At 71.6% G+C, this 56,340-nt stretch carries 50 protein-coding genes and 1 tRNA gene (2 of these 51 running past the window's edge); 15 read left to right on the plus strand and 36 right to left on the minus strand.

Annotated features, from left to right (window positions below; translation table 11 throughout):
* The 4 genes from ACFPZJ_RS03600 to clpS all read right to left on the minus strand — a co-directional run.
* Positions 1-335, minus strand: the 5' portion of a protein-coding gene (locus ACFPZJ_RS03600) for a M67 family metallopeptidase (protein WP_381016987.1). Its footprint begins 88 nt before the window's first position; only the first 335 of its 423 coding nucleotides appear in the window; the start codon lies at positions 333-335; the stop codon falls past the left edge of the window.
* A gap of 152 nt (positions 336-487) precedes the next feature.
* Positions 488-1,912, minus strand: a complete 1,425-nt coding sequence (locus tag ACFPZJ_RS03605; RefSeq protein WP_381016989.1) for an amino acid permease — start codon at positions 1,910-1,912, stop codon at positions 488-490.
* Between the two features lie 341 nt (positions 1,913-2,253).
* Positions 2,254-2,862 carry a DUF2017 domain-containing protein gene (locus ACFPZJ_RS03610; RefSeq protein ID WP_381016992.1) on the minus strand — a complete coding sequence of 203 codons (609 nt, stop codon included), beginning with the start codon at positions 2,860-2,862 and terminating at the stop codon, positions 2,254-2,256.
* Between the two features lie 12 nt (positions 2,863-2,874).
* The gene (clpS, locus tag ACFPZJ_RS03615) at positions 2,875-3,192 is read right to left on the minus strand and encodes an ATP-dependent Clp protease adapter ClpS (RefSeq protein WP_381016994.1); all 318 of its coding nucleotides are present in this window, start codon (positions 3,190-3,192) and stop codon (positions 2,875-2,877) included.
* Positions 3,193-3,292: 100 nt separating this feature from the next.
* Here clpS and ACFPZJ_RS03620 point away from each other — a divergent pair, with 100 nt between their 5' ends.
* Together ACFPZJ_RS03620 and ACFPZJ_RS03625 are read left to right on the plus strand one after the other, a co-directional pair.
* Entirely contained in the window at positions 3,293-4,639 is a 1,347-nt protein-coding gene (locus ACFPZJ_RS03620; protein ID WP_381016997.1) for a nicotinate phosphoribosyltransferase, read from the plus strand.
* A gap of 142 nt (positions 4,640-4,781) precedes the next feature.
* A complete protein-coding gene (locus ACFPZJ_RS03625; protein ID WP_381017000.1) occupies positions 4,782-5,369 on the plus strand; it encodes a nicotinamidase in 588 nt (195 codons plus the stop codon).
* Positions 5,370-5,383: 14 nt separating this feature from the next.
* Here the strand turns inward: ACFPZJ_RS03625 and ACFPZJ_RS03630 are convergent, their stop codons facing one another.
* Both ACFPZJ_RS03630 and ACFPZJ_RS03635 read right to left on the minus strand, forming a co-directional pair.
* Entirely contained in the window at positions 5,384-5,728 is a 345-nt protein-coding gene (locus ACFPZJ_RS03630) for a hypothetical protein (protein WP_381017002.1), read from the minus strand.
* Between the two features lie 123 nt (positions 5,729-5,851).
* Positions 5,852-8,206, minus strand: a complete 2,355-nt coding sequence (locus tag ACFPZJ_RS03635) for an immune inhibitor A domain-containing protein (protein WP_381017005.1) — start codon at positions 8,204-8,206, stop codon at positions 5,852-5,854.
* Between the two features lie 385 nt (positions 8,207-8,591).
* Between ACFPZJ_RS03635 and ACFPZJ_RS03640 the strand changes: the two genes are divergently transcribed.
* Positions 8,592-8,867, plus strand: a complete 276-nt coding sequence (locus ACFPZJ_RS03640) for a hypothetical protein (protein WP_381017008.1) — start codon at positions 8,592-8,594, stop codon at positions 8,865-8,867.
* A 9-nt stretch (positions 8,868-8,876) separates the two neighbouring features.
* Here ACFPZJ_RS03640 and ACFPZJ_RS03645 read toward each other — a convergent pair whose 3' ends face one another.
* Together ACFPZJ_RS03645 and ACFPZJ_RS03650 are read right to left on the minus strand one after the other, a co-directional pair.
* Positions 8,877-9,662: an RDD family protein gene (locus ACFPZJ_RS03645; RefSeq protein WP_381017010.1), complete on the minus strand. Its 786-nt coding sequence runs from the start codon at positions 9,660-9,662 to the stop codon at positions 8,877-8,879.
* Positions 9,663-9,752: 90 nt separating this feature from the next.
* Positions 9,753-11,477: an RDD family protein gene (locus tag ACFPZJ_RS03650; protein ID WP_381017013.1), complete on the minus strand. Its 1,725-nt coding sequence runs from the start codon at positions 11,475-11,477 to the stop codon at positions 9,753-9,755.
* A gap of 234 nt (positions 11,478-11,711) precedes the next feature.
* Here ACFPZJ_RS03650 and ACFPZJ_RS03655 point away from each other — a divergent pair, with 234 nt between their 5' ends.
* Entirely contained in the window at positions 11,712-12,122 is a 411-nt protein-coding gene (locus ACFPZJ_RS03655; RefSeq protein ID WP_381017016.1) for an SsgA family sporulation/cell division regulator, read from the plus strand.
* Positions 12,123-12,141: 19 nt separating this feature from the next.
* On the opposite strand, the gene ACFPZJ_RS03660 is transcribed toward ACFPZJ_RS03655, so the two are convergent.
* Positions 12,142-13,557, minus strand: a complete 1,416-nt coding sequence (locus tag ACFPZJ_RS03660; RefSeq protein WP_381017019.1) for an FAD-binding oxidoreductase — start codon at positions 13,555-13,557, stop codon at positions 12,142-12,144.
* A gap of 116 nt (positions 13,558-13,673) precedes the next feature.
* On the opposite strand from ACFPZJ_RS03660, the gene ACFPZJ_RS03665 reads away from it, so the two are divergent.
* Complete coding sequence (locus ACFPZJ_RS03665; protein WP_381017325.1) at positions 13,674-15,086, plus strand: tetratricopeptide repeat protein; 1,413 nt, start codon at positions 13,674-13,676, stop codon at positions 15,084-15,086.
* Positions 15,087-15,099: 13 nt separating this feature from the next.
* On the opposite strand, the gene nthA is transcribed toward ACFPZJ_RS03665, so the two are convergent.
* The 5 genes from nthA to hppD form a co-directional block, all read right to left on the minus strand.
* On the minus strand, positions 15,100-15,681 hold the full coding sequence (gene nthA / locus ACFPZJ_RS03670) for a nitrile hydratase subunit alpha (protein ID WP_381017022.1): 582 nt from the start codon (positions 15,679-15,681) through the stop codon (positions 15,100-15,102).
* Complete coding sequence (locus ACFPZJ_RS03675; RefSeq protein WP_381017024.1) at positions 15,671-15,958, minus strand: SH3-like domain-containing protein; 288 nt, start codon at positions 15,956-15,958, stop codon at positions 15,671-15,673. The genes nthA and ACFPZJ_RS03675 overlap by 11 nt, the downstream gene beginning before the upstream one ends.
* On the minus strand, positions 15,951-16,232 hold the full coding sequence (locus ACFPZJ_RS03680; RefSeq protein WP_381017027.1) for a hypothetical protein: 282 nt from the start codon (positions 16,230-16,232) through the stop codon (positions 15,951-15,953). Before ACFPZJ_RS03680 ends, ACFPZJ_RS03675 begins: the two co-directional genes overlap by 8 nt.
* Before the next feature lie 4 nt (positions 16,233-16,236).
* Complete coding sequence (locus ACFPZJ_RS03685; RefSeq protein ID WP_381017030.1) at positions 16,237-17,112, minus strand: phage baseplate protein; 876 nt, start codon at positions 17,110-17,112, stop codon at positions 16,237-16,239.
* Between the two features lie 91 nt (positions 17,113-17,203).
* Positions 17,204-18,352, minus strand: a complete 1,149-nt coding sequence (gene hppD, locus ACFPZJ_RS03690) for a 4-hydroxyphenylpyruvate dioxygenase (RefSeq protein ID WP_381017032.1) — start codon at positions 18,350-18,352, stop codon at positions 17,204-17,206.
* A 122-nt stretch (positions 18,353-18,474) separates the two neighbouring features.
* Here hppD and ACFPZJ_RS03695 point away from each other — a divergent pair, with 122 nt between their 5' ends.
* The 7 genes from ACFPZJ_RS03695 to ACFPZJ_RS03725 all read left to right on the plus strand — a co-directional run bounded on the left by ACFPZJ_RS03695 (position 18,475) and on the right by ACFPZJ_RS03725 (position 23,497).
* Positions 18,475-18,966 (plus strand): Lrp/AsnC family transcriptional regulator, encoded by a 492-nt coding sequence (locus ACFPZJ_RS03695; RefSeq protein WP_381017328.1) that lies wholly within the window; start codon positions 18,475-18,477, stop codon positions 18,964-18,966.
* 11 nt (positions 18,967-18,977) lie between these two features.
* Positions 18,978-19,625, plus strand: a complete 648-nt coding sequence (locus ACFPZJ_RS03700) for an ABC transporter permease (RefSeq protein ID WP_381017034.1) — start codon at positions 18,978-18,980, stop codon at positions 19,623-19,625.
* Positions 19,618-20,868 carry a betaine/proline/choline family ABC transporter ATP-binding protein gene (locus tag ACFPZJ_RS03705; RefSeq protein WP_381017036.1) on the plus strand — a complete coding sequence of 417 codons (1,251 nt, stop codon included), beginning with the start codon at positions 19,618-19,620 and terminating at the stop codon, positions 20,866-20,868. Before ACFPZJ_RS03700 ends, ACFPZJ_RS03705 begins: the two co-directional genes overlap by 8 nt.
* Positions 20,865-21,650 carry an ABC transporter permease gene (locus tag ACFPZJ_RS03710; protein ID WP_381017039.1) on the plus strand — a complete coding sequence of 262 codons (786 nt, stop codon included), beginning with the start codon at positions 20,865-20,867 and terminating at the stop codon, positions 21,648-21,650. The genes ACFPZJ_RS03705 and ACFPZJ_RS03710 overlap by 4 nt, the downstream gene beginning before the upstream one ends.
* Positions 21,647-22,630: a glycine betaine ABC transporter substrate-binding protein gene (locus ACFPZJ_RS03715; RefSeq protein WP_381017042.1), complete on the plus strand. Its 984-nt coding sequence runs from the start codon at positions 21,647-21,649 to the stop codon at positions 22,628-22,630. Before ACFPZJ_RS03710 ends, ACFPZJ_RS03715 begins: the two co-directional genes overlap by 4 nt.
* Before the next feature lie 89 nt (positions 22,631-22,719).
* Entirely contained in the window at positions 22,720-23,307 is a 588-nt protein-coding gene (locus ACFPZJ_RS03720) for an ArsR/SmtB family transcription factor (protein WP_381017045.1), read from the plus strand.
* A 1-nt stretch (position 23,308) separates the two neighbouring features.
* Complete coding sequence (locus ACFPZJ_RS03725; RefSeq protein ID WP_381017047.1) at positions 23,309-23,497, plus strand: hypothetical protein; 189 nt, start codon at positions 23,309-23,311, stop codon at positions 23,495-23,497.
* 267 nt (positions 23,498-23,764) lie between these two features.
* Here ACFPZJ_RS03725 and ACFPZJ_RS03730 read toward each other — a convergent pair whose 3' ends face one another.
* The 4 genes from ACFPZJ_RS03730 to ACFPZJ_RS03745 form a co-directional block, all read right to left on the minus strand.
* Positions 23,765-24,556 (minus strand): S16 family serine protease, encoded by a 792-nt coding sequence (locus ACFPZJ_RS03730; RefSeq protein WP_381017048.1) that lies wholly within the window; start codon positions 24,554-24,556, stop codon positions 23,765-23,767.
* 130 nt (positions 24,557-24,686) lie between these two features.
* On the minus strand, positions 24,687-25,328 hold the full coding sequence (locus tag ACFPZJ_RS03735; RefSeq protein WP_381017051.1) for an IclR family transcriptional regulator: 642 nt from the start codon (positions 25,326-25,328) through the stop codon (positions 24,687-24,689).
* 504 nt (positions 25,329-25,832) lie between these two features.
* Positions 25,833-27,638 carry a DEAD/DEAH box helicase gene (locus ACFPZJ_RS03740; protein ID WP_381017053.1) on the minus strand — a complete coding sequence of 602 codons (1,806 nt, stop codon included), beginning with the start codon at positions 27,636-27,638 and terminating at the stop codon, positions 25,833-25,835.
* Between the two features lie 161 nt (positions 27,639-27,799).
* Positions 27,800-29,305 carry an MFS transporter gene (locus tag ACFPZJ_RS03745; protein WP_381017055.1) on the minus strand — a complete coding sequence of 502 codons (1,506 nt, stop codon included), beginning with the start codon at positions 29,303-29,305 and terminating at the stop codon, positions 27,800-27,802.
* Positions 29,306-29,499: 194 nt separating this feature from the next.
* On the opposite strand from ACFPZJ_RS03745, the gene ACFPZJ_RS03750 reads away from it, so the two are divergent.
* Positions 29,500-29,571: transfer RNA gene (locus ACFPZJ_RS03750), tRNA-Cys, on the plus strand.
* Between the two features lie 94 nt (positions 29,572-29,665).
* On the opposite strand, the gene ACFPZJ_RS03755 is transcribed toward ACFPZJ_RS03750, so the two are convergent.
* Positions 29,666-30,718 (minus strand): hypothetical protein, encoded by a 1,053-nt coding sequence (locus ACFPZJ_RS03755; protein ID WP_381017057.1) that lies wholly within the window; start codon positions 30,716-30,718, stop codon positions 29,666-29,668.
* Between the two features lie 665 nt (positions 30,719-31,383).
* Here ACFPZJ_RS03755 and ACFPZJ_RS03760 point away from each other — a divergent pair.
* Positions 31,384-32,778 (plus strand): COG1361 family protein, encoded by a 1,395-nt coding sequence (locus tag ACFPZJ_RS03760; RefSeq protein WP_381017059.1) that lies wholly within the window; start codon positions 31,384-31,386, stop codon positions 32,776-32,778.
* Positions 32,779-32,853: 75 nt separating this feature from the next.
* On the opposite strand, the gene ACFPZJ_RS03765 is transcribed toward ACFPZJ_RS03760, so the two are convergent.
* The 10 genes from ACFPZJ_RS03765 to ACFPZJ_RS03810 all read right to left on the minus strand — a co-directional run bounded on the left by ACFPZJ_RS03765 (position 32,854) and on the right by ACFPZJ_RS03810 (position 45,997).
* Positions 32,854-34,041, minus strand: coding sequence for an SUKH-4 family immunity protein (locus ACFPZJ_RS03765; protein ID WP_381017062.1), 1,188 nt, complete (start codon positions 34,039-34,041; stop codon positions 32,854-32,856).
* 386 nt (positions 34,042-34,427) lie between these two features.
* Positions 34,428-36,743: a xanthine dehydrogenase family protein molybdopterin-binding subunit gene (locus ACFPZJ_RS03770; RefSeq protein WP_381017064.1), complete on the minus strand. Its 2,316-nt coding sequence runs from the start codon at positions 36,741-36,743 to the stop codon at positions 34,428-34,430.
* Entirely contained in the window at positions 36,740-38,938 is a 2,199-nt protein-coding gene (locus ACFPZJ_RS03775) for a 2Fe-2S iron-sulfur cluster-binding protein (protein WP_381017067.1), read from the minus strand. Before ACFPZJ_RS03775 ends, ACFPZJ_RS03770 begins: the two co-directional genes overlap by 4 nt.
* Positions 38,935-39,828 (minus strand): FAD binding domain-containing protein, encoded by an 894-nt coding sequence (locus ACFPZJ_RS03780; RefSeq protein WP_381017070.1) that lies wholly within the window; start codon positions 39,826-39,828, stop codon positions 38,935-38,937. The genes ACFPZJ_RS03775 and ACFPZJ_RS03780 overlap by 4 nt, the downstream gene beginning before the upstream one ends.
* A gap of 256 nt (positions 39,829-40,084) precedes the next feature.
* Positions 40,085-41,734: a beta-N-acetylhexosaminidase gene (locus tag ACFPZJ_RS03785; protein ID WP_381017073.1), complete on the minus strand. Its 1,650-nt coding sequence runs from the start codon at positions 41,732-41,734 to the stop codon at positions 40,085-40,087.
* A 1-nt stretch (position 41,735) separates the two neighbouring features.
* The gene (locus ACFPZJ_RS03790; protein ID WP_381017075.1) at positions 41,736-42,575 is read right to left on the minus strand and encodes a carbohydrate ABC transporter permease; all 840 of its coding nucleotides are present in this window, start codon (positions 42,573-42,575) and stop codon (positions 41,736-41,738) included.
* Entirely contained in the window at positions 42,572-43,507 is a 936-nt protein-coding gene (locus ACFPZJ_RS03795) for a carbohydrate ABC transporter permease (RefSeq protein ID WP_381017331.1), read from the minus strand. The genes ACFPZJ_RS03790 and ACFPZJ_RS03795 overlap by 4 nt, the downstream gene beginning before the upstream one ends.
* Positions 43,508-43,557: 50 nt before the next feature.
* Positions 43,558-44,853 carry an extracellular solute-binding protein gene (locus ACFPZJ_RS03800; RefSeq protein WP_381017333.1) on the minus strand — a complete coding sequence of 432 codons (1,296 nt, stop codon included), beginning with the start codon at positions 44,851-44,853 and terminating at the stop codon, positions 43,558-43,560.
* Between the two features lie 226 nt (positions 44,854-45,079).
* A complete protein-coding gene (locus tag ACFPZJ_RS03805; protein WP_381017077.1) occupies positions 45,080-45,361 on the minus strand; it encodes a DUF3039 domain-containing protein in 282 nt (93 codons plus the stop codon).
* A gap of 63 nt (positions 45,362-45,424) precedes the next feature.
* Entirely contained in the window at positions 45,425-45,997 is a 573-nt protein-coding gene (locus ACFPZJ_RS03810; RefSeq protein ID WP_381017080.1) for a YqgE/AlgH family protein, read from the minus strand.
* Positions 45,998-46,250: 253 nt separating this feature from the next.
* On the opposite strand from ACFPZJ_RS03810, the gene murA reads away from it, so the two are divergent.
* Positions 46,251-47,597 carry a UDP-N-acetylglucosamine 1-carboxyvinyltransferase gene (gene murA / locus ACFPZJ_RS03815; protein WP_381017081.1) on the plus strand — a complete coding sequence of 449 codons (1,347 nt, stop codon included), beginning with the start codon at positions 46,251-46,253 and terminating at the stop codon, positions 47,595-47,597.
* 133 nt (positions 47,598-47,730) lie between these two features.
* Here murA and ACFPZJ_RS03820 read toward each other — a convergent pair whose 3' ends face one another.
* The 7 genes from ACFPZJ_RS03820 to ACFPZJ_RS03850 all read right to left on the minus strand — a co-directional run.
* The gene (locus ACFPZJ_RS03820) at positions 47,731-48,012 is read right to left on the minus strand and encodes an HU family DNA-binding protein (RefSeq protein WP_003990598.1); all 282 of its coding nucleotides are present in this window, start codon (positions 48,010-48,012) and stop codon (positions 47,731-47,733) included.
* 359 nt (positions 48,013-48,371) lie between these two features.
* Positions 48,372-49,796: an NAD-dependent malic enzyme gene (locus ACFPZJ_RS03825; protein WP_381017084.1), complete on the minus strand. Its 1,425-nt coding sequence runs from the start codon at positions 49,794-49,796 to the stop codon at positions 48,372-48,374.
* Positions 49,797-50,224: 428 nt separating this feature from the next.
* Positions 50,225-52,534 (minus strand): HelD family protein, encoded by a 2,310-nt coding sequence (locus ACFPZJ_RS03830; protein WP_381017087.1) that lies wholly within the window; start codon positions 52,532-52,534, stop codon positions 50,225-50,227.
* A 64-nt stretch (positions 52,535-52,598) separates the two neighbouring features.
* Complete coding sequence (locus ACFPZJ_RS03835) at positions 52,599-53,429, minus strand: zf-HC2 domain-containing protein (RefSeq protein ID WP_381017090.1); 831 nt, start codon at positions 53,427-53,429, stop codon at positions 52,599-52,601.
* Entirely contained in the window at positions 53,429-53,950 is a 522-nt protein-coding gene (locus ACFPZJ_RS03840; protein WP_010039908.1) for a sigma-70 family RNA polymerase sigma factor, read from the minus strand. The genes ACFPZJ_RS03835 and ACFPZJ_RS03840 overlap by 1 nt, the downstream gene beginning before the upstream one ends.
* A 351-nt stretch (positions 53,951-54,301) precedes the next feature.
* Positions 54,302-54,895 (minus strand): CGNR zinc finger domain-containing protein, encoded by a 594-nt coding sequence (locus tag ACFPZJ_RS03845; protein WP_381017092.1) that lies wholly within the window; start codon positions 54,893-54,895, stop codon positions 54,302-54,304.
* Positions 54,896-55,245: 350 nt separating this feature from the next.
* On the minus strand, positions 55,246-56,340 hold the 3' portion of the coding sequence (locus tag ACFPZJ_RS03850; RefSeq protein WP_381017094.1) for a uroporphyrinogen-III synthase. It continues 69 nt past the right edge of the window; only the last 1,095 of its 1,164 coding nucleotides appear in the window; its start codon lies beyond the right edge, outside the window; the stop codon is at positions 55,246-55,248.

The raw sequence follows: 56,340 nt of genomic DNA on the forward strand, positions 1-56,340 counted from the left end.
TCCGTGTCCGCCGTGGAGACCAGGACGTAGTGGGCGGCGGGCTCGTTGGCGTACGAGATGTCCGTGCGGGACGGGTAGGCCTCGGTCGCCGTGTGGGAGTGGTAGATGATCACCGGCTCCTCGTCGTTGTCGTCCATCTCGCGGTAGAGCCGGAGCAGGTCCTGGGAGTCGAACTCGTAGAACGTGGGCGAGCGGGCCGCGTTCAGCATGGGGATGAAGCGCTCGGGGCGGCCGGAGCCCACCGGGCCCGCGACCACGCCGCACGCCTCGTCGGGGTGGTCCTTGCGCGCGTGCTCGACGATCCGGTCGTACAGGGCCTGGGTGATGGTCAGCATGCTGGTCAGGATAAGCAGAAGGGCCGTTCCGTACCGAGGGATGGTACGGAACGGCCCGTATGCCGGACGTCCTGAGCGGCAGGCGCACGGGATGCCACGAGAATCCCGTGCGCCTGGACGTCCTCGGGAAGATCGGCCGTCCTCGGGAAGGGTCAGCCGACCTTCTCCAGCTCCGGGTCGCGGCGCTGGGTGACCTCCGGGTTGCGGCTCTTGAGGACCGCCCAGCCGACGGCCAGGGCGGCGGCCCAGCCGGCCATCACGTACAGGCAGACGCGGGAGTCGGCGTCGTACGCGATCAAGCCCGTGACGAAGAGCAGGAACGCGATGGCGATGTAGGAGCACACCGCGCCGCCCGGCGCGGGGAAGGAGGAGGAGGGCAGCCGGCCCGCGACCACGGCCCGCCGGTACAGCACGTGGCTGACCAGGATCATCAGCCAGGTCCAGATGCCGGCCGCGGTGGCGACGGAGGTGACGTAGCCGAAGGCCTTCTCGGGGACGACGTAGTTCAGGACCACGCCGATGCCCATGAAGAGCACCGAGATGGTGATGCCGAGCGCCGGGGTCTTGGTCGACGACAGCTTCGTGAAGACCTTGGGGGCCTCGCCGTTGTCGGCCAGGGTGCGCAGCATGCGGCCCGTGGAGTACATGCCGGAGTTGCAGGAGGACAGCGCGGCGGTCAGCACGACGAAGTTGACGATGCCCGCGGCGGCCGGGATGCCGATCATCGCGAACGCCTTCACGAAGGGGCTGACGCCCTCGGCGAACTCGGTCCACTTCACGACGCAGAGGATGACCGTCAGCGCGCCGACGTAGAACAGCGCGATACGCCAGGGCAGGGTGTTGATCGCCTTGGGGAGGGTCTTCTCCGGGTCCTCCGACTCACCGGCGGTCACACCGACCAGCTCGACGGCGAGGTAGGCGAACATGACGCCCTGCAGGGTCATCAGGGACGAGCCGATGCCCTTGGGGAAGAAGCCGTCGAAGGCCCACAGGTTGGAGACGGCCGCGGTGTCGCCGGCGGCGCTGAAGCCGAAGGTCAGCACGCCCAGGCCGATCACGATCATGCCGATCAGGGCGGTGACCTTGACCATCGAGAACCAGAACTCGATCTCGCCGAACAGCTTCACCGAGATCAGGTTGGCCGCGAACAGGACGACCAGGAAGACCAGCGCCGTGACCCACTGCGGGACGGACGGCCACCAGTAGTTCACGTAGATGGCGGCGGCGGTGAGCTCCGCCATGCCGGTGACCACCCACATCAGCCAGTACGTCCAGCCGGTGAAGTAGCCGAAGAACGGGCCGAGGAACTCGCGCGAGTACTCGGCGAAGGAACCCGAGACCGGGCGGTAGAGCAGGAGCTCGCCGAGCGCCCGCATGATGAAGAAGATGATCACGCCCGCGAGGGCGTACATGAGGATCAGGCTGGGGCCGGCCTTGGCGATGTTCGCCCCGGCGCCCAGGAAGAGGCCGACGCCGATGGCGCCGCCGATGGCGATCATCTGGACCTGACGGCTGCCGAGCCCGCGCTCGTACCCCTCTTCGGGGACGGTCTCCGTGTCGACCTGCGCTGAGGTCATGTGTGGTGCGCCTTTCTCCATGCCGACCCGGGCCTGGAGTCGGCCGCGGATCGGGTCTCGATCCCCCCGGATTGCTGGAGCGGTGCCTGACCGACGATCCGTCGGCCACATGGCGCACCCGGCCGAACATTCGGGTGGTGTTCGCCGGGCGGTCGAGAAGATTTACCACGGCCGCACCTCTGATCACCGGCGGGCGTTGTGGCGCACCACACAGAGAGAAGCGGACAAAGAGTTCACTAAGGGTGCATAAGGGGCCGTCGCGGTGACGCGATCGTTATGCGGATTTGAGCGTCCGCTGAGCGGACACACCATCCCCGCACCTACGACCTGAAGGTGCCGACTCACGGCATGAGCGTGCCGACCAGCGTCTCCTGGAGCCCGCCCAGCCACAGATACGCCATCACCATGGGCTTGCGCGGGTCCTCGTCCGGGAGGCGGAAGAGGAGGTCGGTGTCGTCCTCGTCGGCGATCTCCAGCCGGGAACCGATCGCCAGGCGCAGGTCGTTGAGGGCGCCGAGCCACTGCCGGGACTCCTCCGCCGACAGTTTGAGCACCGCACCGCCCTCACCGGCGGCCGCCGAGGCGAGCCCGTCCAGGGAACGGATCACCGCGAGGGCGTTGTCGCGCTTGCCGGCGCGCAGGTCGTTCTCGGTGAAGCGGCGGAACTCCGCCGAGTAGGCCCGCTGCTCCTCGGCCTCCTCGGCCTCCGGGGTGCCGTCGGGGTCGCTGTAGGCGTCCGGGAAGAGGCGCTTGAGCACCGGGTCGGAGGGCGGCTCGCTCGGCCCCTCGGCGAAGAGTTGGGCGAGCGGGTCGGCCTGCGCCTCCTCCGCGGGGCCCGGGCCGATGAGCTCCAGGAGCTGCACGGCCAGCGACCGGATGATGGAGATCTCGACGTCGTCGAGGGCGACGGCCGCGCCGCCGCCGGGGAGCGGTTCGAAGTGTCCTGACATGAAGGCGATTCGCTACTTCCGGTCCTGCTGGAGGGTGGCCCACAGGCCATAGCCGTGCATGGCCTGCACATCCCGTTCCATCTCCTCGCGCGTTCCGCTGGAGACGACCGCCCGGCCCTTGTGGTGGACGTCGAGCATGAGCTTGGTGGCCTTGTCCTTGGAGTAGCCGAAGTACGTCTGGAAGACGTACGTCACATAGCTCATGAGATTGACGGGGTCGTTGTGAACGATCGTCACCCATGGAACATCGGGTTCCGGTACAGCGGAGACCTCCTCCGCCGACTCGGTCTTCTCGATCTCGATGGGTGCGGCTGCCGTCACATGGCCCATGCTGCCACCACAGGGGGGTACTCGCACAAACAGGTCCCGGGGGGCGCACAGGTCCGCCTGTAAATCGTCAGAGTGACGAAATGGGGGTACCATCCTTGCCATGAACACAGCGGACCTTGGGCTGCCGGTGGACGTTCCCTCGACGGCGCTCTTCACGGACCAGTACGAGCTGACGATGCTCCAGGCCGCCCTGAGGGCCGGCACGGCCGAGCGGCGGAGCGTGTTCGAGGTCTTCACCAGGCGGCTGCCCGACGGGCGCCGGTACGGTGTCGTCGCGGGCACCGGGCGGGTGCTGGACGCGGTCGAGAACTTCCGTTTCGACGCGGGCGTCCTCGGCTTCCTGCGCGACCGGAACATCGTCGACGAGGAGACCCTGACCTGGCTCGGCGCATACCGCTTCGGCGGTGACATCTGGGGCTACCCGGAGGGCGAGGTGTACTTCCCGGGCTCGCCGATCATGCGGGTCGAGGGCACCTTCGCCGAGTGCGTGCTGCTGGAGACCGTGATCCTGTCGATCCTCAACCACGACTCGGCGATCGCCGCCGCGGCCTCCCGGATGTCGTCGGCCGCCGGGGAGCGCCCGCTGATCGAGATGGGCGCCCGGCGCACCCACGAGCTGGCCGCGGTGGCCGCCTCCCGGGCCGCCTACGTCGGCGGTTTCGCCTCCACTTCCGACCTGGCCGCCGGCTTCCGCTACAACATCCCGACCGTGGGCACCTCCGCGCACGCCTTCACGCTGCTGCACGACAGCGAGCGGGACGCCTTCCAGGCCCAGGTGGACTCGCTGGGCCGGGGCACGACGCTGCTCGTCGACACCTACGACGTCGCGGAGGCGGTCCGTACGGCCGTCGAGATCGCCGGGACCGACTTGGGCGCGGTCCGGATCGACTCTGGCGACCTGCTGCTGGTCGCCCACCGGGTGCGGCAGCAGCTGGACGAGCTGGGCGCCCGCAACACCAAGATCATCGTGACCTCGGACCTGGACGAGTACGCCATCGCCTCGCTGGCGGCGGCGCCCGTGGACGCGTACGGCGTCGGCACCCAGCTGGTGACCGGCTCCGGCCATCCGACGTCCTCGATGGTCTACAAACTGGTCGCGCGCGCCGAGTCCGACGACCAAAAGGCGCCGCTGGTGCCGGTGGCGAAGAAGTCCACCGGCGGCAAGACCTCCATCGGCGGGCGCAAGTGGGCCGCGCGACGGCTGGACGCGTACGGGGTCGCGGAGGCCGAGGTGGTCGGCACCGGGCCGGTGCCCGGCGAGCTGGTGGACCGGCAGCTGCTGGTCGAGCTGGTCAAGGGCGGCGAGGTCGTCGCCCGTGAGCCGCTGGACGCCGCCCGGGAGCGGCACGCGGCCGCCCGCGCCGGTCTGCCGCTGTCGGCTACACAGCTCTCCCGCGGGGAACCCGTCCTTCCGACGGAGTACGTCCACGGGCGCTCGGGTAGCTAGGGGATGTCCTCCGGGGCGGCCGACGGGCAGCCGCAAGCCCCGCAGACCCCTCCCGGACCGCATCCCAACTCAATAGGCTCGGAGGTTCACCGGCCGGGCCCCGCACCCTGAAGCCCGACCCCAGAGTCGAAGGACACCGACCATGCGCCGCGCCTTGATCGTCGTAGACGTGCAGAACGACTTCTGCGAGGGGGGCAGCCTTGCGGTGGCCGGCGGTGCCGACGTGGCTGCCGCCATCACCGAGCTGATCGGGCAGGCGCCCGCCGGCTACCGGCACGTCGTGGCCACCCGCGACCACCACATCGCGCCCGGCGGCCACTTCGCCGACAACCCCGACTACGTCCGCTCCTGGCCCGCGCACTGCGTCGCCGGGACGGAGGGCGTCGGCTTCCACCCGAACTTCGCCCCGGCCGTCGCCTCCGGCGCGATCGACGCCGTCTTCGACAAGGGGGCGTACGCGGCGGCGTACAGCGGGTTCGAGGGGACCGACGAGAACGGGGTCACGCTCGCCGACTGGCTCAAGGCCCGGGAGATCGACGAGGTGGACGTGGTGGGCATCGCCACGGACCACTGCGTGCGGGCCACCGCGCTGGACGCCGTGCGGGAGGGCTTCCGCACCCAGGTGCTGCTCGACCTGACCGCCGGGGTGGCGCCGGAGACCACCGAGCGGGCCGTGGAGGAGATGCGGGGGGCGGGAGTGGAGCTGTCCGGCAAGCCCGTCGTCCAGTAGGCGCCCGACGGGCGTCAGGCCTGCGGTGTCGGCCGCCGGAGCAGGGCCCTGATCGGTCGCCACAGTTCCTGGACGAGGTCCGGGCTGGTCGCGACACCGTTGTCAGGGGCCGTACGCCATATCAGGCCGTCCGGGTGGTGCAGGACCGCGGTGACCTCGTCGGGGGTCGGCGGGGCGGCGTTGCCCCGCAGGTAGACCGCGCGCAGGCCCAGGTTGCGCAGCCTGGTCAGGGCGCGTGCGCGGTTCACCGCGTGCACCAGGACGCGCACGCGGCCGGGGCCGTCGGCGGCGGGGCTGGGCAGGTTCAGCGCCACCACCACCGTACCGTTCGGCAACTTGCAGAAACCTCCTGCGGCCATGCGGTCACACCCCCGTGATCTTCGGTGTCAATAAGAGAGCCACAGGACGCACCTAAACACGGATCGGCGGCAACCCGCCAGTGGGTTGCCGCCGAATGCCGTCTGACCTGCGGAAACTCTGCGTTACTTCACCGCGGGGCCGACCTCGACGGAGATCGTCGAGCCGTTCTTGGCCTCCTTGACGATCTTGATCTTGGTGTTGGTGTCAGTGATCTTGACGCCCGCGGCCCTGTTGGACTCGTCGTAGTAGGTGCTGGTGTGGTCGTTGAAGACCGGCACGCCCTTCGACGACGGGATCTTCGTCGCGATGCCCGCCTTGTGCAGCGTGAGGCCGTCCGTGCGGTACAGGCTGAACGGCGAGTCGTAGGCCTGGATGCGGTTGCGCATCAGCGTGCCGTCGGACCACTTCAGCGCGGTCGGGTGCGAGTCGACCGGCAGGAGCAGGCCGGTGCCGGGGTGCTGGCTGGTGTTGTTGTCCGCCTGGGAGGTGTCCCACTTCCAGATCAACAGGCCGTTCTGGTACGGGTAGTGCTCCACCCAGTCCGGACGGTCCGGCGCGAACCCGAAGTTGTACGGGCCGACCTTGAGGGTCTTGTCGTACGACACGTACTGGCGGTTCTCGGCGATGTAGTACTGCGCGTAGTCCCGCGTGAAGGACGCGCCGATCCGGGAGAAGCCGGTGGCCGTCCAGGCCGGGTCCGCGCTCTCCGCGCCGTCGGTGAACAGGGCGGTGCCGTCGGCGGTCACGGTGATCGCGTCGGCCGTGAAGCCCTTCATGGCCAGACCGCCGTCGGTGGCGTAGCGGAAGCGCAGGTCGATCTTCTTGCCCGCGTAGGCGTCCAGCGAGTACGACAGCTTCTTGTAGCCGTCGACCGTGCCGGTCAGCGCGGGCTTGTCGCTCCCGTCGCGCGGGATCGGCCGGCCGTCCACCGTGCCGTCCAGGGCGGTCCAGTCGGCACCGCCGTCGGTCGAGACCTCGGTGTAGAGGTAGTCGTAGTTGGCCTCGATCTCGTACCAGCCGTCAAGGGTCAGCGTCGCCGCCGACTTACCGGTCAGGTCGACCGAACGGGCCAGGGTGTTCTTGAGGTTGTTGCCGCTGCCGCTCCACCACTGGGAGGCACCCTCGGCGGGGACGACGATCTCGGTGGTGACCGGCTTCTTCGGCAGCTCGACCACGAGCGCCTGCTTGTTCTTGGTGTTGTACTCGGCGACGCCCAGCTTGTGCTTCGACTTCGTCGCGGCCTTGGCCGTGTCGTAGTCGAGCCAGCCCAGCTGGAGCTTGTCCCAGGCGGTCATGTCGCCGGGCAGGTCACCGATCTCGTTCTTGCCGGTGCCGAGCCAGGAACCGGAGGACATCAGCGTCCAGAACCCGGTGGAGTTCTCGCCGCCCGCGGTGTCGTAGTGGTCGGGCAGGCCGAGGTCGTGGCCGTACTCGTGGGCGTAGACGCCGAGTCCGCCGTTCTCGGGCTGGACGGTGTAGTCGCCGACCCAGATGCCGGTGGAGCCGATCTGCGCGCCGCCCAGCTTGTTGTTCTCCGGGCCGGTGGCGCCCGCGTCGGTGCCGAACGCGTACCAGCGGTGCGCCCAGATGGCGTCCTCGCCCTGCGCGCCGCCGCCCGCGGACTCGTCCTCGCCGGCGTGCACGACCTGGAAGTGGTCGATGTAGCCGTCGGCCTCGTTGAAGTCGCCGTCGCCGTCGAAGTCGTAGCGGTCCCACTGGTCGTACTGGGCGACGGCCGCCTTGATCTGGGCGTCGGTCTTCCCGGCTGCCTTCTGCTGGGAGACCCACGCGTTCAGACCGTCGCTGACGACGTTCCACACGCTCGGGCAGTTGGTGTCACCGCACTTGTTGTTGCCGTAACGGGCCTCGTTGTACGGGACCTTGACCCAGTCCGAGACCTCGCCCTCGACGGAATAGCGGCCCGAGGACTGCTTCTCGTAGTACTTCTTGACCGACTCGGCCTTCTTGCCGGTGCCGAAGTAGAGGTCCTGGAAGTGCTCGCGGTCGTAGTCCGCCTTCCAGGCCGTGGAGTTGTCCTTGGTGCGGTCCGGCTGCGGGATCTGGTTGTGCAGCGGGCCCGGGGTGCCGCCGTAGCGGCTGTCTATCTGGTCGCCGAACTCGACCAGGATGGTGAAGATCTTGTCGGTCTTCTCGCGGCCGAGCTCGACGTACTTGGGGTCGCCCTTCTTGCTCTTGAGCTGGACGACCTTGGAGCCCTCCCGGTTCTGCACGGTGGCCTTGCCGGATATGACCTGCTTCAGGGCCTCCTCGCGCTGTTCCTCCTGGGTCTTGGACAGCGGTCCTTCGAGGTCGTGCTCGACGTGGTCGTGGTCCGCCGGGTCGCGCCGGTCCACGGTGGCGGACGTTTCGGCCGGGTCGGCGGCCTGGGCCACGCCGTACAGGGAGAGAGTGGCGGTGGCCGCCGCGAGCGCCACGGCTGTCGCCGCGGCTCTGAACGTCCGGGGTCTACTGGTCACTTGAGATCCTCCCCCGCGTCCGTGCGCGCGGAAGGAAGGAGTCCGGGTCATGGAAGGTCCGCGCGCGCGTGATCAACGCGTGTAGTCAAGTGACGACATTTGACTAGAGGTTCAGAAGAAAAGACAGACCTTGACTTGAACAAGTCAATTGCACTATGCGGAGCCGGCGTCCGCTTTACGGACACCCGGGCTACCCCTCCCCCGTCCCGGCTCCTCTTCGGCCCGCCCTCGACAGGCGCGTTCGACCGTCCACTTCGTGGACACCATGACTCCGTGCGCCCCCCGTGCACCGGCACTGTTGGTTAGGTCACGCTTACCGTTCGCTCGGCTCGGGCATGCACGCCAAAAGAGTCGAGATGCCCCCGCTTCCGAGGACACGATTGCCATGCCTCGTCCGACCGTCGCACAGCTCGTCTACGGTACGTGCACCGTGATCTTCTCGACGCTCGCGATGCTGTCGCTGTCACAGGCGCGTTCCGGCCCGGCCATCGCGGTCATCGCCGTGGCGGGGCTGGCGCTCGGGCTGCTCGTCGCCATGACAGTGCCACTGCCGAAGCAGCGTACGAGCGTGCAGGTACAGCCCGCCCCCGAGGAACGCGTCCCGGCGTCGATCAGCCGGCCGGCCGCCACGGAACCCGTGCGTGAGCGGGCGGCCTCCTGAGCGTTCCCCTCAACCGGTGCTGACCACCACCGTTTTGGCGGCCTTGTCGTGCAGACCCTGTTTGTACGGCTTGTCGAAGAAGCTCCAGCCGCCCGAGATGGCGGTCCAGATGCAGGCGCAGCAGAACGCGAACGGCAGCCACAGCACCGCGGCGCGCGTCAGCGAGGTCTGTACGGAGGGCGTGGCGCCGTTGTCGAGGTTGGCCACCCGCAAGTTCAGCCACTTCTTGCCGAGGGTCTGCCCCGTCCTGGCGGTCAGGAAGGTGTCATAGGCGATGTAGAGGACGGCGGCGGCGAGCGACTGCCCGAAGGATCGGCTCGCCTCGATCCTGTCGCTGTCGACGTCGTACTCGTTGACGCCGAACGCCCAGGTGAGCAGGAAGACCACGGCACCCACGAGGATCATGTCGATGATGCGGGCGAGCGTGCGCTTGCCGCTGTCGGCTAGCGGGGGCATGCCGGCGAGCGGATCGGTGGGGTAGGGGCCGCCGCCGTACGGGCCACCACCGTAGGGGCCGCCGCCCCCCGGGGGCGGCGGGGGCTCCGCACCGTGTGGCGTGTCCGCACCCTCGCCGGGCGGGGGCTGCTTCCTGAACCGGTCGCCCTCGGGCTGCTGCCCGAAGCCGGGGGGCGGCTGCTTCCTGAACGGGTCGTCCTCCGGCTGCTGCCCGGAGCCGGGGGGCGGCGGGGGCTGGGCACCGTGGGGCGTGTCCGCACCCCCGCCGGGCGGGGGCTGCTTCCTGAACGGGTCGTCCTCGGGCGGCTGCCCGGAGCCGGGGGGCGGTTCGGTGCTCATGGCCCGAGTCGACCGCGAACCTGCCGGTTCCGCATCCGGCGGGCGGCCGTCCGGGGTACCGGGGTCAGCCGGGCCCTTCGCCGGCCACCCTCAGCCCGCGACGAACGTGCGCGCGGCCTTGTCGTGCCAGCACTGGCGCCACGGCTTGTCGAACAGGCACCACAGGACGCCGACGACCCCGACGACGAGGAGTCCGGGGACGCTGTAGACCAGCCAGCGGCGCAGGGCCGCGCCGAACTCCGGCGCCTCGTGGCCCTCGATGTCCCGCACCTCCAGGCCCAGCAGTTTCTTGCCCAGCGTGCGGCCCCACTTGGCGGTGGGCAGCACCTCGTACACCACGCCGAAGAGCAGCAGGACGGCCAGGACGATGCCGAGGTACACCGACGTCGTGCCGTCGAGCAGCCAGACCGTGACGGTCTCGCCGGAGAGCTTGGCCGCGTCGATCTTCTCGTTGACGTGGTCGACCGCCTTGATGCCGAGGGGGACGGCGGCCACGGCCGTGACGCCCGCGACGACGAGCGTGTCGACGAGCCGGGCGGTCAGCCGCTTGCCGAGCGGCGCGGGCCGCGCCGACGCCTGACGCCGGGCGGCCGCCTGGAACGGGTCCTCGACCGGCGGCTTCCAGGGCGCGACGGGCTGCTCGCCACCGCCCGCCCCGGCCAGCCGGTGCACCTGCTGCGCCCAGGACGACTGACCGCCGCCGGGGCCGCTCGTCAAGGGCGTGCCCGGGGCGCCGGAGGCGGCGGGCTGCGGACCGGCGGAGTGCGCAGGGACGGTCGGGGAGGGAGCCTGCTGCGGCCCGGACAGCGCCGTCGGCACGGCCGCGGGGGCCTCGGCTCCCGCCTGCCCCGCCGCGGCCCGGTCGGCGGCGGCCTTCCCGGCCCCGAAGCCGGGGCGCCCCGCGCCGGGAGCCCCGAACCCGGCCGACGCCGCCCCGCCTTGACCGCCGGCACCGGCACCAGGGGCCGCCGAACCACCCTGGGAGCCGCCCGCACCGCCCTGCCCCGGAACACCGAACCCGGCCGACGCAGCGCCCGCGGCGGACGCGGTCGCACCGGCCTGCCCCTGGGCGACGAAGCCGGAGGCCGAACCCCCTGCGGGCGCCGGGCCGTTGCCGGACCCGCCGGACCCCGCACCCGCCCCTGCGCCACCGCCGACGCCGGCGCCGGCACCTGCCGACGGGCCCGTGCCCGCGGGCCCCGACCCGGACGCCCCGCCCCGCTGCCCCGCGTGCGGAGAGACCGCGCGGAAGGTCATGGTGCCCTCGTCGTCGTGCCCGGCGGGCTCCCCCGCCCCTCCCCCGGTCTGCCCCGCCGGTCTGCGGAAGACGAACGTGCTGCCCGAAGCGGCGTCTTCCGCCTCCGAGTCGGCCGGAGGCGTGGTCGCCGTGCTCCCCGGCTGGGCGGGACCGCCCGCGTGCGGCGCCCGCGGTGCGGCGCTCTGCGCGCCCTGCGGGGCGCCCCAGGACACCCGGCGGTCCTGGTCGCCGCCGAAGCCGGACTGGCGGGAGCGGTCGGCGCCCCAGGCGGACGCGGGTTCCGGACGGCTGCCGTGCTGGGACTCGGACGCCGGCGGTTCCTCGACCGGGTCCTCGTCGAAGAAGTGCGGACCGGTCTCCTCGACGGAGGCGGCCGGCTGCGCCGGGCGCACGCCGGGCGGCGGTTCCAGCGACTCGCCGTCCTTGGGCGCCGGTCGGCTGGTGCCCGGTACCCAGGCGGCACCGTTCCAGTACCGGACATATCCAGGAATGGACGGGTCCGGGTAGTACCCTTCGCGGGGCCTGTCGTCACCGGGGGCCGGGGTTGGGGCGCTCATGTCCGTCGTCCCGTATCTGCTCGGGGGTGTAATAGGGGCCTCCACATCTATCAGACGTGCGCAACCCCCACCGCCCGTCCCGCAGGACCCACCCCTTTCGAGCACCGATGTGGTAGTCCCGCGCCCACCCTTGGAAAAAAGTTCCGTGAAGCCGCGTAATGCCCTGGGCGCATCCCGCTCTCTCCTCCCGTACCGGCCCTCGTGGGCCCGTCCTGACGAGAGAGGAACGACACCATGGACAGCGTGGTGGAGCGGGAACTGGAGCTGAGGCTCGTCCTGTCGCCGGAGCGCGGCATCCCGGTGCCGGCCCGGCTCGGCTACCGCACCGACGATCCGTACGCGGTCCACATCACCTTCCACATCGACTACGAGCAGCCCGTGCACTGGACGTTCGCCCGGGACGTGCTGGTGGAGGGGGTGTTCCGGCCGTGCGGGCAGGGGGACGTGCGGGTCTGGCCGACGAAGGCGCGGGGCCGGAACGTCGTGCTGATGGCGTTGAGTTCACCCGACGGGGACGCCCTGCTGGAGGCTCCGGCGGCCCCGGTGTCCGCCTGGCTGGAGCGCACCCTGCGGGTGGTCCCGCCGGGGACCGAGGGCGAGCGGCTGGGGCTCGACGAGGAGCTGGCCCAGCTGCTCGCCCAGTGAGGCCCGCACGCCCCGCGGTTCAGAACAGCTTGCCCGGATTCAGGATGCCCAGCGGGTCGAAGACCTGTTTGACGGCCCGCTGCATCTCCACGCCCACCGGGCCGATCTCGCGGGCCAGCCACTCCTTCTTCAGGACGCCGACGCCGTGTTCGCCGGTGATGGTGCCGCCCAGTTCCAGGCCGAGCGCCATGATCGCGTCGAAGGACTCGCGGGCCCGGCGCGACTCGTCGGGGTCCGAGGAGTCGAAGCAGACCGTGGGGTGGGTGTTGCCGTCACCCGCATGGGCGACGACGCCGATGGTGAGCCGGTACTTCTCGGCGATCCGCTCGACGCCTTCGAGCAGCGCGCCGAGCCGGGACCGGGGCACGCACACGTCGTCGATCATCGTCACGCCCTTGACGGCCTCCAGCGCGGGAAGGCTCAACCGCCGTGCCTGGAGCAGCAGTTCGGACTCGGCCGCGTCCTCGGCCGGGACGACCTGGGTGGCGCCGGCGGCCTCGCACAGCGCCCCGACGGCGGCGAGGTCGGCGGCCGGGTCGGTGGTGTCGAAGGCCGCCAGCAGCAGCGCCTCGGTGGTCTCGGGCAGACCCATGTGCGCCATGTCGTTGACGGCCTTGACGGTCGTACGGTCCATCAGTTCGAGGAGTGACGGGACGTGTCCGCCCGCCATGATCCGGCACACCGCGTCACAGGCGGCGGCGCCGGAGGAGAACTCGGCCGCCAGCACCAGTTGCCCGGGCGGCTTGGGCCGCAGCGCCAGCACGGCTCGCACGACGATGCCGAGGGAGCCCTCGGAGCCGACGAACAGGCGCGTCAGGTCGTATCCGGCGACGCCCTTGGCGGTGCGGCGGCCGGTGGACATCAGGCGTCCGTCGGCCAGCACGACGTCCAGGCCGAGGACGTACTCGGCCGTCACGCCGTACTTCACACAGCACAGTCCGCCCGACGCGGTGCCGATGTTGCCGCCGATGGTGCACATCTCCCAGCTGGAGGGGTCCGGCGGGTAGCACAGGCCGTGTTCGCCGACCGCGCGGGAGAGGGCGGCGTTGACGACGCCCGGCTCGACGACGGCGACGCGGTCGACCGGGTTGATCTCCAGGATGCGGTCCATCCTGGTCAGGGACAGCGCGATGCAGCCGTCGGAGGCGTTGGCGCCGCCGGACAGGCCGGTGCGGGCGCCCTGCGGGACGACCGGGACGCGCAGTGCGGTGGCGGTCCGCATCACGTGCTGGACCTGTTCGACCGTGCGGGGCAGGACGACCACGGCCGGGGTGCCGGCCGGGCAGAAGCTCGCCATGTCGTGGGCGTAGGAGGCCGTGACGTCGGGGTCGGTCAGGACCGCGTCGGCGGGCAGGCCGCCGCGCAGTCGTTCGACGAGGTCGCCGGTCACGGCCGTGTCTGCGTCGGGGGGCGCTTCGCTACGGCTCATGATCACAGGTTCGCACCGGGGGCCATCGGTGTGAACCCCGCGTACGGCAGCCGCCGTAAGCCGAGGTCCGCTCGTCGCGCTGCCGCACAGTGAGCGGCATGGAGGCCACGGAGAAAGAAGCCATGCAGGCCACGCCCCAGGACGAGGAGCGGCGGTCGCCGGGCCGCCGGCGGCTGCTCGTCGCCCTCGTCGCCGGGTCGGCGGCGCTCGGCGGAGTGCTGGTGCTGCTGCCCTGGGAGCGGTCGCCGGCCCCCGCGTCCCCCGCCCCGGGTGCGCAGGCGCTGACGGCGGTCACCACCGGGGTGCCGGCCGCGCTGCCGGACCTGGCGGCGCTGATCGACGAGCGGGAGCGGCACCTGCGCCAACGTCCCAAGGACGCGCGGTCCTGGGCGGTGCTCGGCACGGCGTACGTGGAGCAGGGGCGGCGGCTGGCGGACCCGGAGTACTACCCGCGGGCCGAGCAGGCGCTGCGGACGTCGCTGAGGGTGCGGCCGGGCAACAACCCGGACGCGCTGGCGGGGCTGGCCGCGCTGGCGAACGCGCGCCGGGACTTCCCCGCGGCCCGTACGTGGGGCGAGGCGGCGCGGAAGGCGGCGCCCCGGCGGTGGACGACGTACCCGCTGCTCATCGACGCCTACAGCGGGCTCGGCGACCACGAGGCGGTGGGCCGGATGCTGGACCGGCTGACGAAACTGCGCTCCGGGCCGGCCGTCCTGGCGCGGACCGCGGCCGTCTACCGGGACCGGGGCTGGCGGGAGGACGCGGCGGCCACGCTGTCCGACGCGGTGGCGCGGGCCCAGGCGCCGGCCGAGCGGGCCGCCTACCTGGAGCGGGCCGGGCAGCTGGCCTGGGAACGCGGCGACCGGGAGGTCGCGCTGCGGCACTTCGAGGAGGCGGTGCGCCTCGACCCGGACCAGCGGGCCGCGCAGGCCGGGCAGGGCAGGGCGCTGGCGGCGCTGGGCCGCACGACGGAGGCACTGAACGCCTACCGGGCGGCCCTGGCCCGGCAGCCCCGGCCGGAGTACGCGCTGGAACTGGGCGAGTTGTACGAGCACCTGGGACTGGCGGAGGCGGCCGGGGTGCAGTACGACCTGCTGCGGGAACGGGTCCGTAAGGCCGCCGCCGGCGGGGGCGACGAGGAGCTCGTACTGGGGCAGTTCGAGGCGGACCACGGGGATCCGGCGCAGGCGGTGCGGCGGCTGCGGGCCGAATGGCGGCGGCAGCCCGGGATCGCGGTGGCCGACGCCCTGGGATGGGCGCTGCACCGGGCCGGGCAGCACGAGGAGGCGCTGCGGTTCGCGGTGCGGGCGACGGACCCGGAGCGCGGGGGCGGGGTGCGCAGCGCGCTGTACGCGTACCACCGGGGCATGATCGAGCGGGCGCTGGACAAGCGTGGGCCGGCACGGCGGCACCTTCAGGAGGCGCTGCGGATCAACCCGTACTTCTCGCCGTCGCGGGCGCAGGAGGCCCGGGCCGTGCTGGCGGAGCTGGGCGAGCCGCCGGTGGACGAGATGCCGGACTTCACGGAGTCGTGAGCCGCTCGGGGTGTCACACCGCCGCGGTGCCGATCAGCGCGTTGCGGGTGACCAGGCCCGCCAGCTCGTCCTCCGCCAGCCCCTCGGTGCCCCGCGGGCGCCGCGGCAGCACCATGTAGCGGCTCTCCGCGCTGGAGTCCCACACCGTGATCTCGGTGTCGGCGGGCAGCTCCAGGCCGAACTCGGCTAGCACCGCGCGGGGTTCGCGGACCACGCGGGAGCGGTAGGCCTCGGACTTGTACCAGCTGGGGGACGGGCCGAGGAGCCGGACCGGGTAGCAGGAGCAGAGCGTGCAGACGATGACGTTGTGCACCGACGCCGTGTTCTCCACCACCCGCAGGCGCTGGTACGAGCCCTCCAGGTAACCGAGTTCGCGGACGGCGGCCGTGCCGTCCGCGAGGAGGCGGGACCTGAAGGCGGGGTCGGTCCAGGCGCGGGCCACCACCCGGGCGCCACTCGCCGGGGACGCGCCGGACAGGGACGCGTCGATGATCTCGTCCAGCCGCGCGCCGGAGAGCACGCCCTTGTCCTCCAGTAGGGTCTCCAGGCGCCGGACCCGGCGGGCGATCGTCGCGTCGGTGTGCTCACCGGTCATCGTCGGGGGCCTCTTCCAGATAGCTTTCCCACAGGTCCAGTACGACGTGGTGGTCGCCCTCGCCCCACAGGTCGCGGGCCGCGAAACGGACCGCGTATATCTGCTCGACTGGGGCGTCGCCGCGGCCCTGGGCGTTGAGGTCCGCGAGCGGGGCCGGCCCCTCCGGTTCGACCACGACGCCGTGCTTGCCACGGGCGTACCGGGGCAGCCGCGTGTGGTGCGGCGGGTCGTGGCGGTAGGTCCGCACCCGGGTGCCGGGCGGGAAGCGGTCAGTCATCCAGCTCACCCGGCCCGATGACGCCCTTGCGTTCCAGGAGCGCGCAGATCGCCTTGAACCACCGCTCGTAGTAGGAGGTCGCCAGGTACTCGGCGGGCGGCAGCGACTCGATCGCGTCGCGGAACTCGTCGGTGTTGAAGACGCCCTGGTCGCGCAGGGCGTTGAGGATCCCCAGGACCCGCACCTCCCAGTCGGCGTGGAAGGGTTCGGCGTCGTCGGCGGTGTCGACGGCACCGAATCCCTGCATCCCGCCCACGTCGTTGATCCTGGCCATGGGCTCAGCGTACGGGGCCCGGTCGGGTCTGCGGCTTGTAGTACAGGGAGAACCTCCGGGCTCCCGGGGCGCCCGAGGCGAAGCCGACGCACAGGCGGGGCTCGGGGCGGTGCAGGATCGCCACGCCCTCCGGCTCGCGGAAGTCGAGGGAGTGTCCGGCCCGCGTGCGCTGCTGCTGGACCAGGGCACCGGTGCGGATGTCGAGGCAGGACAGGTAGGCGTTGCCCTGCCGGTCGGACGGGTTGGTGGTGGCGTCGTAGGCGCTGCCGGCGAGCTGGTAGAGGTGGTCGCCGTACAGCGCGTACCCCTGGAAGGGGACGCGCGCATCCGGGTGGGCGCCGGTCTGCGGGAGGTCGGCGATCGGGCGGTCGTAGTCGCGGGCGGTGAACGCGTCCAGGTCCCAGATCCGGTAGCGGGGGCGGCCGTCGAGGCGGTAGCGGACGGCGATGCGGTGGGTGGCCCGGCAGACGGACGGCTGGTTGTGGGTGGAGCCCTCGATCGGGTGACGGACTGCGACGTCCTTGCCGCTGCGGACGGCGCCGTCGAAGAAGCGGAAGCGGGTGACGCCCCGGCCGTAGCCGTTCCTGGCGTCGGCCTCGGTCCAGAGCCAGACGGTGCCGTCGGCGGCGTGCTGGACGCCCATGCTCACGCCGTGCCCGAAGCCGCGCAGCGTCATGTGGCCGAGCCGATTTCCCTCATGGTCCAGCTTGTTGAGGCACAGGTCGCCGGCGTCGCCGCCGCCGCGCCGCACCTGGAGCACGTACAGGTGCCGGTGTGCCTCGTCGAAGGCGAAGGACTGGAGCACCGTCGGTTCCTTGAGCGTGGTCTTCTTCCACAGCCAGCGGACGGCCGGTGTCGCGAGGTCGATGCGCTCGTCCACGGTTCACTCCCCCGAGTCGTGCGGGTGCCCCGTGACACCCGCACGACCGGAGAGGCTCAACCCGCCGTCGGCGGTTGCACGCGGAGCGGGCTCACAGGTTGCCGCGCCGGGCCTGCTCGCGCTCGATCGCCTCGAACAGTGCCTTGAAGTTGCCCTTGCCGAAGCCCATCGAACCGTGCCGTTCGATGATCTCGAAGAAGACGGTCGGGCGGTCCTGGACCGGCTTGGTGAAGATCTGCAGCAGGTAGCCGTCCTCGTCGCGGTCGGCGAGGATCTTCAGCTCGCGCAGGGTGTCGACGGGCACGCGGGTCTCGCCGACCCACTCGCCGAGCGTGTCGTAGTACGAGTCGGGGGTGTCCAGGAACTGCACGCCGTGCTCGCGCATGTGGCGGACGGTGGCGACGATGTCGTTGGTGGCCAGCGCGATGTGCTGGACGCCCGGGCCGCCGTAGAACTCCAGGTACTCGTCGATCTGCGACTTCTTCTTCGCGATCGCCGGCTCGTTGATCGGGAACTTCACCTTGCGGGTGCCGTCCGCGACGACCTTCGACATCAGCGCCGAGTACTCGGTGGCGATGTCGTCGCCGACGAACTCCTTCATGTTGGTGAAGCCCATGACCTTGTTGTAGAAGGCCACCCACTCGTTCATCCGGCCGAGTTCGACGTTGCCGACGCAGTGGTCGATGGCCTGGAAGGTGCGGCGGGCGGGCGGTGCGACGAGCGGGGCGGCGGCCGCGTAACCGGGGAGGTACGGGCCGTCGTACCCGCTTCGCTCGACCAGGGTGTGCCGGGTCTCGCCGTACGTGGCGATCGCCGCGAGGACGACCGTGCCGTGCTCGTCCTTCAGCTCGTACGGCTCGGCGACGGACCGCGCGCCGTGCTCCAGCGCGTAGGCGTAGGCGGCCCGCACGTCGGGGACCTCGACGGCGAGGTCGATGACGCCGTCGCCGTGCTCGGCCACGTGCCGGGCGAGGAAGCGGCCCCAGTCGGTGGTGGGCTTGATCACCGAGGTGAACACGAAACGCGCGGAGCCGTTCTCCAGCACGTAGCTCGCGGTCTCGCGGCTGCCGTTCTCCGGTCCGGAGTAGGCGACCAGCTTCATGCCGAAGGCGGTGGAGTAGTAGTGCGCCGCCTGCTTGGCGTTGCCCACGGCGAAGACGACCGCGTCCATTCCCTTGACCGGGAAGGGGTCGTCCTGCCGGGCGGTCGTGTCGGGAGTGTGGTGTGTGGTCTGCGTCATAACGGCAGCCTGGCCCCGACCGGCAAGCTGCGCAATAGTTTGCGTATTCACAGGGCAATCTGCTCAGTCGTACGGCCGTATGGACGGCGTATCTGTACAGGATGACCACCTGGGAGGGTGTCGTGGCGATCGATCATCTGGACGGCCGGATCATCCTGCTGCTCGCGCGGGAGCCGCGGATCGGGGTGCTGGAGATGTCCCGGCGGCTGGGCGTCGCCCGGGGCACCGTGCAGGCGCGGCTGGACCGGCTTCAGTCGAACGGAGTCATCCGCGGTTTCGGTCCCGAGGTGGACCCGGCGGCGCTCGGCTACCCCGTCACCGCGTTCGCCACGCTGCAGATCCGGCAGGGTCAAGGGGCGGACGTACGGGCGCACTTGACGACCGTGCCGGAGGTGCTGGAGCTGCACACCACCACCGGCACCGGGGACATGCTGTGCCGGCTGGTGGCCCGCTCGAACGCCGATCTCCAGCGGGTGATCGACCGGGTTGTCGGTTTTGATGGCATCGTCCGGGCCTCCACCGCGATCGTCATGGAGAACCCCGTACCGCCGCGGATCATCCCGCTGGTCGAGCAGGCGGCGCAGGCGGCGGAAGACCGGGAGACACAGCCGTGAGGTGAGCGTACGTGGACTTCTGGGAGTACCTGGGCAACCGCCACCAGCAGTTGCTCGCGGACGCCTACCAGCACGCCAGTGCCGTCTTCCAGTGCATGGTCGCCGCCACCGTGCTCGGCGTGCTGATCGCCGTGGTCACCTACCGCAGCGAGTGGGCCGGGAACCTGGCGACGACCGCCACCGCGACGATCCTGACCGTCCCGGCGCTGGCCATGATCGGTCTGCTGATCCCGGTCGTAGGGCTGGGTGTGGCGCCGACGGTGGTGGCGCTGACGCTGTACGGGCTGCTGCCGGTCGTGCGCAACGCGATCGTCGCACTGCGCGGGGTCGATCCGGCGCTGGTGGACGCGGCCAAGGGCATCGGCATGTCGCGCCCGGCCCGGCTGCTGCGGGTGGAGCTGCCGCTGGCCTGGCCGCCGATCCTGACCGGGATCCGGGTCGCGACGCAGATGCTGATGGGCATCGCGGCCATCGCAGCGTACGCCTCCGGCCCCGGCCTCGGCAACGTCATCTTCCGCGGGCTGGCCTCGCTGGGCAGCGCGAACGCGCTCAACCAGGTACTGGCGGGCACGCTCGGGATCATCGTCCTGGCGCTGCTGTTCGACGCCGCGTACGTCCTGATCGGGCGGCTGACCATTCCCAGGGGGATCCGTGTCTGAGAGCGTGTCCGGCGGGCCCGTCGCCGGGGCGGCCATCGAGCTGGAGAACCTCACCAAGCGGTACCCGGGCAGTCCGCAGCCGGCCGTGGACAACGTCTCCCTGGAGATCACGGCGGGCGAGACCGTCGTCTTCGTCGGCCCCTCGGGGTGCGGGAAGTCCACGACGCTCAAGATGATCAACCGGCTGATCGAGCCGACGGGCGGGCGCATCCGCGTCGGCGGCGAGGACGTCACCGACATGGACCCGGTGAAGCTGCGCCGCAGGATCGGGTACGCGATCCAGTCCGCCGGACTCTTCCCGCACATGACGGTGGCCCAGAACATCGCCCTGGTCCCGAGGATGCTCGGCTGGCCGAAGTCCCGCATCCGAAGCCGGGTCGAGGAGCTGCTGGACCTGGTCGGCCTTGACCCCGGCGAGTTCCGGGGCCGCTATCCGCGCCGGCTCTCCGGCGGACAGCAGCAGCGGGTGGGCGTGGCCCGGGCGCTGGCCGCCGATCCGCCGGTGCTGCTGATGGACGAGCCGTTCGGGGCGGTGGACCCGATCACCCGCGAGCACCTCCAGGACGAGCTGATCCGGCTCCAGCAGGAGCTGCGCAAGACGATCGTCTTCGTCACCCACGACTTCGACGAGGCGATCAAGCTGGGCGACCGGATCGCGGTGCTGCGCGAGCGCTCGCACATTGCGCAGTTCGACACGCCCGAGGCGATCCTGACCAACCCGGCGGACGACTTCGTGTCCGGGTTCGTCGGTGCGGGGGCGGCGCTGAAGCGGCTGAACCTGACGCGGGTACGGGACGTCGGCATCACCGACTACCCGACGGTGACCTTGGACGACCCGCTGCCGAGGATCGTCGACCGGCTGAAGGCGAGCGGCTCGAACGAGATCCTGCTGCTCGACAAACGCGGCCGGCCCTACAAGTGGCTGCGGCGCGGTGACCTGGCGCGGGCCCGGGGCTCGCTGGCGCGGGCGGGCACACTGGTGCACGACACGGTGACCCGGGACGCCACGCTGCGGGACGCGCTGGAGGCGGTGCTCACCGACAACGCGGGGCGGGTGCCGGTGACCGGGTGGCGCGGCGAGTACACCGGCGTCGTCGACATGGAGACGCTCATCAACTCCGTGCACGAACTGCTGGAGGCCGACCGGCTCGACGCGATGGAGCACCAGCACGATCTGGAGGAGCTGCGGGCCGCGCAAACCCATGCCGAGCAGGAGGGTGTCGAAGGGGAGCGGGAGGCGTGACCGCCCTGGAGGACGCCGAGGCGAGTCCGGCCCGCGCGGAGCCGACGGCGAGGAAGGTGAGCCGGCGGAAGCTGACCGTCCTGCCGGCGGTGCTGATCGCCGTCCTGCTGGCGACCTGGCTGTGGTTCGCGCGGGCCGACCTGGACCCGGTCTCCGAGAACGCCCTGTCGGGCGGGCAGGTCAGCAAGGCGCTGCGGCAGCACGTCGAACTGACCGTGATCTCCACCTTCTTCGTGCTGCTCATCGCGATCCCGCTGGGCATCCTGCTGACCCGCAGGGCGCTGCGGAAGGCCACGCCGGTCGCGATGGCCCTCGCCAACATCGGCCAGGCGACCCCGGCGATCGGTCTGCTGGCCCTGCTGGTCATCTGGCTGGGCATCGGCCGCAGGGCCGCCCTCGTCGGCATCATCGCCTACGCCGTCCTGCCGGTGCTGTCGAACACGATCACGGGCCTGAACGCCAACGATCCGACACTGCTGGAGGCGGCCCGCGGCATCGGCATGTCCCCGCTGGGCGTGCTGGCGCGGGTGGAACTGCCCCTGGCGGTCCCGCTGATCCTGGCGGGCGTGCGCACGGCCCTGGTCCTGAACGTCGGTACGGCGACCCTGGCGACCTTCGGCGGGGGCGGCGGCCTCGGCGTGCTCATCACCACCGGCATCACCAACCAGCGCATGCCGGTGCTGGTGCTCGGCTCGATCCTCACGGTCGTGCTGGCGTTGCTGGTGGACTGGCTGGCCTCGCTGGCCGAACTGCTGCTGCGGCCGAGGGGGCTGGAGGCATGAGACGGCGTACGGGCCTGCTGGCCGCGGGAGCCGTGCTGGTGGCGGGAGTTTTCCCGGCGGCCACCGGCTGCGGCCTGACCAGCGGTTCCCCCATGGCCGACGACGTACGGCCGGGCTCGATCGGGCGGGGCGAACCGCTGAAGGGCGCGCGGCTGACGGTGACGTCCAAGTCGTTCACCGAGCAGCTCATCCTGGGCGCGATCATGGGCATCGCCTTCGAGGCGGCCGGTGCGCAGGTGCTGGACCGCACCGGCATCCAGGGCTCCATCGGCAGTCGCGAGGCGGTCAGGAAGGGCGACGCCGACGCCGGGTACGAGTACACGGGCACGGCCTGGATCACCTACCTGGGCCGCAGCGAGCCCATCCCCGACCCGCGCGAGCAGTGGGATGCGGTGCGCCGGGCCGACGCGCGCAACGGGCTGACGTGGCTGGAGCCCGCCTCGCTGAACAACACCTACGCCCTGGCGACGAACCAGGCGAACGCGAGGAAGTACGGCACGCGGACCCTGACGGACGTGGCCGCACTGGCGAAGTCCGACCCCGCTGCCGTGACGCTGTGCGTGGAGGGCGAGTTCGCCAACCGGGCGGACGGGCTGCCTGGCATGCAGAAGGCGTACGGGATGAGTGTGCCGGCGAAGTACATCACGCAGATGGACACCGGGATCATCTACACCCAGGCGGCGAAGGGGAGTTGCACCTACGGCGAGGTGTTCACGACCGACGGGCGCATCAAGTCGATGAACCTGGCCGTGATGGAGGACGACAAGAAGTTCTTCCCCAACTACAACGCCGCCCCGATGGTCAACTCCCGGACCCTGGAGAAGTGGCCGGCGATCGCGGGCGTGCTGGACCCGATCACCAGGAAGCTCGACAACGACGTGGCCCGGACGCTGAACGCGAAGGTGGACGTGGCCGGGGAGGACCCGCACCAGGTGGCGCTGGACTGGCTGGTGGCGGAGGGGTTCGTGAGGGAGGGGTAGGGGCGGGAGCGGTGCCGTCCGGGCGGGGCGGGGATGGCGCACGTTGCAAAGAAACGCTTGCAATGGTTCCTTTGCAAGGATACCTTTGCATGGTGAGTGAGCCCCGGAACCCCCAAGTGAGAGAACTCGACGCGCGTTCCCTGCGCGGACTCGCGCATCCCCTGCGCATGCAGCTGTTGGACGCCCTGCGGTTCGCCGGTCCGGCCACCGCCTCGCAACTGGCCGAGCGGCTGGGCGAGTCCAGCGGCGCCACCAGCTACCACCTGCGCCAGCTCGCCGAGTACGGCTTCGTCGAGGACGCGCCCGAACTGGGCAAGGGGCGGGAGCGGTGGTGGAAGGCGGTCCACCACGGCCTGCGCTTCGACGACTCCCTGCTCACCGACCAGGACCCGGCCGTGCGCGGAGCGGCGGACCTGTACCTGCACGAGGTCGCCACCACGCAGACCAGGGAACTGTCGACCTGGCTGGGCAGCCGCGACTCATGGCCCGAGGAGTGGAACCACGTCTGGGACATGAGCAGCGCGACGCTGCGGCTGACGCCCGACCTGACGCGCGAGCTCATCGAGCAGATGCACGCGCTGGTCGACACCTTCCGCGACCGCGCGGCCGCCGAGGACACCCCCGGCGCCGAGCAGGTCCGTATCCACACCCACGCCTTCCCGATCAGGACGGACTGAGATGCACCCGGACATCCACCTGGCCCTGCACCACGCCCGCGCGGCGGAACTCCGCGCCGCGGCCCTCGACGCCGCCGGCCCCAAACGCCCGTACGACCTCCGCGCCCGCCTCGGCTGGACCCTCGTGGAACTCGGCCTGCGCCTGGCCACCACGCCCCGCCCGGCGGCGGCCGTGCCCTTAGGGGGCTAGGAACGGGGCCCCGTTCTCGTTCGTGACCATCGTCATCGCGCTGTTGCCGATGGCGGAACCCTTCTGCGAGTGGCGGGCAGACACGGAACGGCGTGAGGCAGCAGGCCGTGCCGCTGGTCGACCGTCACACGGCCCTGCGACACGCGCTTTCCGGATGCTCCGAGCGGGATTGAACCGGCCATCCGGTCCCAAGTGCCCTGGTCCGGTGCGGGACCAGGGTGCGGCTTGTCGGCCCCCGCGCGTGCGGCGTGGTCCAGACGAGCGGCCCTAACAGCTGGGGACCGGGCCCTTGCCGGTCTCCAGGGCCACCAGGGCGTTGACCGCGCCCTTCAGTGTGGTGACGGGGATGAGGCGCAGGCCCTTCGGCAGTTCGGCCTGCGCGTCCCCGCACTCCGCCTTCGGTACGAGGAAGACGGTCGCCCCGTCACGCCGGGCGGCCTGCGTCTTCAGGGGCACGCCGCCCACCGCGCCGACCGTGCCGTCGGCGGTGATGGTGCCCGTTCCGGCGATGTTGCGTCCGCCCGTGAGGTCGCCGCCGCTGCCGTCGCCGTCCAGCTTGTCGATGATGCCGAGGGAGAACAGCAGCCCGGCGCTGGGGCCGCCGACGTCGGCGAGCTTCAGGGTGACCTTGACGTCCTCGGGGTCCCGGCCGAGGTAACCGAGCGCGGCCCGCGTCGCCGCGTTCTGGGACTCCCGCATCTGCTCGGCGTTGTGCCGCTGGATCTCCTTGACGCTGTCGCCGCTCGGGTAGACCGCGTCGCGCGGCATGACCGCCCGGTCGGTGCGGAACCAGCTGTCGACGAGGTTTGGGAGCGTCACGCGCACGTCGGGGGAGGTCGCCACGATGGTCGTCATCCGCAGTTGCCCGCTCGTCTTCCGCGTCGGCGCACCCGAGATCGTGATCACCTGCGTGCCCTTGTCCTGCCCGAGCACGTTCGTCGTCTGCCCCGGCTGCGCCACCGAGAACGGCAACGGCGCGAACACCGCGGTGGCGAGCAGGGCCACGACGGGAACCGCACTGACGGCGAGGGCCTGGGGGCGCGTGAGGCGAGAGAACACGGGATCAATCTAACGTGGGGAACGGAACCGGCCAGGTGCTGGCCCGGGTGCAGTCGGGACCGGCCGGCTGCTGGTCCTGCCGCGGTGCCCTGCGCGGCCCGCCCCCGCCCCGCCCGCGCGGCCCGTCCCGTCAGCGCAACGCCTCGGCCACCTCGCGTGCCGCCTCCACCACCCGGGGCCCCACCCGCTCGGGCACCACGTCCGCCAGCATCACGACCCCGACGCTGCCCTCGATGCCCGTGAGCCCCAGCAACGGGGCCGCCGCACCGCACGCCCCCGCCTCGAGCTCGCCGTGGGTCAGCGTGTATCCCGGGTCCCCCAGCGGCTGGTGCCGGGCCGCGAGGATCGCCTTGCCCGCCGCGCCCCGGTCCAGGGGGTGCCGGAACCCGGCGCGGTACGCCACGTGGTAGTCCGTCCACGTCGGCTCCACGACGGCCACGGCCAGCGCCTCCGCCCCGTCCACCAGCGTCAGGTGCGCCGTGGCCCCGATGTCCTCGGCCAGCGACCGGAGCGCCGGCAGCGCCGCCTCCCGTACGAGAGGATGCACCTGGCGCCCCAGACCCAGCACCCCTAGGCCGACCCGGGCACGCCCGCCCAGGTCACGGCGGACCAGCGCGTGCTGCTCCAGCGTGGCGAGCAACCGGTACACCACGGTCCGGTTCACGCCCAGTTTGTGGGAAAGCTCGGTGACGGTCAGCCCGTGGTCCGTGTCGGCGAGCAGCTTCAGGACACGCAGTCCTCGGTCGAGCGTCTGGGAGGTCTCCGCGGTCACGACGCCCACTCCTTAGTGGTGAGGTCGGCGGCCTCCGCGCGGCAGGTGCGTCACCGAGTCCCGTCAGTGACGCGCATCAGAGGCCGCCGATCGGCTGGCGGCCCGGCCTTGTTCCGGGCTCAGTCGCTTCACGGCTGCGCTCCGCGGCGGCGCTGCCACGGGGCGTGTGCGTAGCGGGACAGTAGCGACCCGGTTCGCTCAGCGGAAGGCTCCGTCCAGAATCCGGTCAGGTGGCCGGGATGAAGTACTTCCCTTTGTCCCGATACGTGGGCGGGTCTGGTGGGAGGTGTGCGGAGTTGCGGGTGAGCGCTCGGTTGTGTGGGTGCTGGGGTGAGCGCTCGGTCTACGGGGGGCCGGGGTGAGCGCTCGGGTGTGCGGGGGCCGGCCGAGTGCCGGGGTGTGGGTGGGTCCGGAGGGGGCGCGAGCCCGGGCGCGCGCGCCCTTCCTACGCGTGGGCCCGGGCGTGTGCGCGGGCCCGGGCACGTGGGCGGCCGGGTCCCGGCGTCACCGCATGCGGGTCGCCCACTCCTGCACCTTGGCGATGCGCTGCCGCAGCTGCCCCGCCGTGGCCTCGGCGGCCGGCGGCCCACCGCACACGCGGCGCAGCTCGGTGTGGATGACCCCGTGCGGCTTGCCGCTCTGGTGGACGTACGCGCCGACCATCGTGTTCAGCTGCCGACGCAGCTCCATCATCTCCTTGTGCGAGACCACCGGGCGCCGCTCGGCGGGCAGTTCCAGCAGGTCGGCCTCCTGGTCCGGCTTCTTCCGGCTGTGCGCGATCTGCCGGGCCTGCCGCTTCTGGAGCAGGAGCTGGACCTGGTCGGGCTCCAGCAGCCCCGGAATCCCCAGGTAGTCCTGCTCCTCCTCGCTGCCCGGGTGGGCCTGCATGCCGAACTCGGCGCCGTTGTACGTGACCCGGTCGAAGACGGCGTCGGACTCCAGCGCCTCGAAGGGGAGCATGTCCTGCTCGCCGGTGTCCTCGTCCTGCTCCCGGTTCGCCTCCTCCATCTCCTTCTCGGACTCGGCGTACGGGTCCTCCTCGCCGTCCTTCTTCGGCTTGTCGAGGACGTGGTCGCGCTCGCGCTCCATCTCGTTGGCGAAGGAGAGCAGGTCGGGCACGGTCGGCAGGAAGACGGACGCGGTCTCGCCGCGCCGCCTGGACCGTACGAAACGCCCGACGGCCTGTGCGAAGAACAGCGGGGTCGAGATGGTGGTGGCGTACACGCCGACCGCCAGCCGGGGCACGTCGACGCCCTCGGACACCATGCGGACGGCGACCATCCACCGGTCGTCGCTCGCGCTGAAGTCGTCGATCCTCTTCGACGCGCCGGCGTCGTCGGACAGCACGAGGGTCGCCTTGTGCCCGGTGATGTCCCGGATCAGCTTGGCGTACGCACGCGCCGAGTCCTGGTCCGAGGCGATGACCAGCGCGCCCGCGTCCGGGATGGCCTTCCTGACCTCGGTGAGCCGCTGGTCGGCGGCGCGCAGCACGGCGGGCATCCAGTCGCCGCGCGGATCCAGCGCCGTACGCCAGGCCTGGCTGATGGCGTCCTTGGTCATGGGCTCGCCGAGCCGGGCCTCGATCTCGTCACCGGCCTTGGTCCGCCAGCGCATGTTGCCGCTGTAGGAGAGGAAGATGACGGGACGGACGACGCCGTCGGCGAGCGCGGAGCCGTAGCCGTAGGTGTAGTCGGCGGCCGACCTCCGGATCCCGTCGTCGCCCTCCTCGTACGTCACGAACGGGATGGGGTTGGTGTCGGACCGGAACGGCGTACCGGTGAGGGCGAGGCGCCGGGTGGCCGGTTCGAAGGCCTCCAGACAGGCCTCGCCCCAGGACTTGCTGTCACCGGCGTGGTGGATCTCGTCGAGGATGACGAGGGTCTTGCGCTGTTCGACGCGGTTGCGGTGCAGCATGGGCCGCACGCCCACGCCCGCGTACGTCACGGCGACGCCGTGGTACTCCTTGCCGAGCGGCCCCGCGCTGTACTCGGGGTCCAGCTTGATCCCTATCCGCGCGGCCGCCTCCGCCCACTGCTTCTTCAGGTGCTCGGTGGGCGCGACCACCGTCACCTGCTGCACGACATGGTGGTGCAGCAGCCAGGAGGCCAGCGTCAGCGCGAAGGTCGTCTTACCGGCGCCGGGGGTGGCGACCGCCAGGAAGTCGCGTGGCTGCTCCTGGATGTACTTCTCCATCGCCCCCTGCTGCCAGGCGCGCAGTTTGCTGGCGGTGCCCCAGGGGGCGCGGCCGGGGAACGCCGGGGACAGGTGGTGCGAGTGCGAGGCGGAGCTGGAGCTGGCGGTGGTAGTCACGGTCTCCGTTGGGGGTCGGACGGCTCGGTCGGGAGAGCCTGACGGCTCGGCTACGTATGACAACCGGGCCACCCTACCGGCGGCCCACCGGTGTCAACGCGCGGACGGCACCGGGTCCCCCGAGGGTGGGACCGACGTCACAACCGCCTCGGCTCTACGCCTCACCGCTCCCGCACCCGGGTCGTCACCCACGCCCCCGCCAACGCCACCGCCGCCATCGGCAGGAACACCGCCGCGAAGGCCGCCGGGTGGGAGCCGGACGCCGCGTCGGCCGCCGTCTCCGTCGCCGCGTGCGTCACCGTTCCGCCGCCGAGCGCGGCGAAGGCCGCTCCGCCGGCGGCCAGCAGCAGGACGTTGGACAGGCCGTCGGAGATCTGCAGCGCGGCGGAGTTGGTGCCGGCCTCCTCGGGGGCGGAGAGATGGAGGAGGAGCACGCTCGTGGAGGAGATGACGAGCCCCATGCCGAAGCAGCCGAAGGCCCAGGCGACGGCGACCGTCCAGGCCGGCACCGCGTCGATCAGCACGCTCGGCGCCGTGGCGATGGCGGCGGCGACCAACAGCATGCCCACCGTCATCAACCGCTCCCGGTACGGCTCCAGCCGCGGCCGGGACTGCACCCACGACCCCAGCGCCCACGTCCCCCCGCCCGCCGCGAGCGAGAACCCGGCCAGCGTCGGGGACAGCCCCCGCTGCGTGACGAGCATCAGCGGTACGAAGGACTCCGCGGCGATGAAGGACCCCGCGGCCACCCCGCGCAGCAGCACCACGGACGGCAGTCCGCGGGCCGCCCGGCAGGTGCCGCGCGGCAGCAGCCCGAGCACGGCCGGGACGAGCAGCGCGACGCCCGCGGAACCCGGCAGCAGTGAGAACCAGCGCAGGTCCTGGGCCGCATACTGCAACAGCCCGGCGCCCAGGGAGATCGCCAGGGCCAGCCGGATGCGGTGCCCGCCGGAGGAGGCGGACCTCTCGGTCCTGCCCGCGGACTTCTCACCCCCACCCGCGGACTTCTCACTACCGCCAGCGGACTCCTCGGTCCCCTCCGCGGGCCCCGCGGCCCGCCGCCGTATCTGCGGCAGCGCGAGCGCCAGCGGGAAGACGACAAGGACCGGTATCCCCACGAACACCCAGCGCCAGCCCAGGTGTTCGGTCACCGCGCCCGAGGCCAGCGGGCCCACGATCGACGGCACGACCCAGCTCGCCGCGAACGCCGCCATGATCGCCGGCCGCAGCCGCTCCGGGTACGCCCGTCCGACAACGACGTACAGGGCGACGATCACCAGTCCGCCGCCGAGGCCCTGAACGGCGCGCCCCAGGATGAACAGCCACATCGCCCCGGCCGTCCCCGACAGCAACAGCCCGGCCGCGAAGGAGGCGATCCCGGTCGTCAGCGCGCCGAGCGGCCCGCGCCGGTCCGACCACTGACCGGCGAGCACCATCCCGAACAGGCTCGTCGTGAAGTACCCCGAGAACGCGAACGCGTACAGCGACACCCCGTCCAGCTCCCGCGCCGCGACCGGCATCGCCGTCCCCACCGCCGTCGCCTCGAAGGCGATCAACAGGACGACGGAGACGATCCCGACGCTCAACGCCCGATAGGAGCGGCTGAGTACGGTCTCGTCCTGCTCGGAGTCCACGACTCCGGTCTCGCGCGGCTCCAAGACGGTCATGCCCGCCAGCGTAAGGGCCACAGACCGCGGTGACCCCTGTCGCGAGACGGTCCCGGCCTGAGCCCTTGGTCGTACGACCTCAGCCGGGCTCCCGCCTCTCATGAACGGCGTATGGCAGTCGTGTTGCAGGGCTTCCGGTTTCCTTGAGGGGCTGTGCGACCTCGGCCTACGGTCAAGACACGCAGTTGACACACGGCCGTGTGCCCGAGTGGCTGAGGGGCTCGCCTGCAAAGCGGGTTACGCGGGTTCGATTCCCGCCACGGCCTCAAGTGCCTGACAGGCAGAACGAGGGGGCGGCACCTCTTTAGGTGCCGCCCCTTCGGTCGTCCACCGGCCCAGCGGCAGTGCAGTGGTGCCGGCTCACCTGAGGTCGGTGACGAGCCCGTCCTTCTCGCTGGCGAAGGTGCAGTCACCGAGTCGGTACGCATTTCCCTTCACTTGGGCTCCGAGCTCGGCCGCGTCGATGGCGAGACGGCGCTCGAACTCGCTTGCGTCGGCCATGTCGAAGAGCTTGTACGCCGACAGAACGATGTAGGCGTCGTCGTCGAGCGGTTGGTGGGTGGTGACGCTGAGCTGAGCTTGGCCCGCGAACCGGGCGGGCAGCGTCACCGGTCCGAGCACTGTCTGCTGGAGGCCGGTGTGAGGGTCGGGCGGAGGCACATCGGTTTTCACCTTGAATGTGGCCCTTGGGTCGGTGCACTCGAGCTGTATTTCGTTGTCGTTGTTCTGGCCCACAGGGATCCCGCGAGCTTCGACCTTGAAGAAGAACTGCGACGGGGTCGAGTCCAGGTTACCGATCCCCACGTCCTGGGTGCGGAAGTACTGGCCGGCCGATATGATGACCAGGTTGCGCCACGCCACCCACGGCGAGTTGGCGACCCAGTAGGCGAACTCGCCGTTCGAGTCGAAATGATCCGGGATGTTCTCCGCCGGATGGTCGGGTGTGTCCACCACGGCGACCGAGCAGTGGTGAGCGCCGGACGGATCCCCTCCCCAAGTAAAGGCCACTTTGCTGCGCGCGATTTGGCGGGACTGGATCTGCTGCCCATCGTTGCGATTGACCAGCGGAACCCATACCTGATGCCCTGGGGCGTAGAGGATCTTCCACTGGTTGGGCGTGAGCAGGAGCGAAGCGGGAGCGACCCACAGTCGGACCTTTCCGCTGGTCGCAGAACCCTTGTAGTTCTTGGCCCGGATGTAGAAGTTGTTGTTCTGTCCGCTCGTGACGGGTCGCCCAAGGTCAGGGCCTGTCTCATACGTGGATTCCAGCCGATCGAACGACAGGAAATCGTCGCCGTAAGGGATGATGTCAGGAGACTGGCAGATGTCTCCCGTGGTGGGGGTCTGCCCGGTGTCGAGGAAACTGTCCCTCAACAGAACATCTCTGTACGCTGCAGCCAGGATAGTAGTCATTTCTACTCCCGTGAGGAAACGCATCGCATGGGAAGCAGCCGACCGGCCGAGCCGTAGATCGAGGACCGAGCGCTGCATTCAGCGCTCTGATGTGCGCGACCGCACTGTGAAAGATCCTCCGACTGCGTCGCGAGTCTTGACGCGGATCTGTTGGGCGCATCAAGGCACAGGCTCGAAGCCCCTGCCGGGATTTCCGCCTTCTCCATTTAGGCTAGGCGCGGCCATTTGGCTTGTCCACTGCAACGTCAGGACCGCGACGCCCTGTCGGCGTCGCCAAAAAGCCCGAGAACGGGCGGGCTCAGCATGTTTCAGGGAAAGCCGCGGCTGCCTTGCCGGGGCCCCGCCGCACGCGGGCCTGCCCGGCGTCACACCTTCGCTCCCGTCGCGTCCCGGCAGCCTGGCGCTCCGCTTCCTGCGCCTTGAGGTGGGCACGGAGTGGGTCAACCAGCCGTCAGGAAGGCCGGCCACGCGACGGTCGGCAGGCAACTGGCGGTACTGATCCCCGGGTTGGTGCGCTGACTCTGCGGGCAGTACCCAGCCGCACCGCGTCCGCAGGGCTCCACGCACCCGTGGGCGAATCGCGAGGGGCGCTTGGTCACCTCGGCGACGGCCGCAACGACGTCGTGCAGCCTCGGCTGGCTGGAGGTTGGCCGCCCGATGCCGGTGTGGGCTCGGTGGTGGGCCTGCTCGTCGAGCAGGGGGCGTGCGGCCGGGCCCGGCAGCAGCACAACCCCTGGCGCCTCCCAGGTGTCCAGGAGATGACCGGTGGCCAACGCTCCGGTCGCCGTGCCTTCTGTTCCGACGAGGAGACCTACGTGCGCCAGCACAACCGCCCGCGCCTCCGCCCCGCGGCAGCCGTCGTGGCCGCTGCCGCGATCGCCGCCGCTGTTCCCGCAGTCGCCGCGCCCGTGGCGCATGCCGAGGAGGGCGGGCCCGCCCTGGTGATCTCGACCCTGCCGCGTACGACTCCCGAACCCGGTGAGGTGTACGAGGAGTCCGTCACCCTCACCAACAAGGGCACGCAGGCCGTGGACGGCGTCACCTTCCGGACACGGCTGACCCGTGGACTGGATTTCCCCGAGCCCGTCGAGGGGTGCACGTACGCGACCCTCGACGACCAGATCCGGCAGGCGCTGTGCGAACTGGACGTGGTCATCGAGCCGGGCGCCTCCGTCACCGCACCCGTGCGGTTCAAGGCGCTGCCCAAGGCGCTGATGGAGGCCGTCGAGTACGGCACCGGACCCACCGGTGAGGCCCCGGGCGAGGGGTTCGACGACAGCTACCGGCGCATGACCCTGACCGCCGACAACTCGGCCGACCTGGTCGCGGTCGGCGAGGACACCGAGGCGCTGCCGGGCAGCAGGCAGTCGTTCACGGCGACGCTGCGCAACGACGGGCCGGGCTGGGTCCAGAACCAGGAGAGCGACGACCTTCCCGCCCTGCTGGTGCAGATCCCGCCCGGCACGACCGCCGTCGAGGTGCCGAAGAGCTGCGCGCCGTTCGGGATCGACGGCCCGAGCGGACCGTCGGCACCGGGCAAGCCCAAGTACGTGTGCTGGCCCTCGGACGCCACCGTCGAGGTCGGCCAGTCGCTCAGCTACACGTTCCTCGTGAAGATCGACGCCGACGCGCAGGACACGGAGGGCGTCGTGAAGGCGACCTCCGTGTACGACATCGAGCCGGAGTACGACAGGGACCTCGCCAACAACACGGCCCGGATCCGCATCGACATGCCGAGCGACAGCGAGGACGGTCCCAGCCCGAGCCCGTCGGGAGGCACGGCCACCGGTGGTTCCGGCGGCGGCTCGGCGGACGGCGGCACCGGTACGGGCGGCAACGACCCGCAGGGCCAGGCCGCCGGCGGCTCCGGGACCACGGGCTCGGGGTCGTCGGGCGCCTCGACCGGGGACTCCACCAACGGCTCCACCGGCGGCAATCTGGCCACCACGGGCTCGGACGGCACCCCGCTCCTGGCCGGTGCCGCGGCCGCCGCAGCGGGCCTCGGCGGTCTGCTGGTCCTGGCCGTACGCCGTCGCCGCGCGGCCTCCGCGTCCTCTTGAGCACTCCTATCCCCTGAGGGCGGCCGCGCCCGCCGACCGGTCATGGCCCGGGCGTCGGTCACCCCGCCCGTCGTCTCACAGCACTCCGCCCGCCTCGTCCTGGAACAGCTCCGTCCAGCAGTGCCGGCCGCCCGGGTCGGTCGTCGTGCCGGTCGGGTCGACGGCGGACAGCACTTGGAGCATCGTCATCGCGAGCTGGTCGTAGGTGTCGGTCGTCAGCGCGTGGCCGGACTCCTCGTCGATCGCGTGCTCGCGGTGCAGCAGCCAAAGGGTGAACGCGAGGGTGGAGATGTCGGTGTTCAGCGGGTGGAGGGTGGCCTCGGGCTCGCTCCAGTTCAGGACGGCGCCCGTCGTGCCGTCGACGACCAGGCTGTTGTCCTCGACCAGGTAGCCCAGGCGTATCAGGTGGCCGGCCCGGTCGGGGAGCCGGTCTGCCGGGAACTCGCCGGGACGTTCGTCCTCGTAGTACTCGGCCAGGGTGCGCAGCGGCACGTCCGGGTCCAGGTGGAAGAGGAAGCCGTCCGCCGGCAGTCCGGTCTCGCGCAGGAAGCGGCGGGTCGGCTCGTGTGTGAGCGTCGCGGGGAAGTCGACGTCCTCGAAACGCGCCACCCCGCCGCGGCCGAACTCCTGGTCCAGCAGACGGGGCGGAAGGTCCAGGGCGAGCCCGGACCTGGTGCCGGGGCCGGCCACCAGGGCGAGGGGCCGGATCAGGGCCGCCATCTTCCAGAACGGCGGCAGCTCACCGTCCGCGCCCTCCTCGAACAGCGCCAGCAGCCGGCGTGACGCCTCGGCCACAGCCTTGGTCCCGAACCGGCCCGCGCAGGCGGCGAACTGGCCGCGCAGCCCAGCCAGTTCGTCCGTCGCCGTGGCGAACCGCACCAGCGTCAGCAGGGACGGGGCGAGCGGGCGGCGGTCCATCAGGTCGGGGCGGTCGTGGAAGAAGTAGGTCGTGGAGACCTCGCCCGTCGCGCCGTCGAGCAGGACCGACTCCGTCTCCACGCCAGCCGGACCCACCAGTCCCCCGATGACGAGCTGGTCGCGCAGTTCGGCGGCCAGCCGGCCGTCGGGGGCGCCGAGGGCGCCGGTCGAGTCCGCTACGGTCCGCAGGCCCTCCCGGCGCAGCTCCGCGAAGCTCGACAGAGCGCTGTCGCCGGGCAGTCCGGGGTCGGTCAGCCAACGACGCGTCGGCGCGTGCGTGACGTACGGATCCAGGTCGTCCAGATGCAGCGTGATCGTCGCCGGACCGGTGTGGGTCGTGCTCATGGTTCCCCCGCGCTTACGTGTTCAAGTCCCCGTGCCTCACAGGCCCCGGGCGGCCATCCCCGTCCCGAGGCAGGACAGGCCCGCCCGTCCCCGGGCCCGGCAACCGTCCCCCACTGCTCAGAACACTACGCGCCACCACTGACAACGGCCCCCGAATTCGAGGACGCTCGGCTCGGCCGGGACACCCCCGCACCACAAGACGCTCGAACCACCCTCGCGCGTTGCCTCCCGGCACGGATCGCCTCGACCGTCTCCCCCACCGTCGGCTCGTAGGTGCCCAGCCACAGCCCGAGCGGCACCACGTCCCGCACGACCGCCGTGATCCCGGCCTCCGCGTACACGTCCGCCATCGCCGCCGCGCGGGCGGCGCGGCGGCGCGGGCTCCATCAGGTCGCGTTGACCACCGCGGCCTGCGGGCGGATCGGCAGCCGGTTCACGGGGCGGCCCGTGGCGGCGCGTACGGCGGAGGCGATGGCCGCCGGGGAGGTGACCACCGGCACCGCGCTGACCGCCTTCGCGCCGAAGGGCGCGACCACGTCCCGTTCCTCGACCAGCTTGACGATCCGGATGTCGGGCGCGTCCAGAGCCGTCGGCAGCGCGTAACCCGTCAGGGCGGGATGGCGGATCAGCCCGCGCGGGGTGCGCAGGTTCTCGGTGAGCGCGATGCCCACGCCCTGCGTGACGCCCGCCTCGATCCGGGCCTCCAGCTGGGCCGGGTTCAGCACCCGCCCCACGTCCTGGGCGACGGCCAGTTCCACGACCCGTACGGAACCGATCTCGATGTCGACGTCCACGACCGCGCGGATCGCGCAGAAGGACATGCCCACGAAGGCGTCGCCCTGGCCGGCTTCGTCCAGGGGCTCGGTCGGGTGCGGGCGGCACTGCGCCGTCGCCCACAGCTCCTTGCCGTCCAGCGCCTCGGTGACGGTCGTGGAGAGCACACCGTCGTAGGAGGTGATCTTGCCGTCGGTGATCTGGAGCAGCTCGGTCGACATCCCGAACTTGTGCGCCAGGGGCTGGAGCAGCTGCGTGCGGACCATCTTCGCTGCGCGCTCCACCGCCCCGCCCGACACCCAGGTGTGGCGGCCGCGGCAGCCCGCGCCGGCCGGTGGCTGGTCGGTGTCCACCGGCGCCACGTGCACCTCGTCGACGCCGAGCGTCTCCTGGACGATCTGCCGGGCGAGCGTCGCGAAGCCCTGGCCGGTCTCGACGGCCGCGCACAGCACCGTCGCCACACCGTCCTGGACCTTCACGGTCGCCGTGGAGACCTCGTCCGCGCCCTCCGCGCCGAGCATGTGCACCATGCCCAGGCCGTAGCCCACGCCCCGGCGCACCGCGCCCGGTTCGCCCGCGCCCTCGGGCCCGCCGGGCAGCAGCCAGTCCTCCTCGGGCGTGTCCTTGGGCAGCGGGGGCAGAGGGTGGTCCCGTACGGCCTGGAGCAGTTCTGCGACGGGCGCCGGGCACGTCACCGTCTGGCCCGTCGGAAGCACGTCACCGGTGGCCATGACGTTGCGCAGGCGCAGTTCCGCGGGGTCCATGCCGAGCTTCTTGGCCAGTTTGTCCATCTGCGCCTCGTACGCGGCGCACACCTGCATGGCGCCCTCGCCGCGCACATGGCCGGAGGGCGGGTTGTTCGTACGGACCGCCCAGCCCTCGATGAAGGCGTTCGGGACGACGTAGGGGCCGCAAGCGAAGGCGACGGCGGCGGCCAGGGCGTCCGAGGACGTGTCGGCGTACGCGCCCGCGTCCAGCAGGATCTGCGCCTCGACCTTGACCAATCTGCCCTCCGCGTCGGCGTGGTGGCGGTAGCGCAGCAGGGTGGGGTGGCGGTGGGCGTGGCCCAGGAAGGACTCTTCGCGCGTCGCGGTCAGCTTCACCGGGCAGCCGGTCTTCAGCGCCAGCAGGCCGAGCGGGAGCTGGAAGCCCTGGTCCTCACGGTCGGCGGTGGCGCCGGGGACGCCGGTGACGACGACCTTCACGCGCTCGGGCTCCAGGCCGTAGCAGGCGGCGGCCGTGTCGCGGTCGGTGTGCGGGTCGGTGGAGGCCAGGTACAGCTCGACGCCCCCGTCGGGGCGCGGTACGGCCAGGCCGGCCTCGGCGCCGATGGGAGCCGGGTCCTGGCGGCCGATGCGGTAGAGGCCCTCGACCACGACCTCGCCGTGCGCCTCCGGGTCGCCGTGGCGCAGCGGGATGTGCCGGATCAGGTTGCCGTCGGGATGCAGCGGCTCGGCCTCGAAGGCCTGTTCCGGGTCGGTGACCGGGTCGAGCACCTCGTACTCGACGATGACGGCGGCGGCGGCCATCCGCGCGGTGTCGGGGTGGTCGGCGGCGACGGCGGCGATGGGCTCCCCGTGGTGGCGTACCACCTCGGAGGCGAAGACGGGCCGGTCGGCCGTGCCGCGGCCGTGCAGCGGGTCGCCGGGGATGTCCTCGTGCGTAACGACGGCCCGAACACCGGGCATCTCGCGCGCGTGGGAGGTGTCGATGGACAGGATGCGCGCACGCGCGTGCGGCGAGCGCAGCACCGCCCCCCACAGCAGGCCCTCGGCCCACAGGTCCGCGGCGTACGGGAAGGTGCCCTCCGTCTTCGCGCGGGCGTCGGCGGCCGGCAGGGAGGCGCCGAGGCCGTGCGGAATCGGTTCGGGGGCTGGGGCGGCCTCCGCGGGCTGCGCGGCCTGCGCGGTGGCTGCTTCGTTGCTCACGCGTGGCCTCCGTCCTGGCCGTAGGGCTGGTCATGCGGTCCGGGGGGCGGGAACGCCTCGGGGTGGACACCGCCCGCTCCCGGGCCCGCCTGGTGAGGGATACGGGGCTCGTCGGCGGCCGGCTCGGTCCCGTCGGCGCCTGCGTGCGCCTCGCGTTCGGCGACGACCTCCTTGACGGCCTCCACCACGCCCCGGTAGCCGGAACAGCGGCACAGGTTGCCGCACAGCGCCTGACGGGTCTCCAGCTCGCTCGGCGCCGGGTTGCCCTCCAGCAGGTCGTGCACGGTCATCGCCATGCCGGGCACGCAGAAGCCGCACTGCACCGCGCCGCACCGGGCGAGCGCCCGCTGCACGTCCGACGGCTGCCCGTCGACGGCCAGGCCCTCGACGGTGCGGACCTCGCTGCCGGCCGCGGTCACGGCCGGGACCAGGCAGGAGGCGACGAGCCGGCCGTCGACCTGCACGTTGCAGGCGCCGCACTCGCCTTGCGAGCAACCGTCCTTGGCGCCCGCGAGCCCGAGCCGCTCGCGCAGCACGTACAGCAGCGACTCGCCGATCCAGGCGTCGTTGACGGGCCGGTCGGTGCCGTTGACGCGCAACACGTACGAGGCGAGGGGGTGCTCCTCGTCCCCGGGCACGGGGGACGCGTCGTGCGGCGCCTGGGCGCCGGGGGCGTCCGTGCCGTCGGGGGCGTCGGAGGCGCCGGCCGTCTCGGCGGCGTCGGCGGCCTCCGGTTCGGGTTCCGGCTGCTCGGTCGGCGCGGTGTCGGTGGGAGGCTCTGAGGGGCTCTCAGCGGCCTCCGCGGCCCCTTGGGTGCCGTCCGGGGCCTCCGGGACCTCACCGGCCGCGGGAGCGGACTGTGAGGCCGTCCGCGCGGCTTCGGAGTCGGTCCGCTGCGGGGACTCCGGGGACTCCGGGGACTCCGGCGACGGCTCCGGTGCGGCTTCCGTGGGCACTTGGGCGCCGGCGGCCTCGGGGTACGGCTCGGGGGACGCCGCGGGCGCGTGCCCCGCCGCCTCCTCGGGGCCCTCCGAGTCCGGCTCGCCGTGCGCCCGCCCGGCGGCCGGGGACCGCTCCGGCCCGTGCCCGGCGGCGCCGGACGGCTCGTACGGGTAGCCCTCGTGCGCGTGGCCGACCGCTCCGGCCGGCTCGGGAGCGTGCGAGGCCGCCCCGTGCTCGGGCCCGCCCTGCTCCGGCTCCGCGGGCGTCGAGGCGCCGGTCGCCCGCTCGTGTACGTGGGCACCGGCCGTCTGTGCGCGTGCGTGCGCGTCGGCCGTCTGTTCGTGTGCGTGCGCACCGGCCGTCTGCTCGTGCGCACCGACGGCCTGCTCCGGCTGCTCCGAGGTGTGCGGCCCGTCGGCGGTCCGCCCCGGGGCGTGCCCGCTCGCCGCCTGGTCGGGCGTGAGCCCGTGCGTCCCGGCCTGCTCCGGCCCGTGGCCGGGTCCGCCGGGCGCGTGCTCCGCCCCGGTCGCGTGTTCCGCCGCCTGCTGCCCCCACGGCTGCCCCGTGGCCTGCGTGGCCCAGGGCGCCGGGGCACCGCCCGGCAGGGTGGCCGGGGGCGTGCCGCCCCACTGCTCGACCAGCGAGGACGTGGTGAACTCCCCCGACTCGTCCGGGAGATCGCCTCCGGCGACGGGAATGGACCACTGGCCGGTCACGTCGTGGCCGGGCGCACCGCTCGCGGCGCTCTCCGCGGCGGCCGCCTCCTCGAGGTTCCACTGCCCGGTGGCGCCGGGGTTGTACGTGAACCTGTCGTGCGCGGTGTGCGGCTGTGCCGCGGCGCCCGGGTCGTGCCGCTGGTACTCGCCCTGGCCGCCGTGCTGCTGGTGCTCACCGTGGGGATCGCCGTGACCGTCGTGCTGCTGGTACTCGCCCTGCCCACCGTGCTGCGCCGCCGCCCCGTGCGGGTCGTGCCACTGGGCGCCGTCGACGGGTGCGCCGGGCACCGCCCAGGCGCCGGTCGACGCGGGGTCGGTGCCGGCGGTCGTGGCGGGGGTGACCGTTATCTGCGGCGGGACGTAGCCGTGTCCTGGCGCGGCGAGGGGACTGTCGCCGCGCCCGGCCAGCAGGGCGTCGACGCCCCCCTCGGGGAGCTTGACGAAGGCGGTTGCGCCGTCGTCGTAGTCGCCCTGGGGCAGCGGGTCCCAGCGACCGCCGCCCTGGGGCGTGCCCTCTCCGTGCTGGTCGTCGGTCACGACAGCGCCCTCCCCAGTGCTCGTCGGGCCAGCGCGGCGACGGTGCGCCGCAGGTGCAGTACGGCGGGCGGAAGCTGCTGTACGGAGCCGTCCTCGGCCGGGGCCGGGTCGGGGATGCAGGCCGCGGCGACGTACTCCCCGAAGGCGTTCAGCGCCTCCGGCACGATCGCGCGGTTGTTGTCCCAGTCGATGAGCTGGGCGACCCAGTGCTCGGCCTCCAGGGGCCGCAGCGGCATCGGCGCTATGGCGCCCACCGCGCAGCGGACGCCGCGCCGGGCGGGGTCCAGGACCAGCGCGACGGAGGCGACCGCGCGCCCCGGGCCCGTGCGGCCGGTGGCCTTCAGGAAGACCTGCGGGGCGTGCAGCAGCGGCACGCGCACGTAGCCGATGAGTTCGCCGGCGCGCAGCATGTCCATCCCGGCCAGGAGGTGCGACACCGGGATCTCCCGGCGGGCTCCGCCCGGGCCCGCGATGATCAGTGTCGCCTCCAGGGCGGCCAGCACGGGCAGCGCGTCCCCGGTGGGGGCGGCCGAGGCGATGTTGCCGCCCAGGGTGCCCGCGTTGCGGATGTGCGGCGGACCCGCGGCGCGCGCGGCCGCGGCGAGCGCCGGGATGAGGGCGGCGAAGTCGGGGCGGCCCATGCGCGCGTGCGTCAGGCCGGCGCCGAGCAGCGCGTGACCGTCCTGGTACTGCCAGCCGCGGATCTCGCTGATCCGGCCGAGCCCCACCAGGGCGGCGGGCCTGAGCTGTCCGGAGTTGACGGCGGCCATCAGGTCGGTGCCGCCCGCGACGGGCACGGCGGCGGGCATGGCGGCGAGTGCCGCCACGGCCTCGTCCAGCGTCGTGGGCAGCGTCACGGCCTGCGCCGCCTGCGGTGCGTGCGTGGTCAAACCGGCTTGCCCCTTCCCGCTGCCCCACCTGGTCCCACCTGTGTTGCCGTACGGTACGTGCTGACAGGGCGGACGTGGCAACTCTGGCACATCTTCGCGAGAGCCGAGGACAGGGGTCCGCTAGGAGGCATTCGCCCACCTCACGGGGGAGATGGCCCGTTTTCGCACGCCTTCACCGGTGCGGCCTAATTGGCACTCTTCGGTGACCCTTGCGTGCTTTTTCCGTGACGTGCGGGGGCCGTTGCACACGCGTGCGCTAGCGGCGGGGCGGCGGGCCGTCGATCGGCCGCCCCGGAACGCCCGGGCGCTTCTGCCAGGGCAGCGGCCCGGTGGGCGGCCGGTAGGCGACGCCGAGGGCGTCAAGTCGCCGGTAGTGGGCGGCCATCCGCCGCTGGAAGTCGGCGAAGTCCCGTTCCTCGGGGGCGGGCAGGTCGCTCCAGGCCACCTCGGCGAGGGCGGCGAGCCGGGGGAAGGTCTGGTAGTCCACGCGCGCGTGGTCCTCCATCACCTCGGTCCACACGTTGGCCTGCGTGCCCAGCACGTGCCGGGCCTCCTCGGGCGTCAACTCCGGCGGCACGGGCTCGAACCGGTAGACGTCCTCCAGGGTGCGCACCCATCCGATGGGTACCGGCTCGTCGACGCCCGCGTCCTGGCGGTGGTCCAGGTAGACCTGCTGCTCGGGGCACATGACGACGTCGTGACCGGCCCGGGCGGCGGCGACCCCGCCCGCGTAGCCGCGCCAGGACGACACGGCCGCCCCGGCCGCCAGGCCGCCCTCCAGGATCTCGTCCCAGCCGATCAGCCGGCGCCCGCGCGCGGAGAGCCACGCGTCGAAGTGGCCGATGAACCAGGACTGCAACCCGTCCTCGTCCCTCAGCCCGAGTTCCGCGATGCGGGCCTGGGCGGTCGCCGACCGCCGCCACTGACCCTTGGGGCATTCGTCGCCGCCGACGTGGACGAACGCCGAGAACTCGGCGGCGTGCGCCGGGAAGAGACCGAGCACCTCCTCGAAGACGCCCTCGTAGAAGCGCAGGGTGTCGTCAGTGGGGGCGAGTACGTTCGGATTGATCCCCCAGGTGTCCCACACGGTCAGTGCGGAGGTGTCGATGACGTCGGTGTTGCCCAGTTCCGGATACGCGGCGATGGCGGCCTGCGAGTGGCCCGGTACGTCGATTTCGGGGACGACGGCGATATGCCGCTCGGCGGCGTACGCGACGATCTCCCGGATGTCGTCCTGGGTGTAGTAGCCGCCGTGCGGCTTGTCCTCCCACAACGGCGAGGCCCGGTGGCCGATTTTCGTGCGCGCCCGCCAGGAGCCGACCTCCGTCAGCCGGGGGTACCTCTTGATCTCCACACGCCATCCTTGATCATCCGTCAGATGGAAGTGGAAGACGTTGAGTTTGTGCGCCGCCATGAGGTCGAGGTAGCGCAGCACACCGTCCTTGGGCATGAAGTGCCGGGCGACGTCGAGCATGAATCCGCGCCAGCGGAAGCGGGGCCCGTCTTCGATCACCTGGTGGGGTACTCGGTACTTCTCGCCCGGCCGTACGGGCGCCTTCCGGAAGGCGTCGGGTCCGAGCAGCTGGCGCAGTGTCTGGGCGCCCCAGAAGACGCCGGCCGGGCTGCCGCCGGTGATCTCGACGCCCCGGTCGGCGACGACGGCGAGCCGGTACGCCTCGGGCTCCAGGGCGTCGTCCAGGCGCAGTCGCACGCAGTCCCGGGCGTCCTCGGGCCCGGGCCGCAGCGGCAGTCCCAGGGCCGGGCCGAGCGTGGTGCGCAGCCAGCGCTCGGTGCCGCCGGTGCCGGGCGCGGCGCACAGGGCGGTGTCCCCGGTCAGCGGGACGGTGCCGCGCCCGGGCCCCTCGACGGCGCGGGGCGCGGGAATCAGTTCGGTCGGCGAAGTCACGTCATTCCTTTACCGCTCCGCCCAGTCCGGAGACCAGCCGTCGCTGTACGAGTACGAAGAACACCAGCACCGGAATGGTCATCACCGTGGACGCGGCCATGACGCCGCCCCAGTCGGGATCGTCCGGCTTGTAGAACACCAGCAGGGCCATCGGCAGGGTGGACCGGGACGTGTCGCTGATGATGAACGACTTGGCGAACAGGAAGTCGTTCCAGGCGGAGATGAAGGAGAACACACTGGTGGCCACGAGGCCCGGCAGGACGAGCGGGAAAAGGATCTGCCAGAGGAATCGCGCGTGGCTCGCCCCGTCGATGTGGGCGGCCTCCTCCAGCGCCTCCGGAACGGCTTTCACGAACCCCCGCAGCATCCAGATCGCGAACGGCAGCGAGAAGGCGATGTGGGGCAGGATCAGCGACCCGAGCGTGTTCAGCTGACCGGCATCCCGCATGAGGAAGAACAGGGGGATCGTGAGCGCCTCGACGGGCACCATCTGGGCCACCAGGAACATGATCAGCAAGGTGGTCCGGAAGCGGAACCGGAATCGCGTCACGGCGGTCGCCGCGAGAAAGGCGATCAGGGCCGAGGCGATCACGACACAGCCCGCGACGAGAAGACTGTTGAGGAAGTAACGGCCGAATTCCTGCTGCCCGAAGACGCGCCGGAAGGAATCCAGGGAGGGCGCCAGGGTCCACGGTCTCGGCTGCGCCGACTCGATCTCCCCGGCCGGTCTGAAGGCGCTGAGCACCATCCAGTACAGGGGAAAGGCGACGACGACGGCGATCAGCAGCGCGGACACCTCGGCGGCGAGCCGACCGGGCCGCCGTTTCCGTACGTACCTCACAGCTCCTCCCCTCGCCGGCGCAGCAACCGCAGGTGGACCAGCGTGACGGCGAGCAGGATCAGCAGCATGACGACGCCGATCGCCGAGCCGAGGCCGTACTGCGAGGAGGCGAAGGCCTGCTGGTAGGCGTAGACGTTCAGAACGAGGTTCTGTCCGGCGATGCCGCCGCCGTTCGTCATGACGTAGATCTGCGTGAAGACCTTGAAGTCCCAGATGACCGACTGGACGGTGACGACGACCAGGATGGGGCGGAGCATCGGGGCGAGCACGGAGCGCCAGATCCGCCACTGCGAGGCGCCGTCCAGGGCGGCGGCCTCCAGCACCTCGGCGGGTACGGCGCGGATCCCGGCGTACACCGTCACCATCACGAACGGGAAGGAGCACCACACGACTTCGAGGAGGACCAGGAAGAAGGCGCTGTACCGTCCGTACGTCCAGGAGTGGTCGCCGAGCCCCAGAAGCCGGTTGACCGGCCCGAAATCCGGGTCGAACAGGAGGAGCCAGACGGTGGAGCCGGTGACGGCCGGGGTCGCCCACGCGCCGAGCGCGGCCAGCATCAGGGCGAGCCGCGGCAGGGCACGCACGCGCGTGAGGAGCACGGCGAGCGCGCAGCCCACCGCCAGCGTGGACAGGACGCAGGCCGCCGCGAACAGCACGGTCGCCAGCAGCACCTGCCGGAACTGGTCGTCGCGGAAGACGTCGGCGTAGTTCCCCAACCCCCGGAAGCTGGTCGGTTCGCCTCCGCTGACCTGGGCCTGCGTGTACTGGAACAGCGAGATCAGGCCAAGCTGACAGATCGGGTAGAGGAGCAGCCCGCCGAGCACGACGAGCGCGGGTGCGAGGTACAGCCAGGGAGTGCTCCGACGACCCCTGCGGCGCGGGGCCGTGACCTGTCCGGCTCCGCCGCGTGGGCGCGGCCGGCCACGGACCACCCGCCGCGACCGGTCCGCGACGCCCGGGCCACTGGGCGCTGTCACCCGCGTCACCCGGCGGAGCCGAACGCGTCGTTCATCTTCCTCGCCGCGTCCTGCGAGGCCGCCGCCACGCTTTTCCGGCCGCTGACGACCTCCTGGAACATCGTCGGCAGGACCAGCTGGGAGTCGATCTGCGACCAGGCGGGCGATGCGGGTACGAACTTCGTGCCGGCGGCGAGGGTCTCGACGAACGGCTTGACGAACGGCTCCTTCGCCGCGGCCTGCCGACGAACGTCCGTGAAGGTCGGCAGGAAGCCCATCGCGTCGAAGAGCCGGGCCTGGGTCCTCTTCGAGGCGAGCTGCTTCATCAGCTCGACGGCGAGCGTGCGGTGGGAGGTGCTCTTCAGTACGCCGATGTTGTTGCCGCCCGCGAACGCCGGGGCGACGGAGCCGGGCTCGACCCCGGGCAGCGGGGCGACGGCGTACTTGCCCCTCACCTTGCCGGCCTCCACGGCGGTGTGGCTGAAGTCGCCGCCGATCGCCATGCCCGCCTTGCCGGCGGCGAACGCGGTGATCGTGTCGTTGCCGCCCATGCCCGCGCACTTGGCGGCGGGGCAGTTGTCGTCGCCGAACAGCGACGTGTACGCCTTGATGCCCTTGCGGGCCGCCGGGCTGTCGATGGCGGAGGCGTACGACCCGTCCTCGCCGGTGGCGATCTCGCCGCCGTGGGCCCAGACGAAGGGCATCGCGCCGTAGGTGTAGGCGCCGCCGACGACGAGCCCGTACAGGCCGGGTTTCTCGGCACGGATCCTCCGGGCGGTGGAGGCCAGTTCGGCCATGCTCTTCGGGGGTATCAGGCCGAGTTCCTCGAACACGTCCGTCCGGTAGTACAGGGCGCGGACACCGACGTAGAGGGGCGCTCCGTAGACCTTGCCGTCGACGGTGACCGACTGTCTGGCGGTGGGGTCGCTGCTCCTGGTCTCGGGCCAGGCGTCGAACTCCCGGGTGACGTCCAGGAGTCCACCGTCGTGGACGTGGCCCGCGGTGTCGGTGTTGCCGTACTCCATCACGTCGGGCGCGGAGTCGGGGTCGTTGAAGGCGGCCTTGACGCGCTGGGCCCGGGTCTCGACCGGGATGTACTCGACGTCGACCTCGGTGCCCTGGTGGGCCTTCTCGAAGGCGGTGACGACGGAGCCGACGACCTTCTGCTTCGGGGTGTTGCCGACCTCCTGGAAGAGCCAGACCCGCAGGGTGCCGGTCTTCTCGTCCTTGCCGGAGGAGGCGTTGCCGGAGGTCTGGGGGGTGCAAGCGGCGCAGACGAGGAGGGCCGCGGCCGGCGCGGCGAGACGGACGGACAGCTTCATGACGTGGTTCATGGAGTGCTCCTCCGAGAAGGTGTTGCAACATGCGCAATGATGGTTTCGCTGTGCACAACACCCCGGAGGCTAGGGACACCGCGAACAGGGCCACAAGAGGTCTCAACCACTCTGTGACCGGCCGACGCACCCCGTGCAACGCCCGGACAGCACAAAAGCCCCCAGGGCACGCGAAACGCACCCTGGAGGCCCTACGCCTCTGAGCCGGGGTCGGCTACTTGTCGCCCTTGCCCTGGTCGTCGCCGCCGGCACCCATGGAGTCGTAGATCTCCTTGCACATGGGACACACGGGGTACTTCTTCGGGTCGCGGCCCGGCACCCAGACCTTGCCGCAGAGCGCCACGACGGGGGTGCCGTCGAGGGCGCTCGCCATGATCTTGTCCTTCTGGACGTAGTGGGCGAAGCGCTCGTGGTCGCCGTCGCCGTGGGACACCTGTGGCGTCGGCTCTACGAGGGTCCCCGTACCAGTCCCGCGCTCGGGCTCAAGAGTGCTCATAGCTCCAAGGGTACTGAAGCTCACACGCATCAGTTGAGCGAAGGGGCGTCACGGCCGAGCGCCTCAGTTCAGCGAGGGGTCGTCCGGGTACGTGGCCACCATCGCCAGCTCGTTGCGCTGCCGGCGCAGCACTTCGCGCCAGAGTCTCTCGGGAGCCGGGGAGGAGACGTCGCCGGGCTCTGACTCGACGACGTACCAGGCCCCGTCCACCAGTTCGTCCTCCAGCTGACCGGGGCCCCAGCCCGCGTACCCGGCGAAGATCCTCAGGGAGCCGACGGCGGAGGCCAGCAGCTCCGGCGGGGCCTCCAGGTCGACCAGACCGATCGCGCCGTGCACCCGGCGCCAGCCGAGCGGGGCGACCTCCCCGGACGCTCCGCCCGGGACGACGGCGACACCCAGGGCCGAGTCCAGCGAGACCGGGCCGCCCTGGAAGACGACACCGGGTTCGCCGGCGAGCTCCGCCCAGCCCTCCAGGATGTCGCCCACCCCCACCGGGGTCGGACGGTTGAGGACGACACCGAGGGAGCCCTCCTCGTCGTGGTCGAGAAGGAGCACCACCGCACGGTCGAAGTTCGGGTCCGCCAGGGCGGGCGTGGCCACGAGCAGCCGCCCTGTGAGCGAGGACACCTCGGTCATGCCAGACATGATCCCGCATCTTCCCGCCCCGTGGGGAGGCAATCAGGGGTACGGGAGTGCGCGCAGGTCGGAGTACGCGCATGGCGCCCCTCGCGCACAACGGCGGCCGTGACCCCATGTGCCCGGCGTGGAACGGTTCGTGTTGTGACACAGCTATGACGTGGATGGGCCGTCCTCAGGCTTACTTGAGGGGGGTCGGCGGCCATTACTCTGTCTCTTCCACCCCTGCCCCACTCCACGGAACGCGAGATTCATGACCGTCAACGGCTCTGACGACGTACTGCTTGTCCACGGCGGAACCCCGCTGGAGGGCGAGATCCGTGTCCGCGGTGCGAAGAACCTCGTGCCGAAGGCCATGGTCGCCGCCCTGCTGGGCAGTGAGCCAAGCCGGCTGCGCAATGTTCCGGACATCCGTGACGTGCGCGTCGTACGCGGTCTGCTGCAGCTGCACGGGGTGTCGGTCCGCCCGGGTGAGGAGCCCGGCGAGCTGGTGCTCGACCCGACCCGCGTGGAGAGCGCGAACGTCGCCGACATCGATGCCCACGCGGGTTCGTCCCGGATCCCGATCCTGTTCTGCGGCCCTCTCCTGCACCGCCTCGGACACGCGTTCATCCCGGGTCTCGGCGGCTGCGACATCGGCGGCCGGCCCATCGACTTCCACTTCGACGTGCTGCGGCAGTTCGGCGCGAAGATCGAGAAGCGGGAGGACGGGCAGTACCTGGAGGCGCCGCAGCGGCTGCGCGGCACGAAGATCCGGCTGCCGTACCCGTCCGTCGGCGCCACCGAGCAGGTGCTGCTGACCGCCGTCCTCGCGGAGGGCGTCACCGAGCTGTCGAACGCGGCCGTGGAGCCGGAGATCGAGGACCTGATCTGCGTCCTGCAGAAGATGGGCGCCATCATCGCGATGGACACCGACCGCACCATCCGCATCACCGGTGTGGACAAGCTCGGCGGCTACACCCACCGCGCCCTCCCGGACCGCCTGGAGGCCGCGTCCTGGGCGTCGGCGGCGCTGGCGACCGAGGGCAACATATACGTCCGCGGCGCCCAGCAGCGCTCGATGATGACGTTCCTGAACACCTACCGGAAGGTCGGCGGCGCCTTCCAGATCGACGACGAGGGCATCCGCTTCTGGCACCCCGGCGGCCAGCTGAAGTCCATCGCGCTGGAGACGGACGTCCACCCGGGCTTCCAGACCGACTGGCAGCAGCCCCTCGTCGTGGCCCTGACCCAGGCCACGGGCCTGTCGATCATCCACGAGACGGTGTACGAGTCCCGCCTGGGCTTCACCTCCGCCCTGAACCAGATGGGCGCCCACATCCAGCTCTACCGCGAGTGCCTGGGCGGCTCCGACTGCCGCTTCGGCCAGCGCAACTTCCTGCACTCGGCCGTCGTGTCCGGCCCCACCAAGCTCCAGGGCGCCGACCTGGTCATCCCCGACCTGCGCGGCGGCTTCTCGTACCTGATCGCCGCCCTCGCGGCCCAGGGCACCTCCCGCGTCCACGGCATCGGCCTGATCAACCGGGGCTACGAGAACTTCATGGAGAAGCTCATGGAGCTGGGCGCGAAGGTGGAGCTCCCCGGCAAGGCGCTCGGGTAACGACACCGCCCGGCGCCCGGCCCGACGGCTCCAGGCGCGCGTACGGCGATGGGGCGGCCTCCCGGTGAAGGGGGCCGCCCCATTGGCGTTACAGCGTCTCGTACGCCGTCCCGTGGCCTACGAGACGGCGAGGTCACTTGCCCTTGGCGGCTTCCTTGAGCTTGGAGCCCGCGGAGACCTTCACGCTGTAGCCGGCCGGGATCTGGATGGGCTCGCCGGTCTGCGGGTTGCGCGCGGTGCGAGCGGCACGGTGGGTGCGCTCGAAGGTCAGGAAGCCAGGGATGGTGACCTTCTCGTCCCCCTTGGAGACGATGTCGCCGACCACGTCGGCGAACGCGGCCAGCACGGCGTCGGCGTCCTTGCGGGTCACCTCGGCGCGGTCGGCCAGCGCGGCCACCAGCTCACTGCGGTTCATGTTGTTACTCCCGTGTTCTTCTTGCCGTTGAGGCGTGCCACGCGGCGGAGCCGCATGTTCGGGCACCGGCGAAGCCGATGCTGCCAGGGTCCTCGGTGAGTCCCCGGGCCGGGTCCGTCGTCAGACCCTCGCGCCCAGGGACGCATCCTGCCTCCACCTGCGGCGGGAAAGCCAATCCGGCACCCGCAGGAGTCGTGAGAACACCCTTGGGAGTCACACGAAAAGAGGGCTGAGCCTGGCCGACACGATAGAGGGCGGCACCGACAGGGACGTTCCCCGACGCGCCGTCGCCCAGCCGGTCGTGGCGATCCTCACAGCGCTCGACGGCCGTGAGGCCGGGCCGATCATGCCACCGGCCGCTACGAGGCGGTCGCCGACGCCCCCACCGCCTTGGCGGCCTCCCGCACCGCGCCGGCCACGGCGCCCGCGACCTTGTCGTTGAAGACGCTCGGGACGATGTAGTTCGGGTTCAGCTCGTCCTCGGTCACCACGTCCGCCAGGGCCTTGGCGGCGGCGAGCATCATCTCCGTGTTGACCGTGCGGGACTGCGCGTCGAGCAGGCCGCGGAAGACGCCCGGGAAGACCAGCACGTTGTTGATCTGGTTCGGGAAGTCGGACCGGCCGGTGGCGACAACTGCCGCGGTCTGGCGGGCGATTGCCGGGTCCACCTCGGGGTCCGGGTTCGCGAGCGCGAACACGATGGCTCCGTCGGCCATGGCGGCCACGTCCTCGCCGTCCAGGACGTTCGGGGCGGAGACGCCGATGAAGACGTCGGCGTCGCGCACGGCCTCCTTGAGCGTGCCCGTCAGGCCCTCGGGGTTGGTGTTGTCGGCGATCCAGCGCAGCGCCGACTCCAGGTCGGCCTCCACCAGGTCCTCGCGGCCGGCGTGCACGACGCCGTGGATGTCGGCGACGACGGCGTTCTTCACGCCCGCGGCGAGCAGCAGTTTGAGGATGGCCGTACCGGCCGCGCCGGCGCCCGACATGACGACCCGCACGTCCTCGATGCCCTTGCCGACGACACGCAGCGCGTTGGTGAGGGCGGCGAGGACGACGATCGCCGTGCCGTGCTGGTCGTCATGGAAGACGGGGATGTCGAGGGCCTCGCGCAGGCGCGCCTCGATCTCGAAGCAGCGCGGGGCGGAGATGTCCTCCAGGTTGATGCCGGCGAAGCCGGGGGCGATCGCCTTGACGATCTCGACGATGGCGTCGGTGTCCTGGGTGTCGAGGCAGATCGGCCAGGCGTCGATGCCGGCGAACCGCTTGAAGAGGGCCGCCTTGCCCTCCATGACGGGCAGGGCGGCCTTGGGGCCGATGTTGCCGAGGCCCAGCACGGCGGAGCCGTCCGTCACGACCGCAACGGAGTTGCGCTTGATGGTCAGGCGGCGGGCGTCCTCGGGGTTCTCGGCGATCGCCATGCAGACGCGGGCCACGCCCGGCGTGTAGACCATGGACAGGTCGTCACGGTTGCGGATGGGGTGCTTGGACGCCATCTCGATCTTGCCGCCAAGGTGCATGAGGAACGTACGGTCCGAGACCTTGCCCAGCGTGACGCCCTCGATGCCGCGGAGCTTCTCCACGATCTCGTCCGCGTGCCCGGTCGAGGTGGCCGCGATCGTGACGTCGATGCGGAGCTTCTCGTGGCCGGACGCGGTGACGTCGAGGCCGGTCACCGAGCCTCCGGAGGACTCCACGGCGGTGGTGAGCTGCGAGACGGCGGTTCCGCTCGCGGGCACCTCCAGCCGGATGGTCATCGAGTAGGAGACGCTGGGCGCCGTTGCCATGGCCGACTTCCTCTGCTTTCACCGTTCGCTGAGTTGTGCCGTCCGATCGTCGCACCTACCCCTGAGTACGCGGTAGCCGCCCGGGATTGCGAACGTTTTGTTCGCGTACAGCTCGGGTAAAGGCGCCACTTTCGGAAAACTATTTCCACCATACGAGAGACGATCAGGTAGCGCCAAGAGAAGGCGGGCCCACGCCGACGAAAGAGGCCCACGTCACGTGGTGACGTGGGCCTCTCGCGCGTTCAGTGACACCGACCCGCCATGCTCGCCTCGCGGCAAGTGGTCGCTCGTAGCGACGAAGGTTGGGCCCGGGGGCTTGGATCGGGCCGGTGCCACACCCAGGCTAACAAACGGATCTCCCGGGGCCATTCCCGTGGAGGAAGTCCTCCCAGAAGTTCACTCGCCGTCGGCTGCGACGGCGGGTGCCGTCAATCCCGCAGCAGGTCCGGCACCCCGTGCGCATCCGGTTCGTCCCGTTCGCCCGACACGATGGTCAGCTGCTGGGTGGCCCGGGTCAGGGCGACGTACAGCACGCGCAGGCCGGCCGGTGACTCGTCCGCGATCTCGGCGGGCGACACCACGACCGTCGCGTCGTACTCCAGGCCCTTCGCCTCCAGGCTGCCGAGCGCCACCACCCGGTCGCCGAGCCCGGCCAGCCACCGCCGGGCCTCCTCGCGGCGCCGCATGGCGACCACCACGCCGACCGTGCCGTCCACCTGGTCCAGCAGCCGCGCCGCCGCCGCCCGCACGGTCCCGGCGAGCGAGTCCCGTACGGTCGTGAAGCGCGGCTCGACGCCGGTGGAGCGCACCGCCTTCGGCGACGGGGAACCGGGCATCGCGAGAGCGAGCACCTTCGCGGCCAGATCGGCGATCTCGGCGGGGTTGCGGTAGTTCACCGTGAGCTGGAAGCGGCGGCGCGGGCGGGTGCCGAGGGCCTCGTCACGGGCCTCGGCCGCCTCCTCGGGGTCGGACCAGGAGGACTGGGCCGGGTCCCCGACGACCGTCCACGTCGCGTGCCGGCCGCGGCGACCGACCATGCGCCACTGCATCGGCGTGAGGTCCTGGGCCTCGTCGACGATGACGTGGGCGTACTCCACCCGCTCCTGCGCCAGCCGCTCGGCCCGCTCACGCTGCGACTCCTCGCGCACCGGCATCAGCTCCTCCAGGCCGGTGAGCTGGTCGAGCGGGTCGATCTCGCGCTTCTTGCGCGGGCGGGCCGGGCTGCCGAGGATCGCCTGGAGCTCGTCCAGCATGGCGATGTCGTGCACGGAGTGGCCGTCGCGCCTCAGGGAGCGGGCGACCTTGCGGACCTCGCCGGGGTTGAGGACCCGGCGGGCCCAGCGGCCCAGCCGTCTCTCGTCCGCCATGGCCCGCAGCACGGCCCGCGGGGTCAGCTCGGGCCACCAGGCGTCGAGGAACGCGAGGAAGTCGTCCTCGGAGGTGATGTCCTCGTCGAAGGAGGAGCGCAGCTCGGCGGCCAGCTCGGGATCGGTGTGGCGGGCGGTCGCGCCCGACTTGTCCCACAGGGCGTCCAGGAGCAGTTTGCGGGCGCGCGGGCGGAGCAGGTTGACGGGCGCGGTGCCGCCGAGGGCGTTGCGCCGGATCCGCTCCAGTTCCTCCGCCTCCAGTTCCAGACGGCGGCCGAAGGCGACGACCCGCAGCCGGGCCGGGGAATCGTTCAGTTCCAGCGCGCCGCGGGCCGCCTTGCGGAGCACCTTGAGCATGCGGGAGGAGCCCTTGGCGCGGGCCGTCGACGGGGAGTCGTACAGGGTGGCCTCGGCGCCCTCGACCAGCGAGCCGATGGCGCGGATGGCGACCTGGCCCTCCTCGCCGAGGGAGGGCAGCACGCCCTCGGTGTAGGCCACCAGCAGGGGGGTGGGCGAGACGATCAGGATGCCGCCCGCGTACCGGCGCCGGTCCTGGTAGAGCAGGTACGCCGCCCGGTGCAGCGCGACGGCGGTCTTGCCGGTGCCGGGGCCGCCCTCGACGTACGTCACGGAGGCGGCGGGGGCGCGGATGACCAGGTCCTGCTCGGCCTGGATGGAGGCCACGATGTCCCGCATGGTGTGACTGCGGGCCCGGCCGAGCGCGGCCATCAGGGCGCCGTCACCGATCACGGGCAGCTCGCGGCCGTGCAGGAACGCCTTCAGCTCGGGACGCATCAGGTCGTCCTCGACGCCCAGCACCCTGCGGCCCTTGGAGCGGATGACGCGGCGGCGCACGACCCGGCCGGGGTCGACGGGGGTGGAGCGGTAGAAGGGAGCGGCTGCGGGGGCCCGCCAGTCGATGACCAGCGGGGCGTAGTCCTCGTCGAGGACGCCGATGCGGCCGATGTGCAGGGTCTCGGCGATGTCGGCGGTGTTGTCCGGGCGTACGGCGCCCTCCGCCGGCTCGACGGCGGTGTAGGCGCCGTCGGGTCCCTTCTTCCCGTCCTTGCCGGGCAGCAGGTCGATGCGGCCGAAGAGGAAGTCCTCGAACTCGTTGTTCAGCCGGCTCAGGTGGACGCCCGCCCGGAAGACCTGCGCGTCCCGCTCGGCGAGCGCGCCGGGCGTGCCGACCTGACCCCGCTTGGCCGCGTCGTGCATGAGGAACTGCGCCTCGTGGATCTTCTCCTCCAGGCGGCGGTACACCCGGTCCAGGTGTTCCTGTTCGACGCTGATCTCTCGGTCCCGTACGGAGTCGTGCGAGGCGTCCTGAACCGAGTCGACCGCGGTTTCCTGTTGAGCCTGAGCGGCCACCGGGCCCCCTTCTGACGTGCTGGGCAGCCGTCAACCGTACGCGAAGGGGACCCGTGCGCGGAAGCTACGCGTCGAGCTCGGCCAGCTTCTTCCCGTCGAAGTCGATGATCTCGAAGCGGTCGATGTCGTTGAGCTGGAACGCGGCGCTGCCCTGGACGTACAGCGGCTCCCTGGCCTTGTCGGTCTTGGCGTCCGGGATGCCGTAGCCCCACTTGGGCACGGACCAGGAGGCCAGGGTCTCGCGCTCGCCGTTCTTGCCGACGGCGATCAGGGAGCACTTCAGCGGGCCCTTGAGGTTCTTCAGCTCCAGTACCCCGAAGGTGCCCCAGTCCTTCGGCTGGACCGCGACGCTCGCGGTGACCTTGGTCGAGGGGTCCGTGCCCGTGATCTTGTCGGGGATGGACTCGAAGGCGTCCTTCGCGGGGCTCGACGCGAGGGTCTGGCCCTGCTTGCCGCCCCCTCCGTCGCCACCGCCGCTGGTCGCCACGGCGACGAACGGGCCGCCGACGATCAGCGCACCCGCCGCGGCCACCATGTAGAAGCTGCGGCGGCGCTTGCGGGCGCGGCGCTCGGCCACCTCGTCGACGAGCTTCTCCACCAGGCGCGGACTGGGCTTGGCGGACAGCGACTCGCCGATCGCGGGGGTGCCGGCGCCGGGCAGGTCCGCGAGCGCGGCCAGCATCGGCTCCATCCCGGCGAGCTCGTCCAGCTGCTGGGCGCACCACTCGCAGGACGCGAGGTGCATCTCGAAAGCGGTTGCTTCGGCGTCGTCCAGAAGACCGAGGGCGTAGGCACCGACGGTCTCGTGCTCGTTCGGCACCGGAGATCCCTGCATGGGACCAGACATACCCGTACCGCCCGCTCCGAATCCCTGATATCCCCCGTACCCGCTCATCACGCCGTCACCCCCCGCTCCTCCAGTGCCAGCTTCATCGACCGCAGGGCGTAGAACACCCTGGAGCGCACGGTTCCGCTGGGTATGCCCAGGGTTTCCGCCGCCTCATTGACGGTACGCCCCTTGAAGTACGTCTCGACGAGCACCTCCCGGTGAGCCGGGGTCAGGTCGTCGAGCGCGTCCGACAGCGTCATCAGCCACAGCGCCTTGTCGATCTCGTCCTCCGCGGGGATGACCTCCAGCGGCGACGGATCGACCTCCTGCGGCCGGGCCTGCCGGCTGCGGTGGCCGTCGATGACGATGCGCCGGGCGACCGTCACCAGCCAGGGGCGTACCGATCCGGTCGCACGATTGAGCTGACCGGCGTTCTTCCAGGCACGGATGAGCGTCTCCTGCACGACGTCCTCGGCGCGCTGCCGGTCTCCGGCGACCAGGCGCAGGACGTAGGCCAGCAGGGGTCCGGCATGTTCGCGATAGAGCGCACGCATCAGCTCCTCGTCGGGTTCCGAGGGCTGGGACATGCGATGTCGGGCCCTCGGTGCTCGTTCATTGGCCACGACGGAATCCTTGCGCACGCCCACCTCCGATGTCCGGGGGTTCCCCCAGTCGGTCGCTCGACCACCCGTACGCAGCGGGGGCGTTGAGTGTTCAAAGTGAAGTGACAGTTTTCTCAGGGGTGACGTGACGAGCAGGACATGCGCGCACATTCCCACCGCTCGTTCTTTACATTTCCGACACAGTCGGCAGGATCTCCGGGACTGCCCCTACGGGACCGTAGGTAAACGGGATGTAATCGACATCACTTCGACAGCGGAGAATTGACGGTCCGACAGTTACGGGTGAAGGTCCGACAGTTGCCGCATTTACGACAGCTAGGTGCGGGCGAGTGCCGCGCGGCGGCGGTGGCGGGCCACGCGTTCGCGGTTGCCGCAGACCTCGCTGGAGCACCAGCGCCTTCTGCGGCCCCGGGAGGTGTCCAGGTAGACGATCGGGCAGTTGTCGCCCGCGCACTGGCGCAGGCCCGCCCGGGCGACGGGGTCGGTGAGCAGGTCGACGGCGTCCCGGGCGACGGCCGCGAGAAGGGCGGCGCAGCCGGGCGGGCCGTCCAACCGCCGTACGAGGGCGCCGTGTTCGTCGCGAACCGCCCGGGGGGCCGGGGGCGCGGTACGGGCGAGGTCGTTGACGCGGGTCAGCGCGAGGTCGTAGGGCCGGGCCCCGGGCGCCAGCCAGCCGCGCACCAACCGGTCGACCTGGCCGCGCAGTTCGCGGAACGCGACGAGCCAGGTGGTGTCCGCGTGGGCGAGCGCGGTGTCGGCGGGGACGAGTCCGGAGCGGACGATCCAGGCGCGCAGCACCTCCACGGAGTCGAGCCGTTCGGTGGGATGGGTGGTCGCGAGGAGATCCAGACAGATCCGCCCGGCGTCGAACCGCAGCTCGTACGGGGCCGTGGCCGTACCCAGTGCCATGTGCCTGTCACCGCCTAGGGGTCACCCCGGTCGGGAAGGGGTCGGTGGGATGCCGGTGAGGGGACGGGGAGAACCGTTCCCTCCCACAGTGCCTGCCCACTCCCGCGCCCGGAACCCCTTGGACGGCCGACTCGGCCCGCGCCGTTACGGCGCCGCCCCGCTGTGCGCGCACGGAAGCGGAAGCCCTCCCGCGGCCGCGGAAGCGGTGTGCCTGGGGGCGGTGGACACGGTGTCCCTGGGGGCGGTGGACGCGGTGTCCGTCCAGCGGACCCGGCCCCTACCGCCCGCCCGAAGCCCAACTCCCACACTCCGCACAAGCCGTATCCCCACGCGCCCGGCGGAGCCGGCCCCTACGCCTCTGCCTCCGCGTCCGCGTACTTGGCGTCGGCCGCCGGGTCCAGCGCCAGGCGGTACCCCCGTTTGACCACTGTCTGGATCAGCTTCGGCGCGCCGAGGGCCGTGCGCAGGCGCGCAATCGCCGTCTCCACCGCGTGTTCGTCACGCCCCGCGCCCGGCAGCGCGCGCAGCAGATCCGCGCGGGCCACCACCCAGCCGGGCCGCCGGGACAGGGCCCTGAGCAGCGACATCCCGGCGGGCGGTACGGGTTTGAGCTCGCCGTCCACCAGCACCGCGTGCCCGCGGATCTCCACCCGGTGCCCGGCGATCGGCAGCGACCGTGCCCGGGCGGGCAGTTCCTGGCACAGCAGTTGGACGAGGGGGCCGAGCCGGAAGCGTTCGGGCTGGACCGTGTCGATGCCGTGGGCCTGCAGCGGCAGCGCGGTGACCGGGCCGACGCAGGCCGGCAGGACGTCGTGTCCGAGGGCGGCCAGCACCTCGGGCAGCAGTCCGCGTTCCTCGGCCCGGGACAGCAGGGACGCGGCGGCGGGCGCGCTGGTGAAGGTGAGCGCGTCCAGGCTTCGGGAGACGACGGCGTCCAGCAGCCGGTCGACGGGCCCGATGTCCTCCGGAGGCATCCACCGGTAGACGGGCACTCCGACCACCTCGGCCCCGCCCTCCCGCAGCGCCTCCACGAATCCGGGCAGCGGCTCGCCGTGCAGCTGGATGGCGATGCGCAGGCCGTCGACGCCCTCCTCCAGCAGCCGGTCGAGCACCTCGGCCATGGATTCCGACGACGGCGACCACTCCTCGGTCAGCCCGGCGGCCCGCACCGCGCCCTTGACCTTGGGACCGCGCGCCAGGATCCGCACGTCGCGCAGCCGGGACAGCAGATCCTCCCCGAGCCCCCAGCCGTCGGCGGCCTCGACCCACCCGCGGAACCCGATCGCGGTCGTGGCGACGACGATGTCCGGCACCTGCTGGAGGATGTCCTTGGTGGCGGCCAGCAGTTCGCTGTCGTCGGAGAGCGGCACGATGCGCAGGGCGGGGGCGTGCAGGACCGCGGCGCCCCGCCGCTGCAGCAGCGCCCCCAGCTCGTCGGCCCGGCG

Origin of the sequence: Streptomyces bullii (assembly GCF_042657145.1) — a bacterium.
Taxonomy (GTDB): Bacteria; Actinomycetota; Actinomycetes; order Streptomycetales; family Streptomycetaceae; genus Streptomyces; species Streptomyces bullii.

Bases quoted from the DNA above. Each gene is read 5' to 3' on its own strand.
- ACFPZJ_RS03745 (WP_381017055.1), bottom strand. From the start codon at position 29,305: ATGACCGTCTTGGAGCCGCGCGAGACCGGAGTCGTGGACTCCGAGCAG.
- ACFPZJ_RS03680 (WP_381017027.1), bottom strand. From the start codon at position 16,232: ATGGCCAGGATCAACGACGTGGGCGGGATGCAGGGATTCGGTGCCGTC.
- clpS (WP_381016994.1), bottom strand. From the start codon at position 3,192: ATGGGCCATGTGACGGCAGCCGCACCCATCGAGATCGAGAAGACCGAG.
- ACFPZJ_RS03620 (WP_381016997.1), top strand. From the start codon at position 3,293: ATGAACACAGCGGACCTTGGGCTGCCGGTGGACGTTCCCTCGACGGCG.
- ACFPZJ_RS03720 (WP_381017045.1), top strand. From the start codon at position 22,720: ATGGTGAGTGAGCCCCGGAACCCCCAAGTGAGAGAACTCGACGCGCGT.
- ACFPZJ_RS03765 (WP_381017062.1), bottom strand. From the start codon at position 34,041: ATGAGCACGACCCACACCGGTCCGGCGACGATCACGCTGCATCTGGAC.
- ACFPZJ_RS03805 (WP_381017077.1), bottom strand. From the start codon at position 45,361: ATGAGCACTCTTGAGCCCGAGCGCGGGACTGGTACGGGGACCCTCGTA.
- ACFPZJ_RS03800 (WP_381017333.1), bottom strand. From the start codon at position 44,853: ATGAAGCTGTCCGTCCGTCTCGCCGCGCCGGCCGCGGCCCTCCTCGTC.
- ACFPZJ_RS03605 (WP_381016989.1), bottom strand. From the start codon at position 1,912: ATGACCTCAGCGCAGGTCGACACGGAGACCGTCCCCGAAGAGGGGTAC.
- ACFPZJ_RS03640 (WP_381017008.1), top strand. From the start codon at position 8,592: ATGCCTCGTCCGACCGTCGCACAGCTCGTCTACGGTACGTGCACCGTG.
- ACFPZJ_RS03845 (WP_381017092.1), bottom strand. From the start codon at position 54,895: ATGGCACTGGGTACGGCCACGGCCCCGTACGAGCTGCGGTTCGACGCC.
- ACFPZJ_RS03650 (WP_381017013.1), bottom strand. From the start codon at position 11,477: ATGAGCGCCCCAACCCCGGCCCCCGGTGACGACAGGCCCCGCGAAGGG.
- nthA (WP_381017022.1), bottom strand. From the start codon at position 15,681: ATGACCGGTGAGCACACCGACGCGACGATCGCCCGCCGGGTCCGGCGC.
- murA (WP_381017081.1), top strand. From the start codon at position 46,251: ATGACCGTCAACGGCTCTGACGACGTACTGCTTGTCCACGGCGGAACC.
- ACFPZJ_RS03840 (WP_010039908.1), bottom strand. From the start codon at position 53,950: ATGTCCCAGCCCTCGGAACCCGACGAGGAGCTGATGCGTGCGCTCTAT.
- ACFPZJ_RS03755 (WP_381017057.1), bottom strand. From the start codon at position 30,718: ATGACTACTATCCTGGCTGCAGCGTACAGAGATGTTCTGTTGAGGGAC.
- ACFPZJ_RS03825 (WP_381017084.1), bottom strand. From the start codon at position 49,796: ATGGCAACGGCGCCCAGCGTCTCCTACTCGATGACCATCCGGCTGGAG.
- ACFPZJ_RS03630 (WP_381017002.1), bottom strand. From the start codon at position 5,728: ATGGCCGCAGGAGGTTTCTGCAAGTTGCCGAACGGTACGGTGGTGGTG.
- ACFPZJ_RS03725 (WP_381017047.1), top strand. From the start codon at position 23,309: ATGCACCCGGACATCCACCTGGCCCTGCACCACGCCCGCGCGGCGGAA.
- ACFPZJ_RS03835 (WP_381017090.1), bottom strand. From the start codon at position 53,429: ATGAGCGGGTACGGGGGATATCAGGGATTCGGAGCGGGCGGTACGGGT.
- ACFPZJ_RS03715 (WP_381017042.1), top strand. From the start codon at position 21,647: ATGAGACGGCGTACGGGCCTGCTGGCCGCGGGAGCCGTGCTGGTGGCG.
- ACFPZJ_RS03655 (WP_381017016.1), top strand. From the start codon at position 11,712: ATGGACAGCGTGGTGGAGCGGGAACTGGAGCTGAGGCTCGTCCTGTCG.
- hppD (WP_381017032.1), bottom strand. From the start codon at position 18,352: ATGACGCAGACCACACACCACACTCCCGACACGACCGCCCGGCAGGAC.
- ACFPZJ_RS03820 (WP_003990598.1), bottom strand. From the start codon at position 48,012: ATGAACCGCAGTGAGCTGGTGGCCGCGCTGGCCGACCGCGCCGAGGTG.
- ACFPZJ_RS03625 (WP_381017000.1), top strand. From the start codon at position 4,782: ATGCGCCGCGCCTTGATCGTCGTAGACGTGCAGAACGACTTCTGCGAG.
- ACFPZJ_RS03675 (WP_381017024.1), bottom strand. From the start codon at position 15,958: ATGACTGACCGCTTCCCGCCCGGCACCCGGGTGCGGACCTACCGCCAC.
- ACFPZJ_RS03810 (WP_381017080.1), bottom strand. From the start codon at position 45,997: ATGACCGAGGTGTCCTCGCTCACAGGGCGGCTGCTCGTGGCCACGCCC.
- ACFPZJ_RS03610 (WP_381016992.1), bottom strand. From the start codon at position 2,862: ATGTCAGGACACTTCGAACCGCTCCCCGGCGGCGGCGCGGCCGTCGCC.
- ACFPZJ_RS03645 (WP_381017010.1), bottom strand. From the start codon at position 9,662: ATGAGCACCGAACCGCCCCCCGGCTCCGGGCAGCCGCCCGAGGACGAC.
- ACFPZJ_RS03665 (WP_381017325.1), top strand. From the start codon at position 13,674: ATGCAGGCCACGCCCCAGGACGAGGAGCGGCGGTCGCCGGGCCGCCGG.